The sequence below is a fragment of the Anoxynatronum sibiricum genome (assembly GCF_039414295.1).
In the GTDB taxonomy this organism is placed as follows: Bacteria; Bacillota; Clostridia; order Peptostreptococcales; family Tindalliaceae; genus Anoxynatronum; species Anoxynatronum sibiricum.
The window spans coordinates 1-57,671 of record NZ_JBCITM010000006.1; the positions used below are offsets into that span (position 1 = coordinate 1).

Here is a 57,671-nt window from a genome sequence, read left to right on the forward strand (position 1 = left end):
ATCATTCTCATATGTTAATGTTCACAGGGAAAAGTTATCGTATGGCCAATTCATTAATGAAGTAATTTTGGTAACGCTGGTAATTGCATTTTTGACTGCCAAAAGTTGTATTTCTCTATTGCCAAAACCAGGTGATTCCATGCAGGGCTTCGTCGTATAAGTATTCATATATGCCGAGATTTTTTTGGCGGCGTATTCCATTCTTAAAATCACTCAATCTCTTATGCGTCTTAAAATAGACCTCCCTGCCGTTATGGGTTGCTTTTTTATCATATTCTTTCAATAGTTGTTTGTGTTGATTATGTCTCCCATACTCCGCACAATACACTAAAAACCTAACATAATTTAAAGTTATCCGCACTCAAAAATCTCTACAAGTCTTGAAAATAGCTATCCTGATCCCCTGGTGAAGGTATCTTCCGGGATGCCCAGGTGCCCAAGTACCGTTTTGATATTGTCAAAAAGAGGGTGTGCCAGCCGTCTTTCAATGAGACCGTTGTTTTCATACAGGTTCACCCGAACAGAATAGAAAATGGTGTAGATGGCAAACAGGGTGGGGTTGGACACCTCCCGTTTGCCAAGGCCCACGATTTTTTCCCCGGTTTTCTTCATCTCCCGGCGCACCACATACTCAGCCACTGACAGCAGTAAGATGACCATTAGCATCAGATAAGCAAAGGCTTCAATCCGCTTAGGGCTGTCCAGGAACATGGCGTTGACAAAATGGGGACTTTTCAACTGTTGAAACTTTTTCTCCGTCTGGCTCTGGGTTTTGTATTCCTGTAATAGCTGGGTGGCTGAGAACGCCGTGTCATTGCTGGCCAGGACAAAGGTGCATTCCCGGACCAGATGAGACTGTATGGCCAGTTCATCTTCTGTGATGAGAGGCACCAGCTGGTACACCCACTGGGTTTCCTTGTTTTTCGAAGGTCGGCCGGGTTTTCGTTTGGGGACTTCGTTGATGTCAAAGCGTACCTGATGAAATTTCAGTTTCTGGGTGTCTTTGGAAAGCTTTTCAATTTCCAGCCGAGCATCTTCTTCACAGGCAAAGGTGCGTTTCTGGAAGGGTTTGCATTTTTTCTCCATGTCTTCGAGTTCTTTGGCTATTTTCTTCCCATGGCTCCTTGCTTTCTGTTCTTTCATGGAAGGGGAATAGCAGATCCCGCAGGATAGGGGGTACCCTTTGTACTGGATGATTTCACTGCGGACCCGGTAAGGAACAGCTTCTCCTTTGGCATTGGTCATAGAGATGGGTTCCAGGGTATCAAATTCTTCAACGGCCAACTGCAACAGCTTTTTGGCTTCGGTGACGTTGTCAGGCATCCGGGTGATGAGGGTAATGCCTTTTTTAGCGGCTTTCTTCAGGTTTTCTTCTGAAAACAGGGCGCTGTCGGCGATGTAGCAAAAGGTTTCTTTCTTGATGTTTAGGGACGACAGGACGTCTTCCACCAGTTCCAGGTTCTCGTTGTTCCATGTCTTGTCATCTTTGTTGCCAGAGAGGACCTGGGCATCCACCACAATGCCTTCGGCGGTGCCAATGCCCAGCTTGATTTGTTTTTTGTCTGATCGTTTTTGTTCGCTGTGGCCAAAGTCGATTTCAATTACACCTACTTTTCCATCCTCGGTTTCGTAGGTGCCCCACATGACTTTGGAGGTGGTGTCATAGTTGATGTTCTTCACCTGTATGTCGTAGCGTAAGAAGGCATTGGCTGCCAGACGGCTGAAAATTTCCCGGGGTCCTGCATCGTGTAACCGGTCGAAAAAGTGGCCAAACCGGTCATCGTTGATCTGTTCGTGCCGGATGGGATAGTGGAAGAGTCCCTCCAGGTCTTTCATGTTGTAGTAGTCCTCCAGCCGCCACAGGGGATGGTGGTCATCACACATGTTCACCATCATCATCTGGGCCATGACGCCATAGGGGATGTCTTCCGGCCGGCCTCTGTCGGAAGACAGCTTCTCGTTCAACAGTTCCACCAGGCCCATTTCTTCTGAGAGTCCCACAATAAGGCCGGCTTTACCAGGGCTGTGTGCATCGATCATGGTTCCCTGACTCATGGCATACCACACTCCTTCAATAGAATTTGTGTAGGTATTCGACATCAGCATAACAATATCCTTTTTGCAGAATATTGCGACTATATTCAGATTCTTCTCACTTTAATTGTTGATTAACGGTTGTTTGATTAGTCGAGTAGGCCTGGGGAACTTCCCCCCAAGCCTCTCACAGAATCCGGACGTGAGAGTCTCCCCTCATCCGGCTCTTCTTAATCACCCTTTGGGCAGATGCCCATCTTCCAGTGGACAAAGAGTGCTGGATCTGATTTGGCAATGGTGCCCAACCAGCCTAAAGCGGCCATCATTTTGTTTTTAAACCGCTTGTACTTTCTCATCACCCATCTGGCTAGATGAAGATTCACTTGCGATAGTTCCGAATGTACTGCACTTGGCGTGTAGTGTTTAAAGTAGTTGGCCCAGCCACGAATGATTGGGTTTAATAGTTGTGCCAGTTCTGTCATGGAGAGGAAGGCAAGCTTTCTGAGTCTCCTGACTTTTACCCGCAGGCTTTTGATGGCGTCTTTGCTGACAGCGGGGGTGAAGCCGGTGAAATACTTTCCTTTCCTGGTTTTGACGGTTCTGGCTCTGAAGGTGTATCCCAAAAAATCGAAGCTGGTGTGTTCGTGATCCCCGGGTCGGTTTTCATCTTTGCAGTAGACGATTTTGGTTTTCTCTGGATGGATTTCCAGTTGACATTGGCTCATCCGTTGCTTTAACTGTTCAAGGATTAATTCTGCTTCCCTTTGGGTGTGGCAGTGGATGAGTCCGTCGTCTGCGTACCGGGCCCATGGGTTCTCTGGCCATGTTCTTGTGATCCAGTGGTCAAAGGCGTAATGCATAAACAGATTTGACAAAATCGCACTGATGACGCCGCCTTGAGGAGTGCCGAACGAACGTTCTTTTTCGGTTCCGTCTGGCATTTTCATGGGTGCTTTCAGGCTTCGCTGGATGTAGAGGAGGACCCATTTGGTGTCGATGTGTTTTTGGACGGCTTTCATCAGGAGTTCGTGATTGATGTTATCAAACAGTCCTTTGACATCGAATTCGATGACCCATTCGTACCGCCAGCACCGCTCCCGGGTGACGCCGATGGCGTCGGTAGCTTTCTTGCCGGGGCGGTAGCCGTAGGAGTCTGGATAGAAAAGTGGTTCGAGATGTGGTTCCAGTCTTCCGACGATCACTGTTTGGGCAATTCTGTCGTTGATGGTGGGTACGCCAAGCAGGCGGACGCCTTTGCCGTTTTTCTTGGGGATTTCCACGCTGCGCACGGCCTGTGGGAAGTATGTTCCTGAGGCCATTCGGTTCCATAGCTTGTAGAGGTTGTTTTTCAGGTTGTTTTCGTATTCCTGTAGACTAACCTCATCGATACCGGGAGCGCCTTTGTTGGCTTTCACCTTTTTATACGCTTCCAGCACTTCTTCTTGTGTGATCTTGAAGGGTTTCTCCTTCTTCATAAATTCCTCCCATGTTCTGGTTGATTTTTGAATTGGGGTTGATTAAGTGAACGCCTTTGCTCTGCGACGATTACAGCCGCTTCATAGCTCTTACGCGTTCATCCGTCCCTGTCCGCAGCATCGATACTTACTCACTTGCATTTTTGTGCTTGCGATTTTCTCTTGGCATCTGCGGACAGGTTCTCCTGTTCCTCTCAAAAGCCTGTCTCATGGTCCTGCAACCTTTGCACCGGCCGCCGTCCGGTCAGTAGACAGCTTTCTTCCGGACTGATCCCAGCACTTCCGCACTGTACTGGTTTTGACGAGCAAGGTTCGCATTAACGATGCTTTGATGGTTGTTCACTTTCGTTCAGCTCCATGAGACGTACCTGACTGTTTTATACAGCCTTTTTCCCCACACGCTCAATACCGGAGAGATTGGTCTCCAGCACCTGTGGGTGGTTTGAGACCTGCAGCTGCATGCCGATCTCGAAGGACCTTCCTTCATCTTTTGAGAAGCATCATTTCAGACGAGTCGTTCCTCCTTTCGGTGTCTTACTTTGTTCAGGACGCACTGCGGAGTATGCGATGTCTATCAATACTCTCTGCCACTCTCATGGTGGCACCACCAGTACCTCCATTCCAGAAATCTGAAACAGTCTGTTTATACTCTTCCTTTTTCTTTTCGTCTTTCGTGGTAGAAGACATAACAGACATTACGATCATAAAGAGAAAACCTACTATGATAATTTCCATCGATCATTACTCCTTCACTTTTGGGGATTTTTGATCCTAGAAACAAACTTTCGTAAACTGCTTTTACTATACATATCGCTCAAGTAAATTCTAAGAAAGCTAGATTTAGTTGCCAACATATTCATCATTAATCCATCTTCCTTCAATGTCTAAAGTACCATTCGCAAAATACTCACTGCCTTGGCCGTGTTTCCGTCCATCTTGCCAAGCGCCAACAAATTTTCTTCCATCAGTATAGGTATAGATGCCTTGACCATTAAACTCATTGTTTGCAAAATAACCAACATATTTCCATCCATCCGATGCTGTTAAAGTTCCTTGACCATGAAAATTCCCATTTTCAAAATCACCAACATATATTGATCCGTCGATCCATGTATATGCTCCACGTCCATGATTGGTACCATTTTTCCAACTGCCGACATACAATCTACCTTCATTGTCTGACCACGTACCTTCCCCATGGGGTCTTCCATCTAAGACTTCGCCCACATAAGTACCCATCCTAACATCATAATCTGTACCGCAATTGACATTCCACTCCATTTTAACCGTTTCATTTTTTGATGTTTGATCCTCATGATCAATTGATATTGCTAGCTCATCCTGCACAACAAGTTCACCTTCATGCCAGATGCCTGATTCAATAGTACCATCAGCCAACGTATACGTACCTTGACCATGTCTCTTTCCTTCAAAAAATTCACCTATATATTTTCTTCCGTCATCCCACGTATACGTGCCTTGTCCATGAAATACAAGTGACCAACCTCCGCTTTCCTTCGCTTCACCCCTGACATCACCCTCATATACCTCTCCATTCAAACGATACATTATTCCTATTCCATTTGGCACTCCTTCAGTCCATTCGCCTACATATTTTCTTCCATCAGCCCAGGTATACGTACCTTGGCCATGTCGTTTATCATCAGCCCATTCACCTACATATATACTTCCTTCATCCCACGCATACGTGCCGTATCCATGGTATACAAATGACCAGCCTCCACTATCATTTGCTTCACCCTTGACATCACCCTCATATACATCTCCATTCAAACGATACATTGTTCCCTTTCCATTTGGCACTCCTTCAGTCCATTCGCCTACATATTTTCTTCCATCAGCCCAGGTATACGTACTTTGGCCATGTCTCTTACCTTCAAAATATTCGCCTACATACTCGTCTCCGTCAGCCAACGTTAACGTACCTCGGCCATGTCTTTTACCTTCAGCCCATTCACCTACATATTTTCTTCCTTCATTGTTTGTCCATGTGCCTTCACCATGCGGTTTTCCATTTAGTATTTCCCCGACATAGTCACCCATTCTTACTTCATAGTCTGTCCGATAATTGACATTCCATTTAATAACTCCAGTAGTTTCAACTTCTATGGTTTCATTTTTTGCGGTTTCTATTTTTACGGGTTCTGCTTTAGGTGTTACAGATTTTACCGGTTCAGATATCGAATCTTTTTGTACAGGTTGATCTGCTACCCCTCTCAAAGGTTCTTTTGCAGAATTCAACCCAGCGGTAATAAAAGCCATTACAAATAGTAAGATGCCTGTGATGAACACCACTTTTTTGAAAGTAGTGGCTTTCTTTTTCAGTTTTTCTTCCCCAATGTATTGTCTTGCCCTACTGGCGTTGTAAACTGGTTTGTTATACTCTTTCCTCACAACTACCGTGGGTGCAAGGGATGTTTCTGGCGCTTGATCACCGCTGCTCTTACCTTTCAAGTCACTTATACGTGCTATCCCTGCTATTTTGGCATGCTCATCAAGATTTTTTTCCATGCTCTCAATCTTCTTCTCAACAAGAATTCGGCCATTTTCAATTTCTTCTTTGGAATGAATCGTTTTTCTTTTGGCATCAGCATGATGCTCCATGATTGCTTCCAGTAGAACATCATACTTCGATAAATTTGTCTCCAGTGTTTTCTCTATTTCGCTCATCATCGAATTGCGCGAACTTTTGATAGCACTTGAAATTTGTCCTCTGTAACCATAAGTGCTGCTCCTGAGCTCTCTGATGACAGAAGCTTTATACTCTCTTTTTAGATCATATAAATCTGAACCAAATAGTGATCCAAGGAAACCACCAATGGCAGCACCTGCAACAGCTCCAAGGGGGCCGGCAACAAATGCACCAAACAATGCTCCACCACCTGCTCCTGTTGCTCCTGTTGCTCCTGGATCGGTCGCATTTGATACGGATCCAGGTATAATCATCTTTGTTTGGAACGTTATATTTGTATTAGGCGTTATCACATTAAACAACTCTGGTTCTTTTCTTTTATAGGCTAAAGCAAATGCGCATAAGGCAGTACCTATTCCTATCAATGCGCTAAATTCTATCATGTAGTAGCTTTCGTGAAACGCAAAAAAACCTGCAATAGCACCAAGAACTACAGCGATTAAGAATGCTTTGCTATCTTTTTCCCAGCACAGTGTTTTTTCTTTGACCAAAAAGTCATAGGCCATTCGGAGCTTCTGTACGTGTTCTTTAAGGGATTGTGTAATGACTTGACTTGCATAGTCTGATACTTTGTTATGTTCTTTCTGGACCTCATCTGTGATTTTTCTGGTCATATTATTCATATAATTGTTGATCCTGCTAGGAACTGAATTTTTTAGCACATTAACGCTCGATGCGCTATCAATAATTTCTTCGATTTCTTTCTCTGCTTCATGATACAGTTTATCTTGCATTTTATTGGTATTTTGCTCCAGCTCATTGAACATTTGGCTAATTTCTTTTTTCAAAGGTATCAACACACGTTCTTTAAAGCCTTCTACAGTCTCTACTTCTCCTACAATTTCACTCAACCGGTCATTGTACCATTCTTCCTTTGAAGTGGCCAGCATACCCATTTTTGCCATTAAGCGATTTTGAAGGCTGATGGAACGGAAAAGCAATAACTGTTGTCGGTTTGTATTTAACACTTCCTCGAGGTCTGTTTGAAAATCATTAAACGTTTTTACCCAAGCTCTTTTATCCTCTGACACATGATGTGCATAAAGCGCAGAGATTGAGTATACTTCTTGTACTTCAATGCCTGTGTATTCTTTGATTGATTTTTTAACATGTGCTTTGGTTCGCTCTATGGTTTTATCAATGTCATCTATTAACTCATCTTCCAATTGATCACATTTGTTCAACACAAAAATAAATTTCCCCAGATTCTCTTTATGTTTTTGCAGAAACTGAATAAAGGATTTTGAAACAGGTTGCTGCGCATTGATCACATAGATGGCTGCCGCCGACTCCTCGATGGCTTTTTGCCGCATGGCATCATGGGCCTGGTTTTCAACATTGCTGCCGGGAGTATCAATGATCACCCACCCACTTTTAAGGATTTTGTTCGGGTGATGGTATTCAATCCTGGCATTAGCGTGGCTGTTCTGTGTCAGATGCGCTTTAAGGTTTTTGGGCTTTATGTCTACTGGTTTTCTGTTTGGTTCAACAAGAAAGAACTTCTTTTTTTGTCCATATGTAAGATAAGTGTTAATGGCTGTGGTAGGTTCATCAGCAGTTGTCAACACTTCTTCCTTCAACAACGCATTGATCACCGTTGTCTTACCCGCACTAAATTCTCCTAAAACTGCCAGTTTCAGCGTAGCCTCATTGTTTTCTTTGCGAATAGCCTCCAGCTCATTTTTCAAATCTGTGTAATAGCCTTCATTTTGAAACATTTTGCGAAGAAGACCATCAATTTCTGTCAAGTTTTGTGCCAGTTTATTTTGATCCATGGCTATCCCTCCATTAATTGAACCAAGTGAGTAAACTCTTCGCGGATGCTCACCATATCGGCTAGAGATGTCCTTAGTGATTCTCTGCGCTCCAGGATTTCATTTTCCGATTTCTTTTTTGTTGCAATCATCTCTTTTAATGTTTGGTTGTAAGCATTAATCATTTCAACAAATTTCTGTTCACTGTTTTCCATGGTCATCTGGTAACTGTCTTCCAGCGTTTGCTCAATGCTTTCCCTTAGCTTTTCTTCCAAATAGTACCATTCAGTCGATATATTGCGTGACAACCTTTCACGCGTCTGCATCTCTTTTTGCTGCTTAATTTTTTTATATATAAAATGACTCCCCAGCAAGCCGCCAAAAAAAGCGATGGGGCCTAACAGAAAGCTACCTACCAAAAATCCCACACCTGCTGGCAATGAGACCTGCAACAGATCGTTACCATCCAGTTGGCTGTCAAACTGACCCGGCATTGAAAAGGCTGATTCAACTTGCGGTATTGTCAACATGCTTTCAAATTGCTGCTCACGATATTGCTGAAAATCATGGTTCAGTTCGGCAAAACGCCTTGAAATCTGTTGATTTATCTTTTTGATCCCTTCCGAAATTTTTGGGTAGAGTTGCTGATTTACCCACGCCTTCAAATCATTTTCCTCTTTTTGAATGGTTGCTGCAACCGTGGTGTGGTCAAGTTGTGGCATTGATTCTATTTTGCGAATGATACTGTCTCTGCGTTGTTGCATGGCTGAGCTAAGGCCTTTCAACAGCTCATTTTGATACGATTCAAACTGTTGACGTGTTTGGGCCTTGATGTCTTCTTTTTGACTCAAAAGCTGATGTTCCTTCTGTTTGAAGTCGTTCAATCGTCTTTCGAGACTTTCCAGCGTATCGCCTAAATGATTAAACTGTATTTTCACCTCTGTCATTGTCGTTTCAATGACTTCATTGCTTCGCTTAATGGCCTGCTTAAGAAGTAACGCACCTTTTTCGGCCAGTAGAAACTGTTCAAAGGCTTCTTCAAATTGTTCAAAAGGAATCTTGTAACTGGGCTCAATTTCTCTATTTTTGACTTTTTGTACCAGCCGCTTGCGGGATGAAAGACCGAACACCTTTATACTTTGTTCTTTAGCATTGGTGAGTTTTCGGACATTTTCTTTCACATAACCAGAAATGCGCTCTCTGTTTTGTGATTCCACCAAGTCGATCTTGTTTAACACATAAAAAACTTTCCCTAGATCAGCCTGATAAATATGTTCTCTTAAAAAACTTGTTTCTGAAGCGGAAAGCGGCTGCGTTGGATCCAGTAATAATATGGCTGCATCTGCTTTTGGTAGGAATTCGTAGGTGATGTTTTCTCCTGTCTCATTGATATCATTAACGCCTGGTGTGTCAATGATCATACACCCACGTCGCCCAATTTCCGTTGGCCAGTATACTTCAGCTCTTTCAACCATCGATGCATTCTCCTGATACTGATCTTCCAGCGCGGTAATCCATTCTTTCAATTCCTCATTTTCAACATTTCGGGTAGAGCCATCTTTCATCTTCAGGATTACTCTAGGAGTTTCGCTGTAATGTACCATTGTTAAAGTAGCCGTTGTCGGCAACACATCCATGGGTAATACCATGTCGCCCAGCAAAGCATTCACAAACGTTGATTTTCCACGACTAAACTCACCAAGCACCACTACCTGGAAAACATTGCTCTCAATTCTTTGAATTGATTCATTAAAACCCGTTGCGTCATAACCCAGTTTCTTTGTGATGTTTTCAGCTTCTCTGAGTCTTTCGACAATGTGTTCTTTCATTTTTTGAAAATCATGTAGCGTCTCGTATTCTCCCCGATACCATAAAGTTCGGTCGATTTCTGCTGGTATAATTGCTTCTTCCATGGATTGCTGAGATTTGGGAACAGGCGCTTCCAGCAACTTGGCCTGTAAGTCTTTACTTTGGGAAGTGGTTTCTTCTACAATATTTCCCACTGTTTCAGATGTTTTTTGCTTGCCAAAAAACTTTTTAACTTTTCCAAACCAGCCTTCCTGAACCTTTTCATTTTCTTTGGAAGCTTGGTTTGTCTGATACGATTCTTCCAGCGCAACACTCACCCTATTTAACACTTCCGGCAGTTGCTTTAGATCATCAACCACTTTTTTGGCCGTATCATATGATATTTCATCGTCACCATGTGCCGCACGATTGCCTGTGTGAATCACTCTTTGCATCCAGGCAAACTCTTCGCTGCTGATAGATTGATCAGCTTTCAATAAATGTATTCTTTCCATGAGTGATGGTTGTTGTCCCTGAATGTCATCACTCTTTTGCATCACTGCTTTTAAGCTCACTTCCAAGGTTCTTCGGCTGGCGATCACTGATGTGACAGGACTGATTTCAACCGTCTTTTCCGCTTCCTGATACGCATTCAAATAGAGTTCCATTACTTTTTCCAGCTGATTATGTTGCGTTGTTTGCACCATAAATCTATTCGCCACCCCTCCATCATGGATTTGATGTTATTTGATTATGCCTGCATGATGAAACTGTGCTGGCATTTTGGACATGTCACCTTAACGGATTTATGTCTCTTTGGCAACTTCAGCGTTGTGTCACACTTATGACAGATGATCATGATGGTGTTGTCCATGTATCGATTCAGTGTGGCTGCATACCCGCCTTCCGTCTGCCAATTGAAAAGCTCTTTTGCTCTCATAACCGTCCATGGATGGGTATTGCCCATAACCGAAAAGAGTTTTGCTGCTTTATCCATGCGCTCGTAATCATAATCTTCGAAAGCCTGGGCTTGTCTTTTGAAGGATTCAACGTTGACCTTGTCATAAAAACGCTCTGGCAGACCTGCTATTTTCATGAGGGTGGTTGTGCTTGCATCAATGTTCTGAGCTGTTAGCAGCCCTGCCCGGTCTGCCGTAAACTCAGACATTCGATACCAGTGTAATAAAGCAAGTGTTATGGCTTGTGCCGCCAATTCACCCACACCAAAGGTGACATACCCAAGACGTTTTCCAATTTCTGGCAGCACCATACTGATTTGCCGGTAAAGCATGTGATTGCTCTTAATATGACCCAGCTCGTGACCGAACAAATACATGAGTTCATCATCTGTAAGTAAATCAAGGCATCCTGAATGAAACACCAACGCCGGTTCTTCAATGCCTGCTACAAAGGCATTCACGCTGTAATCATACTTGATATATAGAGCCGGAATTTTTTCCATCTCCATGATACGACACGAGTTTAGCAGCATCCGATGAATTCTGGGAAAGTTGTCTTTGTCTACTTGCAGGTAGCTTCCGGCAAACTGCATCTTATATAGTCTTTCCGCCCAGTGTTTATAGAATGCTTTAACCAGTGTGTCAAACCCTTTTGCCTTTTTTAGCTGTTCCAGTGCCATCCTGTCGAAGCGGTGTTCATATTCGAAAGGTTGGAGTCCCTGAAGTATAATTCTACCCATGCCTCATTCACTTCCATCCGTTGATCTTCACCTTATTAGTCGTTATACTATAGATGCTTTGAGCACTTGATAGGCCGTCATGATATTGCGGCTTCTTGTTGTGGCTGCTTCAATGACGATCTCTGGGCACCCACCCTTGACTAGTTTTTCTACATTATAGGATTCAAGGAGTGATGCTTTCTTTGACTCCAATTCTTCCACTGTGAATGGTTGACTTAAACCCATAATTTCAGCACTTTCTTGCATATCCATGGCTTCTGTTATGTCAATATCATCAAAACCTGGTGCTTCCATTTCCTGATATGCCATCTTCTCTGCTTCCAATTCCTCAATGTATTCCATAAAGGTTTGGACAATGTTGTTCGCAAAAGTCTCAAGTTTTTCTTCACGGTTTTTTTCCCCGCCATCAAAGTTGCTTCCGCTAATACCGATGTAATCTGCGCCAATGGCATCCCAAAAATCATTGGCAGCAAACAAAGTAGGGTCTTGTTGCAGTTTTTCCAGAGCTTTCAAGAACAATTCTTCCATTTCCACTTGATCTTTTTCGGTATCTCGGTATTGTTCAAACATGCTATCTAAAATATAGTTTGCATATATTTCCAGGTTTCGCTGTACATGTTCTTTGTTGATGGTCTTGTTGACAATTCGCTTGGTTCCTCTTATGGAGGCATAAACCAACGATCTTACAACCCAGATTCCTACAAAGAACAGGATTGCCAGCAGTAAAAGCATACCTTCCATTGTTTACATCTCCTTCCTATTTCAATTCCCCGTTCGCAATCATTTCGTATGCACGATTGATTTCAATCACCCTTTTATGTAACAAAGTCACGAGGTCTTCCGGCATTTCAAGGTGAGCGTACTTGTCTGGATGGTATTTTAGGATCTGTTTTCTGTACTGCTTTTTTACAGTATAAATATCGTCTCCCGGCTTGCAGTTTAGCATTTCGTATGGTGACAACGGCATTTCATTCTCTTCCAACTCATTTGATTCTTTAGTATGATTGTTCTCTTCACCTGGTGAAGCGCTTTCTTTGGAATAATCTCTTTGTGCAACGTATTCTTTCTTTTCAAGCTCAGGCAAAAACAAAATGATGAGCAGTGCAATAAAGTGTAATAAACCCCCTAAAACAAGCCATGCAAAAACATTGCGATTTTTCTTGCTTGCTAGTACTGCACATCCGATTGCCGTGAAGATGAGTAAAAAATACAATCGATACACTCCTCTCAGATTACACAATGGTACTTCCGCTTTATGCAAGCATTGACCATTCATTATTATAATCTCTTGTCTGATTGATTTTATGTTTTTCCAGCCTGATGATGGTCTTCTCCTTGGCCGCGCCATCTTTCCCACATTTCCTTTGGTTTCGAGAACACACTTTCCACCTTTTCTTTGCTGTAGGTAAAAGCGTCTTCTGCATTCTTTTTTGTCAGGTTCACGGTGGCCTGACGGATCCGCACTGCGTTATCTTTCACCACCAAGCCCAGCAAGCGACAGGCCTGAAGCGAGGCTAATTTTCGAACCAACCGCCGTTCCGGAGCCGCCAGGCTTCCCATATATTGCTGGGCAATGAGCCCCACCCGGAGGGTGAGATAGGCGTTGGCAATGCCCTGGGCGGTGGAATTGATGATCAGGTTCACCGCTGCTGTGGCGCCGGGCACCAGGGAGGAAAAAAGGGAGCCGAAGATGGTGGTCATAAGAGGTTCCAACTGCTCGTCCATTAACTCTAAATCGTCGATTTCCCTGGCCAGGAGTACCGTTGCCCCCACATTAAAGTACAGGGCCGCCAACTGGCGGAGCCCTGGCCTTTGACGGTACAGGTGGGCGATGTGCCAGATGAGGCGAGTAAGGCTTATGAAGACAAAGAGGCCGTCAAGGCTGCCATTTTGAATGATGGCGGTGGTGACAAACACCTGGGAAGCGGTGTCACGACTCTTAGTTTCTGCACCTTTGTTGAGAAAAGCCAGCTGTTCCAAGAGAACTTCTTCTGGTGCGTCCTGGGGCAGAAGGCTAAAACCTGCCTTTCGCAGTGCCGGATTGTCATTCAACTGGAGAATCAGGTCTTTTCGGTACAGGCGCCGGCCTTCCGCGTCTTTCTCCTCCGGCAGGGGTAGGGGACGGGGGAGTGTCATAAAGGCGTAGAGGGGATAAAGAATGCCGTACCCGATGATGCCTGCCAGAAGCAGTAAAAACCCTTTGCCAAGCAGGTGGTGCTGCGCATTAACCTGCCGGTACATCCCCATCACCTGGCCAATAAACATAATGAGTCCCAGGAGCAGCAGGGCTGTTAAGAGCAGCTTAATTATTTTCCATGTTTTGTATTCCACCAACACCTCTCCCTTCCGTACCGATTTGTTTCCTTGGACTAATCCATTGACCTTTTATGATGGTCATTTCAGTTTTTTGCTGTAGAAAAGGCCGGTTCCAGGTACTCCCAGGGACAGACGTTTGCCCCTTTTCCCAATGGTAAATTTGGCTCCTCTTGGTCCGAAAGACAGGGAAGGCCCTGATTTACTCATGTTCAGGGTAATGCCTTTGGCGATTTTTTTTCGTTTGAAAAACCGGAGGCTCATTAAAATTTTCCTTTCCAGTTTATTGTTGATTGATGGGCACAGTAAGCAGTTGGCCATCAGTCCATGCCCAGGACCCGGTAAAATCCCCAGGTGCCAGGGATCACCCGGTGGGTATGGGCCTGGCGGCGCTGGTCTTCCAATTGCTGTTTCATGGCTTCTTTCAGGCTGTCTATTGCGCTGCCACCTGCCAGGTAGCCATGGTAAAAGGCGGCGGCTATCTGTTGGGCATGCCTGTCGGTTACCGGCTGCAGGGTGGCCACCACCTGACGGGCACCGGCATGGGAAAAGAGGTTGGCCAGTGAATAAGGGGGCTCTTTCAGGGGTGTTTCTCCCATGGCGGTCTGGCAGCCAGAAAGGAACACCAGCCGGGCTTTCAGGGGGACTGACAGGAAGTGCCGGCTCATGATTTCCCAGATGTGGGTGGCACCTTCTTCTTCTTTGGCCATGAGCATGCCCACGGTGTCCAGGTCTGACAGGGTCCAGACTTCTCCCGGCGGGCGGTGTGCGTAGCGGTTCAGAAAATCTGTCTGGAAGGAAAATCCGTGGCCTGCCCGGTGGACCAGGTCTGCCTGGGAAAGTGCCTGGGTTAAGGCGGCGTCTTCCACCGAGGGGGAAAGTTCTGTCAGCTGGCAGTCTTTCTTGGACAGCTGACTCCTTACCTGGAAGGCTTCCCGGCGAATGGCCTGTGCCGGCGGGTACTTCACATCATGGTGAAGAAGGGGCGCCTGGCTTTGGTCCCACAGGAGAAGGGCCTTCGTCGGCTGTTTCTGGGAGGGGGGTTCTTTCACCAGGTCATGGGGGCTTTCTAAATAGATGGTGGTCTGTGTTTCCAGCACCAGCTGGTGCTGGTGGTTTTCCAGAAGGTCAAAGGGCAGATCCCAGAGAAAATCATCTGGCAGGATAACGAGCTTGTCTGGTTCAGCGCCGGTTTCCTCCCGGTATAACTGGAGGGCGGGGGCCACCAGGTGCTGGTACAGCTCCTTGGCCGTTTCATGGTAAAGGGCTTCTTCTTTGTCCCGCCATGCCTGGATCAGTGTGTCCAGTTGGTCCCGCAGGGTTTCTGCCCTGGGGATTTTCAGCAGCTGGTGATGGCCCTGGGAGGTGAAAAGGCTTAACACCAGGTAAGGGGCCTCTGGTGGCTCCTGCAGGGCGGTTTCATCCAGGGTACGGGGGCGGACCAGGTGGTAATCCATCATCAGGGTGTTGGCGGGCAGGTGGCTTCTCAGGGTCTCTGGCTCCGGTAAAAGCAGGGTGCCACCAGCGGTATGGGTGTGGACCAACCCTTTAAAAACCGCCAGGTGGGACTGGAGCTGGGAAGATGGCCGGCAGCTGTCGGGTGTCTCAGGTTCTTCCCGGCTTCCCGCCCAGCGGGCCAGGATGGTTTCACTGGCTTTCAGGCCGTAAAAGTAGAGGTGGAGCTGGTCTTGTGCCTGAGGGAGGGCGGCCATCAGGTCATAGGCCCGCCGGGCCCCTTCCTGGTAGGTGGCTTCTGCAGAATCCTGATCCCCGACTTTTTCGTAGGCCATGGCCAGGTCCGGGTATTCCATCAGGGACAGGATGCCGTCGAAATAAAGGGTGTGTTTTTTCCCTTCAAGGCTGGTTTTAAGGTGGTGAATGGCTTCCTGCCACTGGTGCTGCAACAGGGCGATGATGCCAAGGTGGTGGTGTAGTGAGGGGTACAGGGGGCGCTGGTGTTCCTGGCTCCAGCGGAGTACCTCTTGGTAGTTTTCCCGGGCTTTTTGGAGGCTGCCTTCTTTCCAGTGACAGGCGGCCCTCAGGAGAAGCTGTTCTTCCATGTCCAACCGACTGGGGTAGGGTGGGTCATACCCATCTGAAAGCACTGCTTCCACCTTGTCCAACAGCTGGTGGGCCTTATCCACCTCTTTTCCCTGCAGGTACAGGCCCGCCAGGTGTCCCATGGCGATCATAGCTTCCGGTCCCTGGGTTTGGCCGGCAATGGCCAGCCCTTCCAGCGCTTTTGTCAGGCACTCTTGGGCCTGGCGGGGCTGGCCGGTGAGCATGTGGGTCTGGCCCAGGGGGAGGTAAAGTTCTGCCTGCTCAAAGGCAAGGCGGGCCGATCCCTGGGTTCTTTTTTCAAGGATGGTTAAGGCTTTTGTCAGGTGGTGGAGTGTCTGGGGGTAATTTTCCTGGCAAAAGGCGTCAAAGCCCCGTTGCCGGTGGTCATTCAGATCATTTTTCATGCCCCGGCTCCTCCAGGTACACCAGGTGGTCCCCCGGGGGCAGGTCTGTTACCTGGGCTTCCCAAGCATGGTCAGGGGGGCTTCCCAGAGGTGTAAAGGTCACAGTGAGTTTGCGGGGTGGTGTTTCGGTGGAAACGGCTTGCAGGTAGACTTCTGGCAGCTCTTCTTCCAGAAACCCTTCCAGTCGGATCCGCAGGATATTGTCATGGGTGGCTATGCTGACGCTGCGGTCCCCGGTTTGGGACACTCCCATGAGTTCGGTGGTGGTATCCCCGGTGTCTTCACCCCGGAGGACCACCGGTGCCAAGTGCAGCTGGGGTGCGCTGTGGTTGCCCCAGTCTTTCAGGGCCTGGCCCATGCTTTTTAACCGCAGGGTGTTTTCATGGACGCTGATGTGGAGGACGCTTAACAGGGAGCGCTGGTGTGTGTTTAGGGTACTGCCCCATTTTTGCAGCAGTGTTTCCAGGCGGTTCAGTGCGTATGCCTGATGCTGGCAGGCTGGACACTGGCCCAGGTGGGTGTAAAAAAGGGCTGCCATGGTTTCTTCCAGGCAGCCCTTTCGTTCCTGTTCCAGCAGGTCTTCCATCTGCTGGACGCTATAACAGTCTTGGGTGGCTGACATAGGTTATTCCCCTTCCCTTTGGATGAGGTCAGTTTGCTTCATCAGATTTTTTTTCAGCCGCCTGGCCACTTTGTAGCTCCAGTCGGTGACGGCTTTTTCCAGCTTGTCTGCCCGGGTGTAGTCGGCCAGACGGGTGTGTTTGCTTGGAGTATGGTGAAGGTTGTGTTCCCTGGCCCATGCGAGAGAAACGGTGTCACCAGCTTTTTGAAACAGGGTTTCAAGGAGGGTGTTCAGGGCAGGCTGCAGAGCCTGAAAACAGGTGCTGACTTCTTCATGGTTCAGATGGCTTTTTTGGCTGTAATGGCCGGCTGCCTGGCGGTGGAGACTGCCCAGGGGGAGGTGGCCCTGCTGTTGGGCGGTTTTGGCCGGGTAGCCGCTGGTCCGCTCACTGGTGTCTTCGCTGCAGTGGATCACCCGGCTGTAGAGAAAGGCCAGTACCTGGTGAGGGTAGCCCCCTTCTGTCATCAGGGTGCGCAGGAGCCGGGTGTACCATTCTTTTACTTCCTCTTCTTCCATTTCGTCCAGGGTGGCGGCTTCTGCGCTGAGTACCTGGAGATGGCAGTGGTCCAGGTTCTTTATTTCCAGGAGGATGGGCTCTTTACTCCGGGTGCGGCGCCAGTAGTTGATGACTTCGTACCGGGCAATGGCCAGGAGGTAGGATGCTTCTGTGCCTTTGGCCGGATCAAACTGTTCCCAGTGCTGCCAAGCTTTGAGCCATACTTCTTGGGAGATGTCTTCTGCCAGCTGGGTGGAAACGGTCCGGGAACGCAAAAAACCGGTGATCATGGATTGATACCGGTTCATTAGTATATCAAATGAAGGGGGTGTCCCCTGTTGTTGGAGGTTGATGGAATGGCTTCTGTCAGCGTCTGCACAAGTCATGATATCGGCTCCTCAAGATGCAAAAGCATACTTGTTGTCTACCATTAGTTATATCAAAATGACTTTTGTCCCGCAAGCCTTTTTCATGGCTTATTCAGTGGGTTCACAGACGCTTTTTCCTGCCCTCTTCTGACGATACATTTCCCGGTCTGCCTGGTGAATCAACTGCCACAAGCAGGGTGGTTCTTCCACCAGACCCGTGGCAAATCCCACACTGACGCTGAATTTTCCCCATTCTTCCGGCTGTTGGTTATACAGGTTTATACGCCTGATCACTCGCTGCCATATTTTAAAGGCTTCTTCTCTTCCCATTCCTGTGAAAAAAAGCAGAAACTCGTCACCTCCATACCGAAAAAACATGTCCTGACTACGAATTTCTTCCTTAACCAGTGTTGCCATGAGGCTGAGGGCTCTGTCTCCCGCCAGGTGTCCATGGGTGTCATTAATGCCTTTTAATCCGTCCAGGTCCATGAAGCATACGGTGACCTGCTGGCCCCCATAAATCCGCTTATTGGTGTGCAGCGGCAAAAAATCATGGAAGGCTTCCCGGTTCATGGCACCTGTCAAGGGGTCTTTGGTTGAGTATCTACCAAAGGTTATTTGCCGTTCGCCCTTTCGTTTACGCCTTTTACGGGGCAGGTTCATTCGCATCCGCTGTTGTCTTTTCATGAAGTTTCCTCTCCTGTCTGCTGGTATTACCTGTTGCTAGACTCCAAAGGTGTCTTTTCCGCCAAAAAGAAAATAAATAACGGCGATGATCAAGAGGCCCAAGAATCCTCCCGGGATGATCATTGCCAGCAGGATTCCCCCTGCGATGGCGATGAGATAGCCCATCACTTCACCTCCTTCCCCTTTCTTTTTTCAAGATATCTCTAATCCCCTGCCAATGCCCATAGAATAAAGAAGATCAACAGTAAAGGCAGACCGATAGGGCCTGCCAGGATCATGGCCAGAATCATGATGACGATGAGTGCGCCCATTTCTATTCCTCCCTCATATTGATGGATTTGGCTTTCTTGGATGGTGATTCTGTTTTCTGCCTGTCCTTTTACCGGATGTGCTTACCTGGTAATACGCAGGGTGTGCCCTGATATCGCGGGGGTTTTTATATTTTTTTCGATGATCTCTTCAAATGCATCCAGCACCTTGTCATGAGGGTATTCACTCTGCGATCTTTCCACTGTGCCATCACCTACTCGTTTCTTTTGCCTTTTTTCCAGACATCTTCTGTTTTACAGTCTCTCTGCTTCACGTTTTCGCCTTTCCGGTTCAATTACTCCTATGGCAACACGGGCTACCTGCACGCTTATAATGAACGCAAAAAAGTACCCAGCTTGGTTGCTGGATGCTCCCGGGTGCTTACCCTCTACCCTGCTCAATAAGTGGTGAACTCATATTACCGTTGACTTAGAACAAACGTTCTTGCATGCTGTAGGTCCGAGGTGAATGTGGTGGATCAATATGCCTAATAACAAAGCTTTGAAACAAAGTCCCAAAGAAGTTTTCTTTCATGTGGATGTGAACAGTACCTACCTATCCTGGGAAGTCGTTGACCGGCTGCAGCATGGAGCCAAAGAAGACCTGCGTGATGTCACTGCGGTGGTGGGTGGGGATGATGCCTGCCAGGAACAGCAGGGCTGTGAAGAACAGTTTGATAATTTTAATTCAGTTTCAGAAATTCATTTTGAAAGTTTAAGAGAAAAACCATACTGCCAACGTAGTACTCAGTGAAAGGAGCTGAGAGGATGACCTTTTCAGAGAATGAGCTCATATCTGAACTAAAAAAGCGGAATCTCAACGCTTATGAAACCCTTATGGCCACCTATACCAAGCCTGTTTATTATGTGATCTACCGTATTCTCAATATCGGCAACAGCAAGGAAGATATCGAAGAATGTGTCTCAGATGTCTTTCTGGATGTCTGGTTGAAAATCGATGAATTTGACAACACAAAAGGCACCTTCAAAACCTGGGTGTTGATCCTTGCCAAGTACAAAGCCCTTACCTACAAGCGCAAGTTGAAGAAGAATCAGGTGGAGCAGATTGATGATTACCAGCTCGAGGAATCTGTTGCCACTGAAAGCCAGGTGATCGACAGAGAAACCCAGCAAAAGCTGTTGGCTACCATTGAAAGCTTTAATGACATCGACCGGGAGCTGTTTATTCGGCGCTATTACTTCAACGAGAAAATCGAAGACATGATGCGCATTTTCGGATTAAGCCGCTCAGCGGTTGACAACAGGCTCTTAAGAGGCAGAAAAGTGATCAAGGAGGCTTTGTTCCATGACTGAAAAACAATTACAGGCGTTCATGCAACAGCTTGATAATGATCTATTGGATGAAGAGCTTCACCCTTCCATGAGTGACCTGGAGATCGATGTTGACGCGATCCGCCAAAAAACCTTTGCCAAATTGAATAAGGAGCGATTAAAAATGAAACGCAAAAGACTTTATCCTCTACTGGCAGCATCATTAGTGGCTGTTGTATGTGTCAGCAGCGTGTATGCTTCCGATATTTCAGATTTTGTTAAATCATTCTTTCCTCAAAAAGCCATCTATTCAACCATTGTGGCAGGCGAAGCCTTCTACCTTGAAACACCGCTGCCCCTGGATGGATCAAACAAGCTGGAAACCGTGATGTTCACGGAGACTAGTCTGGAGATGACGCTAACCTTCCCATTGGCCGAAGACAAGCTGCCAGAGATCACCATTGTCACTGAGGAAGGTCATCACTACAAGCCGGGCGGCTATGGTTACGAAGGTGACCACCTGCTCCTCAGCTTCTGGAATGAGACCGATGAAAACTATCTTTTCGCCCCCACCAATGCCTTTGAAATGATCATTGAAGAGAACAGCTATGCTGTCCGGTTAACCGAAAGCACCTCTGTGGTGAATAACGGGGAAATCAAAGCTGCCGAAAATACCCCCATCGACTGGATCAGAGTAGGCTATCAGAAAACAACTGATGGCGTCCATCTCTTAACCAACTTCGACGACCCTGAACTGAGATTGGTGAACATCGGGGAACCAGAGTATCAAGACGTGACGCAGATGTTTATCAATGAAAGTGAAACCAGCATTATCGGTTCCAGTACTTCTCCCATGGTTAAACCGCTGCTGGGTTATGACGATGAAAACAACGTCTATCCCTATTCAATGGTGGAAAATGCTGTCGGCAGGCCCATCACCCAGTTCCAGGCGCAAGTTCCAGAGGGCAAAAGAATTCAGCTGAAGATTCCCAGCCTTATTGTTGGCTACCAAAAGAGCTTTGACAGCTTTGATGTGACCATTCCTGAAATGAATGAAGGCATCATTCTCGACCATGAAATAGACCTGCAGCTGCAAAAGATGGTTCTGCAACACATCAAAAGAACCTCCTCAACAACAGCCGAATTAACATTCGCTGTCAATACAGGTGGCTCCAATGGCGTTACTGTTCGTGATGTGGATTTTTACAGCAAAGATGTTGACAGCGGCGAAAGTGTGTGGAAGGGCAACACCTGCACCATGACCATCACCTTTGAAGAAGACATGGCAAGTGCTTCATTCGATGTTAACTGGCCAAACTTTGAAGTAAAAGGCGACTGGACGCTGATGATTGAATAAACTGCTGTGATGATCAGGCTTGCTGCATGTTGTTACTGATGCTACACCTGCATAATAGATGATGATTGATAAGGATGACCCTGGGGATGCCTTCCCCAGGGTTTTTGATCATTCGAGAGATAGTATACTATTCCGTTAGATCCAGCACCGACATTAGTTTAATCCTTTTGATCAGCAGACATTTTCATGGTTCTCCTGTATAAGGGGCTCATTCCAAGCATTTCCCCGCATCCCTCATGGGCATAAAAGCAACAACCGCCCCCTATTTCTTCCTTCCCTTCTCCAGTTCCAGAAGTAGTCCGTTTCTTTGATCACGGATGATCAGGGGATGCCTCCTTTTTCCCTGATGAGTTCAAAGGCTTTTTCCCGGGGCTATGTTTACATTGTTTATCATATTGTATTGAGACAGAGGGCACCTGGCAAAGCTTTGGGGATAAAGCACCTAAAAAAGCACCCAGCTTGCCCGCTGGATGCTCTTGAGTGGTTATCTTATTCAATGAGTCGCCGGTATTCTTGTCTTCCATCCACCACTGCGTAGACGATGACTTTTTTCTCTTCATGGTTCACCTTGTAAAAGGCCAGGTGCTTATCCATGATCACCACCCTGTATCCCTGCTTTTTCAGGATGGAATACCGTGGTACATGTCCTGATTCCGCCAGGTCTTCTAATCTTTCAATGGCTTTTTCCATTTTATCCAGGTATGCCAGTACAACCATCACATCACCTGATTCATCTGCAATGTAATGGATCATGGAGCGGATCTGGTCTTCTGCCTTATCAGTCTTCAGGATCTGGTATTTCATTTGTTTTCCCTTTCCTGCAAAGACTTTCTCAGATCTTCAAAAGTTTTTTTAATAGGCCCAACTCTTCCGTTAGCCACATCATCTTCTGCGTCAGCCAGGGTTCTGAGAAGCTCCAGCTCTGCTTTCATCTGATAATAATCCTGCAGCCCCAGCACCGCAGTGTCTCCCCGGCCATTGACGGTAATGATCACCGGCTCTCTGTTCTCTTTACAATACTTGGAAATCTCGCTGTACCGGTTCCTCAGATCTGAAGATGGTCTTATGGAAGGTTCCATCACCATCACCCCTTTCAGTATATAGTCATATTATATCGTGATTCGACTATACACATCACGTATTATCGCAGGGCATTTCTCTTTACTTCAGGGCAATGTAAATATCAATGTCGGCCTCTTCCCAGTCACTGTTCAGATACTCTTCAAAATCTCCGGTGAAGCTTCTGTCCAAATCCATTTTCCAGATTTCTCCCCAGGCTTCTGCCACGGCAGTGACCATGTGACCATGCACCGAAAATTTGGCGTATTTGCCTGCGGGAATGGTCTTCACCGTCAGCTCATCATTCTCGGCCTTTGACACTTCATTGCCCGCGGTAACGCAGTATTGGTCTTCGGTGTAGTCTGAGTAAAGGCCGATGGCGTAATCGTTGACTTTGTTTTTGATGGTGGCATTCACACCGCCCTGGTACAGCTTTTCCCAGAGTCCGCCGATCATTTCAGCCATTTGGGGATCGTTGTTGCCGGCAACGCCGCTCACTCCCACCACGGTTTTTTCTGCCAATGTGACGATTTCATAGTTCATTTTCAATAACCTCCCTGTACTTGATAAGGTCATTATATCGTCCCTAATAAGACAGCTGTATGTCATATTAAAAAAGGTTATTCATACTTTTTCAACATTTTTTCAAGCTCTTGTTTCATTGAGGCCCGCACATCCGCCGGTTCCAGAATTTCGCAGTGGCTGCCGAAGGTGGTGATGTAGTGGTACAGCCACGGCCCTCTGGGGTACTTGATTTCGGCAATGAAGCTGCCGTCTGCCAGCTGCTGATAGCTGTCAAACTCATCGTACACCCGAAAGGCCATGGCTGAGGAAATCTTCAACTTCAGCTGCACAAAGGTTTCCTGAAACCGGGTTTCCTGGGAGAAGATCTGTTTGGGCGACGGACGCTGAAAGGTTTCGTCTTTTACCTGCAGCTCCTGGATACGCCTTAATTTAAAGAAGCGGAAATCAGCCTGAGACAGGCAGTACCCGTACACATACCAGGCCCCGCTCTTGAAACAGAGTTTTAAGGGTTCGGCTTTTCGCCTGGTGGTTTGTCCCTTGGCACTGTTGTAGGAAAAGGCAATGACCCGCTTGCCCAAGATGGCGGCCTTGAGAATGTTGAAGGTTTCAATTTCTGTCTCCCCATTTGCCCAGGAAGAAAAGTCGATTTCGATCCAGTCGGTATCTGAATCGCCAAACAAACTGCTGAGTTTTCCCAGAGCTGTGTCGGTTTTCCCCTGGTTCACAGCGCTCATCGCCTTCAGAGAAGCCATGATTTCTTCTTTTTCTTCATCGGTGATCATGGCTTTGTTCAGCACAAATTCAGGCAGCAGGGAAATGCCCCCGCCCCGGCCTTTACTCATGTAAACGGGAATACCTGCCGCTGAGAGGGTTTCGATATCCCTGAAAATGGTTCTTGTAGATACTTCAAACCGTTCCGCCAACTCTTTGGAGGTGACGGTTTTTTTATCCAGCAACAGATAGATGATTTCAAACAGGCGATTGATCTGCATGTACCCACCCCCTGTCAGTATACCCCGATGAACAGCCTGCCACAAGCCGATTCTTTTCAGAGGAAGTTCTCAAGTCTCTGAACTGTAGCACCATGAAACATCCATCACCACCCAACAGCAGCCTGTGAAACCGGCTGCAATCCTTTGAAGCTGTCAGTAACCCTGTGAAACATGGTGGATTCTTTTTCGTCTTTGTTGATAGAATGAAAGTGATTCACCACCATTCCTGTGAGGAGATGTTTTGGATGAAAAAAAGTGTTCTGTCACTGATTGCTGGCATCCTTTGTCTGGCGTTACTGTTCTCTACACTGACGGCCTGCGGAAGAAACCCGGACCCGGGAGAAGATAATCCCCCGCCGCCGGAAGAAAGCACTGCCCCCGGGGATGAAGCCTCGCCCCCTGCACCTGTTTCACCGCCCCTGGCGGTGGCCGCTTCCTTTGCTTCTTATCAGGAGGTTCCAACGGCCTACACCCCACAAGTACCCGCTTATACCGTGGCGCCGGACCTGTCCAACATCACCAATCTCAGCGATTTTGAGTTTTCCCCCGCCGCCATGCGGCTGCTGGCAGAAAACGGCTTTGTGGTGGTGCCCAACGACTATTATCAGGAGTTTTTTGTGGTGTACGAAACGAATCTGTATGAGCCGCTGCCCAGCTTTATCACCACCGATTCCATGCTTCACAACTATCATCTGTTTTTCAGTCATTTGCTGCGGGTAACGGAGCGGGAACACCTGGTGCCAGAGCTGAAAGCCCTGACAACAGCCATGATGACGGCCACAGAATCTCAGGCTGCCGCCCTGGAAGGCACCGACTGGCACAATGCCGCCCTGCGAAACCTGGCCTTCTTGGCGGTGGCAGGAAGACTGCTGGACCCGGCCATGCCGGTACCTGAAGCAGTGCAGCCGGTGGTGGCGGAGGAGCTGGCCCTCATTGCCGCCCATGAAGGCATCACCATTTCGCCGATGATGAACCTGGGACAGCAGCAGTCTGAGCTGGATGCCCTGCAGGAAGATTATTCCCAGTACATTCCCCGGGGCCACTACGCCACTGATGATGCATTGAAATCCTATTTTCAGACCATGATGTGGTATGGCCGCATGACCTTTCGCCTGAAAAACGAGGATGAAACCCGCTCGGCCCTGCTCCTTACCCTGGCCCTTTCAGAGGAAGACAAGCTGACCCGCTGGGACCGGATTTACCAGCCCACCAGCTTCTTTGTGGGAGACAGTGACGATCCCAATGTGATTCAGTTTCAGGAACTGATGTACCGGATTTACGGCAACCAGGTGACGGCGGCCCAGCTTCCCGGTGATGCCGCCAAGTGGGAAGCCTTTCGAAAGGAAGCTGCCCAGCTGCAGCCGCCCCAAATCAATTCCATTCCCATTTTTGATGAAAGCCTTCACCCGGACCGGGAGGCTGAAATCACTGGCTTCCGTTTTATGGGCCAGCGTTTCACCCTGGATGCCGCCGTTTTTCAGCGGCTGATTTACCGGGAAGTGGGGGAAAACAGCCAGGGACAGCGGCGGATGCTTCCCAAAGCCCTGGATATTCCCGCCGCCCTGGGTTCCCAGGAGGCTTACCAGTTGCTGGAGGCCGCCGGGGAGACAGATTATGACGGGTATGTAGAAAACATGACCAAGCTGCAGACTCATTTTGATAATGTGCCACCCCAGTTCTGGAGCGGCACCCTGTACCAGGGATGGCTCTATACCCTGGATGCCCTGCTCACCACCCCAGGGGAAGGATACCCCTCCTTTATGCAAAACCAGGCCTGGACCCGGAAAAACCTGAACACCTTTCTGGCCAGCTGGACGGAGCTGAAGCATGACACGGTGCTTTATGCCAAGCAGGTGTATGCCCAGATGGGGGGCGGCATGGAGAACGAAGACGACCGGGGCTATGTGGAGCCTAACCCGGAGCTGTACGCCCGCCTGGCTTCTCTGGTGAGCATGACCCGGGAGGGTTTGGACCAGCGGGGCCTGTTGAGTCAGCAGGATGAAGAGAGCCTGGAACGTCTGGAGACATTGGCCCTTTCACTGAAAACCATGTCGGAAAAGCTGCTGGAAAACCAGCTGCTCACTGATGAGGAGTATGATCTCATTCGTTCCTATGGCGGCCAGTTGGAGCATTTCTGGCTGGAAGCCCTGCGGGATGAAGGGGTGGATCACCGTTCGGCCCTTTCTGAAAACCCTGCCGCTTTGGTGACTGATGTGGCCACCGATCCCGGCGGCCAGGTGCTGACAGAGGCCACGGGAACCATTTTTGAAATCTATGTGGTGGTACCGGTGGATGGCAACCTGCGGGTGGCCCGGGGGGGCGTATTCTCCCATTATGAGTTCCCCTGGCCCCTCAACGACCGCCTCACCAATGAAAAATGGCGGCACATGGTGGAAACCGGCGACACCCCTCCCCTGGCTCCCTGGACAGAAAGCTATGTAGCCCCATGAAACCCCTCAACACAGGGAAAGGCCCCCTCACCCCGGCGGGCTTAAAAACCCTGACACTGTTACTGCCGCTGTTGCTGGTGCTGTTATTAGTGCTGCCAGGTGAACGGGACCCAGATGCCGGAAAAACCACGGACAAAGATACTGACCAGGTATTGAGTGGCGTTGCGGTTGAAAGCTTTGAAGCCTTTAAGGCCCAGCGGATGGCTTTGCCTGAAACAGGGCCGCCCATCACCCTGGTGGCAGTGGGGGATGTGATGTTATCCCGCTATGTGGCCCGAATGGCCCGGGAACAAAATGACCCAGGCTACCCTCTGGCTCAGGTGAAGTGGCTGTTGCAAAGCAGTGACATCACCCTGGGAAATCTGGAAAATCCCCTGACACCGGGACGGGAAATCAAGGTGCCTGAAATGGTGCTGCGGGCTGACCCTGAGATGGCCCCTGCCCTGAAGGAGGCCGGTTTTACGGTGATGTCTCTGGCCAACAACCATGTGCCGGATTTCGGTCATCAGGGAGTGTTGGACACCATGCACCATCTGACAGCCGCTGGCATCACCTCCATGGGAGCGGGGGACAACGAGGCAACTGCCTATGCCCCCGGTTTTGTGACCGTTGAAGGAACCACTTTTGCCTTTCTGGGGTTTTGCAGTGAGGTCTTTCTGCCCCCGGGTTATGGGGCGGCAGACCATCCCGGGGTGGCTCTGATTCAGCAGGAAAAAATGGCGGCTGCCATTGCTGACGCCGCCGAAAAAGCTGATTTTGTGGTGGTTGCCCTTCATGCGGGCACCGAGTATGCCCCTGCCCCCGACGCCACCCAGGTGCAGGCTGCCCGCCAGGCGGTTGATGCGGGGGCCGACCTGGTCATCGGCTCCCACCCCCACGTGATTCAGCCCCACGAAGTGTACCGGGGGAAACTGATTTATTACAGCCTGGGTAATTTCGTTTTTGACCAGCTGTGGTCGGAAGAAACCCGGCGGGGGCTGGCGGTGCGGTTCACCATTCAAAATAACCAGGTGCTCCAGACAGAGCACTGGGAGGTCACCATGGACGATGAAGCCAGGCCCCAGGTGCAGGCGGCCTGGCTGGCGGGGGACCCCCTGCCGCCCCAGCGGCTTTTTCGGGAAGAGCAGCTTGATTTGAATGCCGATGGCCACCAGGAAACCTACACCCTGCGGGATGGCCGTCTCACCGTCACCGATGCCCACCAAGCTCTTCTGTGGCAGTCACCGGAAGACTGGTGGATTGATGATTTCTACACTGGTGACATTACCAACGACGGCCGGCAGAACCTGTGCCTGTCTGTGTGGCGGGAAGGCAGCTATGGCCCTTACCAGCCCTTTTGGGTGGAAGCCAATGATTCTCTGGTGCGCAACCATCTGTTCATTTACCAGATGGAACTCGCCGGAGAGCACCCTTCGGCAAAACCTTCCCTGAAGGCTGTCTGGCAGTCCTCTCATCTGGCCCGCCCCAATCACCGGGCTTTCATCGCCCAAGTTGACAGTGACGGCCTGAACCATCTGGTGGTGGTGCAGGGAGATTATGAAGACCCGCAGGCAGGTGAAATTGCCTTTTGGAAATGGAACGGCTGGGGGTTTTCCCCCAGCCGTTAATAAATCACCCAGCCATGAACTTCCTGACCATTTTCATCCACCAGCTGCAACTGCAGCCACAGGTTGTAATCGGCATCTGCCTCATAATCGGTGACATAAATCTCACCGTCGCTGGTGATTTCCCCCATGTAAATACCTTCAAAGGGATCAGACCAGACAGGGGTTCCAAAGGGAATATAGACATCGGTTAACCACAGCTGGTAGCCCAAGTCATACAGCGCCTGCAGGGTTTCGTCATACTCATGGTCACCTTCAAAATCGCCGTCAACACCTTCGGAAAATTCGGTAACGGTGATGAGATCCACCAGGGGGCCGGTAAACCCTTCGAACATGACATAATGGTCTTTGATCTGGTAGCTCATGAGATGAGACTGATTGGAGGCTCCAATTTCATCCCATTCCGGTTCACCGTAAACCTGACGCACCTCATCAAATGCCGCCTGGGAAGAAATCCCCGGCAGCTGGCGAAAGCCCAGGAAAATCACTTCCCGTTCAGCACTGTACTCATTGATCATGGCATAAAAATCATTGTATTCGTAGAAGGTGCCCCCTTCCCAGTAGAAGGTGCTGGCGGGCTGCCCGTGGCGCTGGAAGAGTTCCGCCTCGCTGATGCCCAGCAGGTCCAGGCGCCCTGTCTGGTTCAGGGCCCTGTAAAGATCCACGGGCACCATCGCTTCCTGCACCACTTCTTCCTGGGCAGGTTCCAGACCGGCAGCTTCTGTTTCTTCAGTCACTTCCGCCGGTGCTTCCGTTTGGGACACTGGGATTGACTGTGCTGGATCTGTACCACCATTGCCTTTGCCGCCTCCCAGGTTCATGCCCACCACCAGGGCAATGACCACTGCGGCAACCACTACCCCAATGCCCAGCAGCAGCTTTCCAGTACCAGGTTTGGAAGCCTGCCCGACAGACTGCCCCAGGGAAGGGGGTCCCTGATCAGAAGAGGATTCCTTTGGCAATTTCACCGGTGGAGGAAAAGAAGGTGCAGTGGCTGGCAGGGATGCTGGTGATGCCGAGGCCGAATAGGGTGCATCCTGCGGTGAAAGCGGTGAAACAGGTGAGCTTAAGGATGATGACTGGAGCGATTCCGGTGGTAAAGGCGGCGACTGAAAGGGGGGCGCAGGGACTGCTTCCTCTGAAGCCATGATCCCTGTGGCCAGCGCTTCCTGAAAAGCTTCCGCCGTCTGAAACCGGTCTTTTCCCATAACTGCCATGGCCTTCAGCAGTGCTGCCTCGGTACCCTGGGAAATGGCCACTCCCATGACTGAAGGTGGAATCAGTTCATCTTCTGCCAGTCTGTCCAGTGATTCCGGGGGCATCTGGCCGGTGATGGCCCGGTACATGGTGGCTCCCAGGGCATAGAGATCTGTCCAGGGGCCCTGGTGGCCTTTTGACCGGTATTGTTCTTCGGGGGTGAAGCCGGGCTTCATGATGATGGACATGCTGCGCCCTTTATCCTTCACTGCCTGACGGGCGGCTCCAAAGTCAATGAGCACGATTTGCCCCTTGGCTGTCATGAAAATATTGTCGGGGCTGATGTCCCGGTGAAGAATGCCGGCCCCATGAACTTCTTTCAGGGCTTCCAGCACGGGCATCATGATCATCACTGCCTGATCTGGCGGGATACGGTCTCCCTGCTCCTTCACATAGTCTTTCAAGGTGATACCTTCAATGTAGCTCATGACAAAGTATGCAGTTTCATTGGCTTTGAAAAAGTCCCGCACCGATACAATGTTGGGATGCCCTTCAAAACGGGCCAGGGTTTTGGCTTCCTGAAGAAACCGTTCCAGCCCGTCGTGGTAATGAAGCCCCAGGCTTTCAGTGTGGACGCTGACCTCCTGGCGGCCATGACTTCGGGAAGCCAGGTCTTGGGGAAGGTATTCCTTGATGGCCAGCTTCACATCCAGCATTAAATCCCGGGCCAGATAGGTGATGCCAAACCCGCCCTGACCCAGGGCCCTGCCCACCAGGTATTTTCCCTGCAACATGGTGCCCGGCGGCAAATGCATCTGTGAAAGAGGCCCCGCACCGTGCTCCCATCCGCATACGGGACAGATGATCTCTTCGTCCCGATCCCTCATGCATCCTCTACATACATACTCCTCATTTGTCATGCCTCATCGCCTTCTTTCATTCCCAAATTCAACTGTTCACTGTGATGATACCATACTTTCAGGCATGGCAATCAACCTTTATGCAAAGCTGTCATCACAGAAACGGCTGAGGGTTTTCCCCCAGCCGTTAAAGATCATCATGTGTCCAGAGACTGATGATTTTTCTTATGAAGGCTTACCGGAAGCCGCCGCCTCCGCCACCGCCTCCGCCGCCACCACCGCCGGAGAACCCGCCTCCACCGCCGCTGCCGCTGGAGCTGCTGGAGGACTTCACTGCATCTCTGATGGAAGTGCTGAAGCTGCTTTCAGCTGCCTGAACAAACTGGTTCATCTGCTGATACTGGAGCATGCCGGTGCCCATGTACCAGGTGGCCCCAAAGTGATAGCCGTTCTGCTCCATGTTGGGAAAGACCATTTGAAGCTGTTTCATCACTTCCTTGGCCACCCCCAGGGGAATGGCATACACCAGGTAGTGTTCCCAGATCACCAGGGCAGGAATCTCCCGCTGGTCCATGAGGGAAAAGTCTGTCAGAAACTTGCGAAAAGCCTTCCACCGGTGGTAATCTTCCAGGCCCCGTTTTGAAAAGCGCTGCATGGAGGCCAGCAAAATAAAGGCAATGACCCCACTGAGAATGGCGGTGAATCCCAGGAAGAAAAGCTCAAACCGGGCCATCACTGCAATACCGGCGGCCACCAGAACCACCCCTGCGACCACCTGCAGGGCATACCAGCCCAAAGTGGGATCTTCAAAAAACTGGTGCTTTGCCGCTTCATTGCCCACTTTTTGGCAATATTCATGATATCCGGCATAAAAAATCTGTCCGGTTTTTTTCTTTTTGGTGAAGGCTTCAATCTGCCCCAGGCTTACCCGGGCGCCTTCGGTGGTTTCAGAAACTCCGCCCACCTCTTTAAACAGCAGGTTCATCAACACCTTCTCCGAACCCTTCAGTTCTTTAAGCTTGTCTCCCCGGCTCACCAGGTAGTAGTCTTTATCCCGGCCCCGTTTGAAGATGAGTCCCTTCTTTTCGGGGGTGAACTCTTCGATGATCAAGTACCCCCTGCGGGCCAGGTCCATAATGGTGGCCATCACGATGAGGGGTTTATCCTGATTTTTGTGCCAGAGCCTGCTGAGCACTGCGGGGTTGTAGTCTGCCGGCAGTTCCCGGTAATAATCGCCCACAAACTCCAGGGAATGGGCCTTGATGAACCGGCGTCTTCTGAAAAGCAGGCCTGCCACTGAAAGGATCAGCAGTGCTGGTGCCAGATACTTCTCGGAACGGTACAGCTGTCGCTGCCAGTTGGCCTGCCGGGCCCACTGGCCCTCTTCTTTCAGAATGGATTCCAGTGCCTGCCGCCCGGTGAAGTCGGTTCCCTGAGGAACCACATGAAGTGGGAAAGTGACGCGGCCCTCCAGCATGGTGTTGGCCGGCAGAGGTGCCACCCGCCAGCTGATCTGGCTGCCGCTGAGAATATCCACCTGGCCGTGAAGAGGGCCATGCCCCCAGGCTCTGATGTCTTCGACAGTGGCTCCCGGGGGCAGTGTCAGGTTCACCTGCACCTGGCCAAAAGGATGGTCCCACTCATCTCCCACGAACTGATAGTAGAGCTCTGCCACATCCTGATGCACCTGAACAGCATGGTTGATCTGGTAGCGGAAGGTATACTGGCGGCTGGTATTGTAGGCATCAATGGACCAGTCCACCAGAATCCTGTCACTGCCCTCCCATTTGAAGAAGTAGGTGCCTGTGGGCCCGTAGCTGGTGCCGGGGTTCCATTCAAAGGCATGCCCGTCTTCTTCCACCCGGATATTTTCAATCTCCATCCTGTTTTTCAGGTACAAATAGCGAAACATGCCATTGAACTGGCCTGAAAATGACACGTCATAGGTCTCGGCCACGGTCATGGAGCCATCGGGATTCACTTGGGCGTCCACCGTCAGACTGTTTATTTCAGCTGTTCGGGCATACGCCGGCATGATCGTCAGCATCAATGCTGCCACGACGATCATCAACACCCGAAATCCTTGTATGTGCTTTCTGTCTTTCCTGCTGCACTTCTTTTGGTGAAGGCTTTCACCGTGACGCTCCATCATTCATCCGCCCCGCTTTCCGTCAGTTCGCATTGCTTCATGACTCATCTACTCCATCATTCTTCTGCTTCCATTATGATTCTCTTTTATCGTTTATCTTCTTTAATGACTATACTTTCATGAATCATATCCTTTTTTCCTTATCCTAAATGGATTCCCGACAGCTCCCAGTGTCAGGCATTTTTTGCCTGCATGTTTCTGTAAACCGCCCCATAAAGCAGGGCCGCCACCATGTGCACATAAAAGAGAAGGATGATTCCCAGGGGATACCCCACATAGGGAATGGCCACCAGCAGCATGTTCAGGGGTAACAGACAGAACACCAGCAGAAACACCAGCAGGTAGGATGTTCCGGCCCGGCCAATGTTTCTCAGAATTTCCGGGAGCCTGAAGGCGGCCTTCATGGTTCCGGTATGCACACAGCCGGCCACGGCCATGGGCATGAGAAAAGATGCCAGCAGATAGGCCAGCCCTGTGGTGATGAGCATGGTGTAGAGAAGCCCTGCGGAAATATCTTTTCTGTAGGTGGCGGCAAAAAAGAAAATGGCCACGGCTGACGGCATCAGGTAATAGACGATTCGAATCAACAGCAGTTGTAAGCCTTTCAAAAACAGGCTGCCCCAGTCTTCCCATCTGGGCAGTGCCCATTGATGGGCCATGCCCTGGTGATACAGCCGGTAGCGATAGCCCAGGGTAAACACTTCGATAACGGGAATGCTGGTGAGCAGGCTTCCCAGCAGCCATCTGGGCCATCCCTTCATTTTCAGGGGGGCCAGCAGTGCCGCTGTCAGGGAAGGGGTCTGGGCCGACGATGGTGGCAGTGATGACACCGCACCTGTGGCACCTGCCAACACCCCAACCGTCTCCATTTGCTGGTTCATCAGACGGGTGCCGTCAAAGAAAAAGTTGCCCCCTTTGAACTGAATCCACTGGGGTGGGTTGAGGCGCACCGTTCCCTTTACGGGAACACCATCCACATAGGTGCCGTGGGTGCTGTTGAGATCAGTCAGATAAAGGTCCGCGCCGCGCCGTTGGATAACGGCATGTTTGCGGGACATATCCGGGTGCTGAATCACCACCTGATTATGGGCTGGGTCACGTCCAATGGATAAGCTGGCACTCACCGCTTCGCTCATTGAAAAGTGATGGTCTGTTTCTGGCGACATGATGGCTTCCCCCCTTTATGAATACCTCAGGGATTTCGATTTCTCAGGAAATGGTGATTCTTCAGGGATTTTTACGCAGATCAACGGTGGGGTCATAGGGTGGCGGCTCACTGTAAAACATGCCGATGAAGCGGTCCAGCCAGTCGTCTCCGAAGGCGAAGCCCATGGCATGATCTGCCGCCTGGGCAGCCCGGGTTTTTTTCTTGTAGCCGATGGCTGCCACCACCAGTTCTTTAATCAGCGAGGCCCAACTGTCGCCGCCAGCCTGGATGAGGGCAATGTTCAGCAGTGTTCCCACGCCCGAGGGGTCGTAGTCTTTAATCTTCCAGAGCAGTGAATCTTTCAGAATGGGGGGCAGGCGTGTCAGTCGCCGGTTGAGCATGAACTCCCGCAGTTCTTTTTCGCTGCTGATCTTTTCCAGATTCTCCCACAGGGTGAGGTAGTCATCGGTGGCCACGTTGATGGTGATCTCCGCAGGCATCCCATTGGCTGTTACGGCCCGAATGACTGATTGATCTGTATCTGCCACCGCCTGTGCCGTCACCAGGATACGGGGATAAAACCGCCCGGTATTGGTACGCCTTCCCGCTGTCTGTTGCAGGCAGGCTACTGCTGCTCTTCTGGAGGTGTCAATATACAGGTCTGCCTCCTGGGGAGTGCCCAGAGAAACCGCTCCCGGATTGCTGCTGGTCCAGGTCACGTTTTTGTCCAGGGTCTCGTTGGGAAAAATGATGGCATCCAGCCACACAGATTCTCCCGGTTTCAGAAAGAAACCGGCTTTTTGGTAGTTTTGGTTGGGGGCTGTCAGATACGTGGTGCCGGCACCCACCTGAAGCTCAATGCGCTCTGCCCTTGGCATCACAGCCACCTGGAGTACCGCCAGGTCAACGTCCCGGTTATCCCTGTCCACAAAAGCGGTGATCTGTACGTCTGCAGGGTTCATTCCTGCTGTGATTCTCGCGGTTCCAGAAGCCGAGGTGCTTTCACTGCTCACATAGGCAACGCCTCTGTCACGGGTGCGCCACAGCAGTTTTTCAGTGGCATTGTCAGGCACGACTGTATAGGAGACATTGAGAGACTGGCCTGCTGAAATGCACACGGCACTGCGGTGAAAAACAACGGATTCAATGGGAATATTGCCTACGGTGACTTGAATGGCATCTTTGACGCCAAAGGCCTGCTCCAGGGAAGCACTCACGCTGGCAGTACCCACTCCTGTGGCGGTGACCCGGCCATTTTGATCCACCTGGACCACCTGCTGATTGGATGATTCCCAAAAAACAGTGGGAAAGGCCACTCCCGGGGCTTCCACCAGGGCATTAAGTTGTCCACTGTCACCTACAGACTCCAGCTGAAGCTCTCTTGGCTGAATGGTAATGCTGAAATCATCGGGCTCGGGTTGCTGTGGCGGCTCGGGCTCGGGTTGCTGTGGTGGCTCGGGTTCGGGTTGCTGTGGCGGCTCGGGCTCGGGTTGCTGTGGCGGCTCGGGTTCGGGTTGCTGTGGCGGCGGGGTTGCCGCTTCTCCCTCCACCACAATGGTGTAGGTGTCCACTGAACCCGGGTAATAGGCCTTGATCTGAGCCTGCCCTGGCGCGTGGGCACGGATTTCCACTGCATTGAACCCATCACCGATGTACACGCTGCCCGTTGCCACATCTGAGTTGGAAGATTCAATGGATCGAATGGGATCGGCACTGACGCCTCTTCGGGTCACTTCTCCGGGTTTCATGGTGATTTGAATATTGGCATGCACAAAAAGATCCATCATGGATACACACATGGTGAGGATCATGACGGTGAAGGTGAATAGAATCATCCCACTAATGGGTTTTCGAAAGAGTCTCATGGCACTTCCCTTCCTTTCGCTGCCATCACCCTCCATGGGTTGGGCTAAAACATCTCCCGAAGGGTTCAGGCCAAAGCAACGATGATGAAGCCAGGGGCATCTGGTAAAGAGTTGTCCTGATGTCAGCTGCATTGGCCGGGTCCCTGGCTTTCATCTGCCTGATTGGCAGTCTTCAGCCTCCTCCCGGGAGGAGGCTGAAGACAAGGAATTCTTAATGGTGTTACTTTCTTTTGCGGGAGAGTGTCAGGTAACCACCGGCGGCCATGAGGGAAACCGCTGCCATCATTCCCAATGGAAGGGCGCTGCCGCCATCAGTTCGCGGCAATGCCACGGGAGCTGTTGGAGCCGGAGCAGGTGCTGGAGCTGGCTCAGGAGCCGGCGCAGGGGCTGGTACGGGTACCGGTGCCGGTGCTGGCGCCACGGCTGCCACTGGCTGGGCAAAGAGGCCAAAGAGGCTGAAATCAACAACAGTGGCCCATACTTGTCCGTTCCTCATTTCTGAAGGAAGCAGATCCCAGACGCCGGTGATTTCATTGAATCGGTACAACGCCAGGGTGTCGGCATCCACACCTTCGGGTACTGCCGGCAGGTCCACTTTGATGGTGGCCTGAACGCCTTCAAGGCCTTCGGAACGTTCGATTTTCATGAAAACTCCCAAGGCTTCCAGTTCTTCAGGCAGGGCTTTGTCTGTGGCAGTCATTTTATCAAGACTGACGGTTCCTTCGCCGCCGCCGGGGAGAAGCAGTTCAATGGCTACACCTGCTTCAGGGAAACTGACGGTGCCGGGTACGTTGGGAGCCAGTTCAATGGCTCGCTGGTTGGCTGCCAGGGCAGGGACTGCCATGGGTGCTGTTGAACGTGCGTAGGTGAAGGTGAATTCACTGGTACCTCGTTTTGACCATACGTCGATGCGCTGCCCATCGGCACTCATGGTAATGGTCCCTTCATCACTTGCGGAGGTGCGCACGGGAACTCCATCCTCCCGAGTCACCCACAGGTCACGGACCGACCATTCGTTATCACCCACCAGTTGAATCTGGCTGAACTTCACGTTGCCAAGACTGGCCACGCCGGCTGCACTGGCATCCATCCATTCATTGGATTCAGTGCCAAAGCTGGCCAGTACCCCTGTTGACCCTGAAATTTCAATGCCAACGCCATCGCCTTCCCGAGCCCAGTAGCCGTCAAGGGAATGTGTGGCTGCCGGCACCATTACCGGAGCTGCTGCAACGAAATCAAAATAGCCCACTGCCAGAGGATCGTCATAACCCAAATCCTTGTCCACATGGATGGCCAGCTTGTATTCGCCGGAGACCCACCCGGTGGTGTCGATGGAGAGGGAGCCCTGCACCTGGAACTGACCACCCACATAGGTGACGGTCTGGCGGTACTCTTCCACCAGTTCGTAGGGTTCCATGGTGTAGTAGCGGTAGGTGACGGTTCCTGTTGTACCGTCGGGGGTGTTGTCCTGCACCCGGAAGGTGCCGCTGAAGTTGGTGCCCTGATTAATGCTGAAGTTGATCATTTCCAGATCATAGTCATGGAAGTTGGCAGCAAAAGCCATCATCCCCGTTGTCATGGCAAGCACCAAACAGAAAATCAGCGAAAGCATGGAAATGCGCAATCCGGTTCTTTTTTTCAAATGGTATTCCTCCTTTAAATGATCATCTACATGTTATCTGTACCTGGTAACGTTACCTCTCTGAGCCCCAAGATGCCTGATAATGCCCTTAAAGATTCATATGATTGCCTGAAGGGTTCACCTCCTTCACAAAATCAATAATCCCATCAATCAGCCAGATTTTCCCGGCTGATACTGTTGCTGAAGGCTGATATCATTCCTGAAATTCGTTGTTCACCCAGTTTCCCTCCAGGGTATTGCCGTCGGCGTAGGTCAGCCGGCCTTCACCATGTTGAAAACCATCCCGCCAGGCACCCACATACTGGTCACCGTTGGCCCAGGTGTAGGTGCCCTGGCCGTCCCGGAGGTCGTTTTTCCAGCTGCCGCTGTATTCGGCGCCGTTGGGCCAGGTTTCGGTTCCCATACCATTACGCCGGTTATTGGCCCATTCGCCCACATACCGAACGCCGTTGGCAGAGAGGTAATCACCATAGCCTTCCCGGTTGCCTTTGACCCAGCTGCCTGAGTAGACATCACCGTCGGGTCCTGTGAGTGCGCCCTCCCCGTGGGGAAGGCCGTCTTCCCAGAAACCAGTATATACTTCGCCATCGGGACCCTCCCAGGTGCCTTGGCCATGGGGCTGTTGATTCACGTGCTCGCCGGTATAACTGCCGTCCCGGTATTCAAAGGTGCCGGTTTCCACCACCCCTGGCGGTGTTTCGGTATTGGCTGCGGCTTCACTGTTACCACCGGATGTTCCCTCTGCTGCCTGCTGCCCTTCCTGTTCTCCCTGGCCTTCCTGCACGGCTGCGGAGGGTGGTGCTGCCGGGGCTTCACCCACAGCGGGTTTGTCGCCGCCACCTGTGAAGAGCGCCAGAGCTGCCACCAGGATCACCACCCCGGCACCGACGGCCATAAAGATCATTTTGGGGCTGGTTGCCGGTTTGGCAGGCGCTGTTGAAGCTGGTTTGAAAGCCGGGGCGGCTCCCGCCGTTTCACCGGCAACGGACTGGGAAGGCACTGCCGAAGGTCTGGACATGCCCGTCACCGGGTCTGCTTCCAGGTGGCCCAGCAGTTCCTGCTGAAAATCTTCCACTGTCTGGTATCGGTTGGGTGCCCGCACGGCCATGGCTTTGAGAATGGCGGCTTCCTGCTGGAGAGTGATGTCAACCCCCAGCTGAGAGGGCGGTACCAGGGTGTCTTCTTCCAGACGGTCCAGTGATTCCGGCGGCATCTGGCCGCAGATGATGCGATAGATCATGGCCCCCACTGCGTAGAGATCTGTCCAGGGACCCTGTTTTCCCTGGCTGCGGTACTGTTCTTCAGGGGTGTAGCCTGGTTTCAGCACCACGGAAAGACTGCGGCCCTTCTCACCGATGGCTTGTCTGGCGGCCCCAAAGTCGATGAGGATCACCTGGCCCTTGGTGGTGATGAACACGTTGTCGGGGCTGATATCCCGGTGGAGAATTCCCACCTGATGGACTTCTTTCAGGGCATCCAGCACCGGCAGTATGATCTGAAGGGTGCGGTCCACCGGGAGTCTGTTATTCTGACTTTTTACATATTCTTTCAGGGTCATGCCTTCGATATAGCTCATGGCAATGTAGGCGGTTCCGTTGGCCTGAAAGAAGTCCCGCACTGAAACGATGTTGGGATGCCCTTCAAATTGGGCCAGTGTCTGGGCTTCCAGCAAAAATTTCTCCAGCCCATATTGGTACTGGTCTTCCAGGCTGCTGGTATACACCGTGACTTCGCTGGCTCCCACTGCTCTGCTGGCCAGGTCTTGGGGCATGTATTCTTTGATGGCCAGTTTCAGTTTCAGGTTCACGTCCCAGCCAAGGTAGGTGACGCCAAATCCTCCCTGTCCCAACGCCTTTCCGATCAGATATTTTCCCTGAAGCATGGCCCCGGGAGATAAGTGCATGTGAGACTCTGCCGGCGTGCCGTGTACCCATCCGCAGACAGGGCAGGCCTCGCCCTCCTGCCGGGGAGTCATGCACCCCAAACATACCTGTTGTGCTGTCATGCCTTCACCCCCTATGCCTCTCCAGGATCAGCGTGATCCTGGTCATCATCCTGATCATATCGAATTTCAAAAAGTTCGCCGGGCACTGCCAGGTAAAATTGCTGACCGTCTTTCACCAAAAACGGCTCATCATAGGGCAGCCGCCGGTGGTTCTCCAGCAGGTAGGTGCCTGTGGAGGACAGATCGCGCAGGGAACAGGTGCCTGTTTCGCCGTCATGCTCGATGACCACATGTTTACGGCTGATCATTTCAAAGCTGGCGGGATACACCAGATGGGCGAAAAGAGGATCCCGTCCAATCACCAGCACATCTTCCGCAAGTTCCAGGGTGTGGCCCTGAAACTCTCCCGACAGACCTGTCACCAGCACCCGTTTGCCACTGTTGGTGATGACTGGTGGCGGTTCCACCCTTCTGGTCAGGTTCGCCGGCGGTTCTTCCTTCATTTCAGGTGGTTGTTTCCCGCTGGCTGCCATAACAGGTGAAGCTCCCTGATTGCTGGGTCTTTTCTCTGAAAGACTCACGACGCCTGATTTTTCCTTTTTCTTTTTCAGAAAGATCAGCAGGACTGCCACACCCACCACGGCCACGGCAGCTGCCAGCCCTGTTACCAGCAACAGATTTCCCTTTGCCGGTGCCACCGCTTGCACTTCGCTGTCATCTTCGGGTATCTGGGCTTCGGGGGAAGCCCCGCCTTCTCCCGGATCATCAGTGTCTCCTGGCTCACCTGTTCCCCCTGGGGCAGATTCTCCTGTCTCTGTGGTTCCGGGTGCTGCTCCTGCGGAAGGGGCTTCAGCATTGTCTGAAACGGTGATCTGCAAATGATCAAAAATCTGCTGATCTTCTGCAGAGCGCACCACCACCCGGGCGGTACCTTCTCCCACTGCAGTGATCAGCCCTTCTTCATCCACCGTGACCACCTGCACATCTCCCGATTCGTACAACAGGCCACGGCTGGTGGTATCCAGCGGATTGAAAATGACGGGCACCCGGGTGGTTTCTCCCGGGGGAAGTGTCAGCTCTTTCATTTCAAGAGCAATGCTCTCCAAGGGAACTATGACGGTTATTTCAGTTACCGCCTGCTTATTGCCGTTTTCTGTTGTCACCGTGAGGGTGGTGCTGCCCGCTGCCACTGCCCGAAGCTGTACAGTGGGATGGCTGCCGTAGCTGCCGGGGGAACCGGCGGCAAATTCCAACACCTGCTCATCGCCGATGGTCCAGCGAACCCGTTTGTTGCTGGCATCTCCCGGCTGTACGGTTGCGGTGACTTCCACCTCTTGCCCCCGAAGAAGGGTGAGAGATGTCTCAGATACAACCACTCCGGAAACGGGCACCCTCACCGTCACCTGGCAGGTGGCTCCCATGGAGCCGTCGGGCAGGCTCGCCGTCACCACTGCTGTTCCCTGAGCCACGCCTTCCACCCGGGCACGGCTTCCTCCCGCCTCCGGCGATACCCTCACCACGTTGGTGTTGCTGCTGGTCCACTGGAGGGACTGTGTATCTGCCCCATCAGGTGTCACCTTTGCTTCCACCACTGTGGTGCCGCCCCGGTTGAGTGTCAGGCTGGTTTGATTCAGTTGGATTCCCGTGGGGGTGATGGCTGCCGCCTGGGTCACTGCCCCCATGAACAGCAGTCCCATGAGCAACACGGGGAGCAACAATGTGCGCACACTTCTCTGGAACAAGGATCTCCACTCCTTTTGGGTCAGTTATTCGCTGCCCATATATATGTTATGCTCCCATCTTCCCCGTTGAACAGAACCGTCGGGGTGGCGCATGACGCCACTGCCGTGCTTCATGCCGTTTTCCCACTGCCCTTCGTAGGTGCGCTGACCGCTGGTGGACAATTGTCCAAAAGCCCCGGAGGAATCGCTCCGGTTCTGGGTCCAGGTGCCTTCACCATGAGGTGTGCCTTCCAGAAGCTCACCTGTGTATTCGCCGCCGTCATAAGGAATGGTGCCCGTCTCCAGTTGGAGAAGTACCTGGGAACCGGGTTCCTGAGTGGTACCCTGATGCCGGCCGGTACCGCCGCCTCTCAGAACGAAGAAGATACCCGCAGCCAACAGCACCATTGCCACCACTGCTGTTATTCCCATCAACCATCCCCGGCTGGATGACTGCCCTGCGCTGAAATCGCTCCCAGGACTGCCAGCAACACCCGGGTTGCCGACAGCTCCTGAATTGCCAGCCCCAGCTGAACTGCCGGCGGAGAATGACTGCTGCCAAAAGGCCTCGGCACTTTGAAGAGCGGGTTCATGGCTGTTGTCACGGGAAAATGCCGCCGAGTTTTCTGCCCTAGGGTTCGGGTGCCAGAGGGTGCGAATGATTTCACCCCGTTCTGACAGCAGGTAGGTGCCGTCAAAGTACACACTGGCCTGACTGAACTGAAGGTAACTGCCGGGATTGATCACCACGGGCTGTGTTACCCTGACCCCATTCAGGTAGGTGCCATGGGTACTTTCCAGATCAATCAGTGTCCACTGCAAGTTTTCACATACCAGTCGGGCATGGTACCGGGAGACGGTGTCATCCCGAATGACGATGTCGTTGTCCATGGCTCTGCCCACCGTCAGCACCGTTGCCACTGATTCCTGCCCATGAGGCTGTGCCATCACAGGGCGGTTTGCCAATACATCCACCGACTCACTGCCGGTGGGCTGGCGATGGTGCCGCAGGGCCGACACGTCCCATGGGTTGGGATCTGCCTTGGTCCCCTGAGGTTGCGGAGGATGTTGGGACTGTTGGGACTGGTGGGACTGGTGGGACTGGTGGGACTGGTGGGAGTATGTTGCCGACTGAACCGGGGCTGCTGCCCGGGAGGCCCCCTGAAACAGGGCGTTTTGAAAATCGGTGACAGACTGATACCGGTCTTCAGGCCGGGGAGCCAAACCGGTTTCAATGGCCAGGCGTCTTGGTTCCGGCATTTGAGTCAAAACCCAGTCGGGCCATCGAAAGGTATCTGCTTCCATTCGTTCCAGGGCATCGGGGGGCATGGTGCCGGTGATGGCCTGGAAAAAGGTGGCCGCCACAGCATACACATCTGTCCAGGGACCCTGGTTTCCTTTTTGCCGATACTGCTCCGGCGGGGCATACCCGGGTTTTAGGATAATGGAGTATTGCCGGTTCTGCTGGTTCATGGCATGACGGGCTGCTCCAAAATCCAGAATCATTACCCGGCCCTGTCGGCTGATATAAATGTTGTCAGGGCTGATGTCCCGGTGAAGCATGCCGGTTTCATGCACGGTGCTGAGGGCATCCATCACCGGCATCATGATCTGAAGTGCTTCGTCGAAGGCAAGGACTGACTGGCGGCTTTTCAGGTAGTCACTGAGGGCCACCCCTTCGATGTAGGGCATCACCAGATAGGCGGTCTGGTGACCCTCGAAAAAATCCTGCACGGAGACAATGTTGGGATGCCCTTCAAACTTGGCCAGGGTTCTGCCTTCTTCAAGGAATTTTTCCATGCCATACTGGTACTGTTCCAGATGCTGCTGGTGGTAAAGGGCGACAGAACAGCCATCCTGGTCACGGGTGACCAGTTCCCGGGGAAAATACTCCTTGATGGCCAAGACTCTTTCCAGATAAAGGTCACGGGCAATATAGGTGATGCCGAAGCCTCCCTGTCCCAGGGCTCTGCCCAGCAGGTATTTGCCATGGAGCAGGGTTTCCGGCGGCAGATGCAGGGCAGAGGCAGCCGGGCTGCCTGCCAGCCAGCCACAGATGGCGCAATGAGGTTCATCTCCCCTTGGTGCCATGCATCCCATGCAATAGGCGGTGTTTTCCATCTTTCATCACCCTTGTCTCTCCCAGTCTGGATCTGTCAACAGCTGTTTGTTTAAGTCAGTCTGTGTCTGTCACAGCCTTGATCCGTCAGTACCTATCCCTTTCTGCTGACCATTCTGTCTTTGAAGCCTATGGCTCTTCTGTTTCTGATGAGGCTTTCTTCTTCCAGGTAAAGGCTTCTCCACAGAAGGGCAGGAACATCAGCCTGGTTTCCCCCAGTTCGATCACATCATAGGGATTCAGCACTGCCGGCATCACCAGTTCTTCATCGTTGAGGTACACCAGCCCTCTGCCGTCTCCGGGATACAGGCGAAACTTATGATCTTTGGGATTGTAGCTGACAATGGTGTGATTTTCCCTGGAGATGGTTTCATCGCCTTCGATACAAATATCCATGGTATTGCTGCGCCCCACAAAGTTTTTCTCTGCCACGATGCGGTAATCTCTGCCCCGGTCTGCTCCTTCGATACAGACAAACCAGCCCACCACCGGGTCGATGCCCATTTTTTTGTGGAAAACGCCCATGGTGCGGCCTTCCTGGGCCGGGGCTCCCTTCCCTCCTGCTGCCGGGGGAGGTGTTGGCCGCTTGGCCATGGTTTTCTGAATGTCGATATCCAGGCTCTGCACCCCGCAGTAGGGGCACCCGCTATGTTTTGAGGCATCATAGTAGTGGCCGTTGTTGCATCTTGTCAACTGATTCATGCTGTAACCCCCTCTTGTGATTATTCCTTTGCCGGTCACTGTTCATGCTGTCGCATCTTTATCGCATCCATACAGCCAAGACCGAATAATTATCATGGTCTGGCGGTGCCTGTTCCAACAAGCGGGTTTCCATGGTGTTCAGCCATGCCTCCGGCGACGGGGCTGCTGCCAAAAGCGCTGTCATTTCAGCCTCTGTCACCAGTTCCCAGAACCCGTCGGAACAGAGGAGAAAGGCATCTTCACCGCCGGGACTGATGGAACTCCGGTCGGTATGCCATCGCAACCCCTCACCCCCGTCAAGCACGGCTGTCAGGCGGTTTCGGTCTTCATGGTGACGAATGGCTTCTTCGGATATTTCCCCAATGTCTGCCAGTTTCTGGGGCAGGCTGTCGTCTTTTGTTCTTGACAGCAGCACCCCTTCCCGGAAATGGTAGAGACGCGAGTCTCCCACATGGCCCCACACTGCCTGATCACCGTCACAGGCCCACAGCACCAGGGTGGTTTTCATCCGGGCCAGTGAAGGGTCTTCCTGCTGCTGTTGCTGCAGCGCGTCATTGGCCCGACGGGCGCAGGTTTCCAACAGGTTTCCCTGAAGGTGGCCGATCCCTTCCCCATGCTGCCAAAAGGTGCTTCGGGCTGTTTCAACGGCGATGGCTGAAGCAATGCGGCCACCCCGATGGCCGCCCAGGCCGTCTGCCAGGGCGGCAAAGGCTCTTCCAGCTTGTTGATCAAAACACAGGGCATCTTCATTGTATTTTCGTCCTCCCGGTTTTGTAAGGGAGGCTGCCAGGATTTTCATGGGCGCTCACCTGTTCTTTCACTGGTTCTGAAAAGCCGTCTTATCAGCTTTAAAAAGCCTGTTTTTCAAGTTCCATAAGTTTTGCTGATGGGTTTGAAGCTCTCAACCTGTCACTGTCAGTTCAAAGACTTCTTTGGGGTCTGCCAGATAGAAACGGTCTCCCGGCTTCAGGTAATAGGGCTTTCCTGAATCCAGCTGTTCACTGGAGGAAAGGAAGGTGCCGTTGGAGGATGAATCTTCCAGCACAAACTGACGGGTTTTATCGTCAAACCGAATGGTCACGTGTTTTCGGCTGATTTCTTCGAAGGATTGAGGATACACCAGGTGGGCCATTCGAGGATCACGCCCGATGGTGAGCTGGCCGTTGACAAATTCCACCGACTGGCCGGCAAAATGACCGGAGATTCCTTTGATGCCGGGGCCTGGGGTGACAGCAGCGCCGGTTTTGGCTTTTGTCATGGGAGCTGTCTGAGGATCAAGAGCCGCCGGTTTTGCCCGGGTGACACCTGGATCCACATTTTGGGAGTTGGGAATCTGCGGCGGCGGCATATGGGGCTGAAACTGAGGTTGACCCGATTGCCCGTACTGGAAGGATGCCTGGGCAGGGGCTTCTTTTTTCTTGCCTTTCATCACCATCACCACCACGCCAATCACCACCAACAGTGCCACTGCACCCCCAATGATGAGCAGCATGGATCCGCCGGATTCTGGCTCTGGTTGTGGCGGCGGTGGTGCAGGGGTCGGTGTGGGTGCCGGCTCGGGGGTGGTGGCTGGTTCCGGTGTAGTGGTGGCGGGTGCAGGCGCAGCGCCTTCGCCGGTTGCCTTTGGCTGGCGAATGCCCCGGCGGTCCAGCACCTCTGTCAGGTAGTCAATCTGCATGGAGCCATTCACGTTTTGTGCTTCCATGAAGGTAAAGGTATTAATCCCCACCACTTCTCCCAGTTCATTCACCAGGGGGCCGCCGGAGTTTCCCGGGTTAATGGGGGCATCGATCTGATAGGCACCAATCCCGTTCCAGGTGGTGGACTTGCTGATGATTCCCTTGGTCATCACCACATCTGAATAATAGGAGGAGCGAAAATCTTCCACGTTTTGATCCGGGAAACCCAGCGCCCAGACATCATCACCTACGTCTACCTGGTCACGGCTTGCCAGCACCAGGGGTTCATACCCATAGAGAAGATGATTGGGGTCAATGCGCAACAGAGCCATGTCGGCATTGGGCAGTGAATGAAACACGGTGGCCGGCACCAGGTCATCAGCTGAGATCCAGACACGGACGGAGATGTTCCGCACTTCCCGGCCGAAAGCATCCATCCACACGTCACCCAGCTGCATGTTGATGTAGTCTTTGTCTACCACATGAAAATTGGTGGCAATGTATTCAAAAGGTTCGCCGTCTCCCACCACGAAACCGGAGCCATGGCCAAGATATCCGGCATAGGGATCGTTAAAATCCCGCTGCACATCTGCATCCCAGACAGTGACCCGTACCACACTTTTTCGGGCCTCTGAAGGGGAACTGGCATAGACCGGCGTGATGACACATGTCATCAGCAGTACCAGTATTGCCAACACCGCCACCATTCGCATCATTTGCTGTTTATTCTTCATCCCATCCACTCCTTTGGTTTTTTGTCTTATGTGGTGCATTCGACGATAATCACTGTCACATTGTCCTGGTGCCGTTTTTGCTTTGCCAGCACCTGCTGGATCATTTCCGTTGCCGGATCATGATGGTGACTGCTGAGAAGCGCCTCCATTTCTTCCCGGGTCAGAACTCCCGACAAGCCGTCGGAACATAAGATCACCTGGTCACCCGGCTCCAACTGCATTGGTTTCTGGCTGCGGTCAATTTCAGGTATTTCCGGCAGTCCCAGATAGCTGGTGAGATGATCCCGCTCAGGATGAACCCGTGCTTCTTCCGCTGTCATTTCTCCATTCTTTACCTGCATTTTTAACTGGTTGGCATAGACGTGCTCTGTATTAAGCTGCTGCAATCGCCCCTCTCTGAAATGAAAAATGTGACTGTCACCGACAGAAATCCAATGGAGCCTGTCTGTTTCAATGAGTATTGCCACCAGAGTGGTGCCCAGCTCCACCTCACGGCCGTCGATAAATGCTTTGTCAAACACGCTGACATTGGCTATGCGTAACGTTCGTTGCAGAAATGCTTCAGCCGGTTCTTCCAGAGACCGTTCACGGTGCTCCCGGAGAAATCTGTCGATGGCTGCGTGGCTGGCCCTGCTGCCGTGGGATAACCCTCCCATGCCGTCGGCAATCACCGCCAGATAACCCTTTTGTTTGATCAGTTCAGCGTCATCCAGACTGGTGACCCCCAGGGCGTCTTCCTGATACTCCCGGGTTCCCTGGTGCTGCGCCTGAAAAACAGCCAGTGATTTTTCTGCTGCATTCATAGATTCATCAGCGCTCCTTTATTGATTAGCTGCCCATCAGTACCTGGTTGCTGTGTTTCAATATCTGGTTGCCATAACCCGCGTCTCTTGCTGCGACTTTGTCACTTCCTGTGCCTCCGTTGATTCAACGGCCTGCCATTCTTTCAGATAAGCCCTTACAATCAGCCGGTGAGTCGCCGGACTGTTTTTCGGCTCACAGGTTTGAAGGGTGAGGGCCGGCACTTCTGTGAAACTAATAACACTCCAGTCGTAGGGATCCACTATGCTGACCCAGGCAACCTCGTAAACCAGCACATGACTGCCGGTTTTCAGATAGATGGGATCACCTGCTGCCAGTTTGTCCAAGTCTCTAAAGTAGGCATACTGCCCTCTGCGATGGGCGGCAAAGGCCGCATTGCCCTGGCGTGTTCCCGGCAGGGCGCTCATTTGAAAATGAACGGGGGCAATACGCAGATCTGCATCGCTGAAGACATCGCCGCTGATGACTTCCATTTCAAAGTCAAGGGCAGGAATGGTCATCGTGGTCGGCACAAAGGTTTCTGGTTCATAGTGATCATCAGTGGCTGTCTCACTGTCTCTCTGCTGATCAATAGTGCTGGGTGAAGGCTTCAATGCCAGTTCGTTCTGCTGAACTCGACGAGCAGCATCCAGCCACTCTTCTGAGTTCACGACAGCGGCAGGAGGGGTGGGGCGGGAGAAAATAAAAAAGAGAACGATTCCCATGAGCAAGAGAACGATTCCCGCCCATCTTCGTACCACCATGGACATGATGATCACTTCCTCTGAAAAAGGTTCCATTCGTCGCTGACATACTCCTGAGGTGCATGTCATATCGTGCCTGTTGATGCGTCTTAACCAAACACATATCCTTTCGGAATATTGTAACAATATTATAGCACATTTAGGTCATTGGCCTCAATTATGTGCAAACGTTTGCACTCATTTGTCATGTTTTTTCAGCCATATCGTCACCTTTTGTCATTGTCTTCCGAATCCCTATTATTTGTCATCTCTGATTCTCTATTTTGGATGATTTTCATATGATAAAATAGAAAATGACAGTTGACGAAATTGGAGGGAGGTTGTTGCCTTGGTTGACTCAAATCATACCCACCTTGCACCCGGCACAATTTTGCAGGGAAAATACCAGATCGAAAATACCCTGGGCCAGGGAGGGTTTGGTATTACTTATCTGGCAAGAGATCTGAACCTGGAAATCAATCTGGCCATCAAGGAGTATATGCCTCAGGATCTGGCCACACGGCTGCCGGGGAATACCGAAGTAAGCATCCACTCAGGAAATCTGCGGGCCCACTATGATGATGGTCTGACAAAGTTTTTGCAGGAAGCCCGTACCCTGGCACGTTTTGAATCCCACCCCAACATCGTTTCTGTACGGGACTATTTCGAGGCCAACGAAACAGCCTACTTTGTCATGAACTACATTGAGGGGATCACACTGAAAGAATATATTCGGAATAGCGGAGGCAGCATCAGTGTTCCCCAGGCACTGTCGGTTTTCATGCCTGTGCTGGATGCCCTTCGGGAGGTGCATGCCTATGACGTGCTCCACCGGGACATCAGCCCGGACAATATCTTCATGACAGCAAAGGGACAAATCATTCTCATTGACTTTGGCGCCGCCCGCCAGTCTGTTTCCAATAAAGGACACAGCATGTCCATCATCCTCAAGCCCGGTTACACACCTGAAGAGCAGTATCGCTCAAGAGGACTTCAGGGCCCCTGGACAGATCTTTACGCCCTTGGTGCCACTTTTTACCGGGCCATTACAGGTCAAATGCCGGTTGAGTCGCTGGACCGGCTGGCACAGGATGATTTGATCCCTCCTTCTGCCCTGGGTGTGAAGATAGATACGCCTCTTGAGGCCGCCCTTCTTCGTGCCATGGCCGTCAAGGCTGAAGACCGGTTTCAGACAGCCGCCGATTTTCAGGCTGCGCTGCTGGGCGTTGCGACCGCTGCTGCACCAAACAGTTCATCCCCATCTTCTGACGTGGGATCCGTTATGGCTCCCAGCGCTCTGTCTAATGGGGCAACTCTTTCTTCTGACAGTGAATCGGCAGATCCTGTACCAGCACCACAGCCAACACCGCCTGGGATTCCTCCAGTCACCGGGACATTCGCCGGCCAACAAACCGCCAGCCTGGGAGCTGCTGCACCATCCGCTGCTGCCCCGCCCACATCTGTTTCAGGCTCTGTCGGTCAGGCTCCTGTGCCAAAGGGAAAAGTGGCCCTCATTGGAATGGTGATTGTGGGCTTGCTGCTGGCAGCACTTTATTTGGCCCGATAGAGCCATAATCGCAGCATGGCAACGAATCATCTCTCCACCAAAAAGCCCCTTGCCTTGAACCATTTTTCGGTTCAGCGCAAGGGGCTTTTTCAAACTAAAACCGCACCTGAACAGCCTGTCTTTCGGATGTTTCCAGTACTTCGAAGTATGGTATCGCCTGGAATCCCATGATTCCCGCCAACAACACACCGGGGAATGCTTCGATTTTGGTGTTGAACTTCATGGTGGTATCGTTGTAAAACTGACGGCTGTAGGCAATTTTGTTCTCTGTTTCCGCCAGATCACGCTGCAATTGGGAGAAGTTTTCACTGGCTTTCAGTTCCGGGTAGGCCTCTGCCACTGCAAACAGTGATTTCAATGCACCCGAGAGAGCGTTTTCCGCTTGCTGGCGGTCTTCCACCGACTGGGCCTGCAGGGCCTCTGCCCGGGCCCGGGTGACCAGCTCAAAGGTTTCTTTCTCATGGGCAGCGTATCCTTTGACGGTTTCCACCAGATTGGGGATTAAATCTGACCGCCGCTTCAGCTGCACATCGATCTGCGCCCAGGCGTTTCGTGCCAGGTTGCGCAGCTTGATGGTACTGTTGTAGAAGACCACCAGCCCCATCCCCGATAAAATAATGACCACTATCAGTACTGCCAGTAACGTGCTCCACATCGCATTGATCACTCCTTTTTTTGTGTTGAGGCGGCTGCCTATGTTTCGCTTACATGTTGTGTCTGGTTACAGCAGAAAACTGCCGCTGATCACCACTCCCAAAACCGCCAGCATCACCAGAAGGGGAACCACCATGGGCCCCTTTCGCCATGCTTTGGACGCAGGCAGATAAGAGAGCGTTCTATCTCTTGCCGGCTGGGGTTCTTTTGGAATTCCCGCCGCTTTCAGGTAATTCACCAATCCACTGCCACCCACCAGCATCTCCTGATACCACTGATCTGTGATCCAGAAGTCCATCACTGCACCACTCCTGAGATTCAGGCGAACTCCCTGGGCCACTGTGCCTGCTCCCGTCACCAGCTGGCTGGCCATGATAAACTTCATGGAACCTTTTGAGATCAAAAATCCCAGCCAAGTCATTCGCCGCATCCATCGGGGTGATTCTTTGACCACGGGTTGAAAGGACTCAATGTCACTGAAAGATACCACCACACGCCCGCGATAAGACTCCATGACAAGGCTGTCGTGAGCCACCACCATTTCAAAGCTGGCGGTCCAGGCATTGATGTACATGATCCAGAGGGACAGGCCTGCCATGCCCCAAAAAATCACCGTGAGAGGCAGCGCAATGGTGACGGCCTGAAGGGATCCACAGCTGATGAGAAAAGGCATGGTATAAAAAACCAGAAACAGCATCACCATGGCCACATCTGCCAGCCGTGTTTTAAATCCGGGGTAAGCCATGGCCCCTTGATGGCGACGGGTACGGGGCAGCCCCCAATAGAACAACAAACCTGCCAGCATCACCCCATAACCGTAGGCGCGGGCGGTGCGAATCATTCCTGCCGGTGGAAGGTCAAATGCCGATCCGCCGCCAAGACTGAAAGATGATAACGGGGCAGGCAGTGGGGTTAGTTTTGCGTACAGGGGTTCTTGCCCCTGGTTTTCTAAGGCCAGGTACAGGGGCGCCGTGTGACTGGCTGCCTGATTGAACCAACCGGCCACTGGCGCTTCCTCCGGGCGAAAATAGGCCCGGGGTGTGTAGCCGCTTTTCATGGTTTCTTTTTGGACCCGATGTTTCCATTCCTTTGGCACCATCTGGCCTGCTAATAAACGCATGTTTTGTGTAAAATCAGGCCATGCGGTTGTTTGAAGGGTCAACAGGTTTTCTCCTGCAACAGCTTGCACATAGGCTTCCAGGGGAAGGGCTGCCAGCCGGCGCTGCTCTTCTGTCACGAAAGGCCGCTCTATTTCCCGGCGCTGCTGGCGCTCCATGTCCACCGGCTCCACCCGCACCAGGGGTGCCGGCGAGGCATAGGCAAAAAGCCAGAAGCCTATCGCCAGACCAAAAAGAAGCAAGAGACGACGCCAAAGCTCAAAGGCGCCTTTGAGCTCTTTAGCGCCTGAATCATTCATTCGATTTAGAATGGCTCTCACCTCCTGAATCAGATGGCTTTGCTATAGCATACTTGCTTCTTAAACAGTTGTCAATTAGTGTCACGGAAGAAATTGCCACCTCGACACATTCCCTTGAAGCAGAAAAACGGCCGGTAAAACCTGCGTGGTTTCGACCGACCGGTATGACTTTTTCCATCTTCAATAAGAGGTTTTGTTGCAAAACAACCATTCTTTTCCTGAAATATCACACTTCCTCAAAAACAGGTGCGTCATTGCGCATCAGAAAAATGAAGACAGGCCCCATGAAGGGAATGATGATGCTGAGAAGCAAGTACAGCACCGCCTGATCGGGCCGGTGAAGCTTGTACAGCTTGTGGAGGGCAAAGAGACTGACCACTGCCGCTGCAATGGAAATGACTGTCCCGATGAGGGGAATCATTCCCAGAACAGCACTGGCAATGGCAATTCCCGGGAGCACCAGCTCCACCTGGGGAACTTCATAACCGCCAATGTTCAGTGTGCGAATCACCTTGCCCAGAATGTAGAGTTGCGCCACGGGAATCCAGGCAACCCACGGATTTTCAATGTTTCTCTTTTGAGCCATGGTGTACAGCCCCAGTGCTGCCAACACATAGGAAGCTATGGCGATGAGAAAAAAGAACAAAAAGAACGTCCCAAAAAGTGCCGCAATGCCGTATTCCATACGCATATGAAAACCTCCTTCGTCTCGCTTAAAGACTTCTGTTTTACCCGACAACTCAAAGGGCGTTTTTCACCGCACCAGCTTAAGCCATCAGGCGTATCCGCTTATATAAGGCTATTACCCAGATAAGTTTTCAGCAAACGAATGCGGCACATGATTTGTGATGACATGGTGATCATGCTGTTGATACTGATCTTTTTATTTTTGAAGCCGATCCCGATAATAGTTCATGAGGCAGCCAGCCCTGATAATCTGCCGTTCCTCTTCATTCAGGGGAGGCAGTTTCAGTTGAAGGGATGAAACCGGTTGTTCTCCTGCCTGCCCCAGCACATACGCTTTCACCGTATCCCTTTTTTCTGTCAGCGCCTGATCGATCTCCGGGATCAGCAGGTACTGCCCCACCTGAAAGTCCAGTTCTTCAGGATAAAGGAAGGGCAGCATTCCCCAGTTGATGACATTGGAGCGGTATCGACGGGTGGCGTATTCATTGGCGATGTTGGCCCAGCCACCGAGAATTCGCTGACAGCTGGCCGCCTGTTCACGGGCAGAGCCGTCTCCCGGTTTTCGGGCTGCGACGAGGCTGCCAATACCCACCTCCTCCAGTTGAACTTCAGGGATCAGCACCTTAATCTCCCGCCCCAATGCTGCCAGCGCTTCATTTTTCAGCAACGGATTTTTTCCCTGTTGGCGCTCCGTTTCCAGCAACAGCGTCTGGCGGGCTCTTGCCACATAGCCCGGATCTCGTCTTGAAAGGGTGTATTCTGCCAGCAGCAGGGGGTTTGAGCGGTAGGATGAGGCTTCTCCCGAAGGAATCAGTTCATCGGTGGTGGTCACCGGGTCAAGGATGACTGAAGCCACCTGCAAGAGCAGGTGCCGGGTGAGGGGCGAAATCTCGGGCCATTCGGTGATGTTGGGGCCCATCACAAGCGACTCATTGGCTTGCGGTTTATCAAAACCGGCATAAACCCGCTTGGTGTAAATCTCTTGATGGAAGGTGTACGGCGGCAGCTCTCCAACTGTTTCCATCTCTGTCGCTGCCGTCAGGGCACCGCCGTTGGCAGCTGTTGCTGCGATGGAACGGGCGTCCATCAGTGCCACCGACGCCATTTGCCCGCTGCCGGGTTTGGAGCCTTCCCGATTGGGGAAGTTGCGGGTGGTGTGGCGAATGCTGAAACCGTTGTTGGCCGGCACATCTCCCGCCCCAAAGCAGGGGCCGCAAATGGCTGTGCGCAGGGTGGCCCCTGCTTCCATCAGGGCTGCCAAAGACCCATTTTCCATAAGAGCCAGATTCACCGGCTGACTGGCGGGATAAACGCTGAGTGAAAAGTTGCCGGCTCCAATGGATTTTCCCGAAAGAATTTCTGCCGCAGCACACAGGTTGCCGTAAGTGCCTCCGGCACAGCCTGCAATCACGCCCTGATCCACATAAAGCCGGCCATCTCTGACTTTGGATTTCAATGAAAAGGTGGTATCCGGCTGATCTTTCCCCTGACGGGCTTTCATTTCCACTTCATGCAGCACCTCATCCAGGTTTTTCTGCACTTCCCGAATGGTATAGGTGTTGGCAGGGTGAAATGGCATGGCGATCATTGGTTCGACGGCTGACAGGTCCAGGTGTATCAGGGCGTCATAGTAAGCCACTGGCCCAGGTTGGAGACATCGATAGTCTTCTGGGCGCCCATGAATCCCATAGTATTCCCGCACTTTTTCGTCTGTTCGCCAGATGGAACTGAGACAGGTGGTTTCGGTGGTCATCACATCGACGCCGTTGCGAAACTCAATATCAAGAGAGTCAATGCCGTCACCAATGAATTCCAGCACCCGGTTATTGGCCAGCCCCGTGTGAAACACCTTGCCAATGAGGGCCAGGGCCACATCCTGCGGTCCAACTCCGGGTCGGGGTGTTCCTGTCAGATAAACTGCCACCACTTCAGGATAATTCAGGTTGTAGGTTTCCCCCAGCAGCTGGCGCACCAGTTCCGGCCCGCCTTCTCCAACGCCCATGGCTCCCAGGGATCCGTAGCGGGTATGACTGTCTGATCCCAGAATCATGCGGCCGCAACCCACCATCATTTCACGCATGTACTGGTGAATGACCGCCAGATGAGCCGGCACATAGATGCCGCCATATTTTCGGGCAGCACTCAGCCCGTAGAGGTGATCGTCTTCGTTGATGGTGCCCCCAACGGCACACAGGCTGTTGTGACAGTTGGTCAGCACATAGGGCAGCTGAAACCGTTCCAGACCGCTGGCTTTCAGGGTTTGAATGATACCCACATAGGTAATGTCATGGGACGCCACGGCATCAAATCGCAGTTTCAAATTTTCCATGTCTTCCGAGACGTTGTGGGCCGCCAGCATTGCGTAAGTGATGGTTTCTTGTCTGGCCCGCTCTCTTTCAGGCTGTCCCCCCGTCAGTTTTTCCAGCAGCTGCTGTGATGCGGGTTCGTCGGCGATGATGGATGTTTCATCAACGACATACACTCCGTTTTCCCAGATTTTCAACATGCCACTTCCTCCTTTAAGCTGTTCTTTGTGCCACACGTCTTTGTGAATTTGACAGTCCAATTATTGTATCATTCATTTTTCGGATAATCGCATTTATCAAGCCGCCGCTTTCATTCTCATCACCAAGAGCTTATTAGCCTCTTTTGTTGATATGAATTATAACTTTTTTTTCATTTTTGATCAAGTTTTTTTGATGTCGATCTGCAATTATTGAATGATTAATTTGTAAAATTGCATTTTGCTTTTTTATTGTTTCCATAAAAAAGAACCCTTGTTACCCAGGGTTCTTCGGTTGCATGTGGTTAATTCATCAAGACATCCAGCTATCACAAAGGCGCCCGAATGATTGCCGAAGATGATGACAGTGCCTCAAAATAGGTGATTCTGTTGCGTCCGTCAGCCTTTGACTTTCGCATCGCTGCTTCTGCATTGGCCATCAGCTCACCGGCACTGCTGCCGTCGCCGGGAAATTCTGCCACTCCAAAGGAGGCCGTCACCGTGACCGTTTCTCCCCGCTCACCGGAAATCGCTCGATTGGCCAGCTGGTTTTTCAGGTTCTCCAAGGGGATGACAATGGTGTCAGCGTCCACCTCTGAAAAGAAAATCACAAACTGATCGCTTGCCAGTCGAAAAAGCATCTCTCCCTTGGCATCCATGTGCACATGTTCCCGGATGAAACTGGCCACTTCTTTCAGCACCAAATCGCCAAAAGCCTGACCATGGGCATCATTCAGCTGCCCCAGCCGATCAATGCCAACCATGGCGATAACGAAGGATTTACCTGCAAGGTGGTACTCTGCCGTTTTCTGGTTCAGAATGTGGTTCAGATAAGTTTCATCAAAGGCACCCGTCAATGCATCTGTCATGGTGAGCCGCACCACCTGTTCATGGTTCAGGGCGCTTTTAAGGATCAGCCGCAGATTCGCCACAATAAGCCTGAAATAACCTGTATTCACCGTTTTATTCAGATGTTTGTCAGATTTGTTTTCGATGAGCAGGGCACCCGCGAGGTCTTTTCGTTCCCAAATCAGGCAGAAATAACTGTCGCTTATGCCCCGTTTGACAGAATGAAGGCATTTGGCGATGGACTCTCCCTCTTTGTAAACCGAGGCCCTCCCGGTGTGTCTCGCCTCTTCAAACCGGGCCCGGGCAACGGCTTCCAACCCCTCATAATCATCACCGGAGGCAGTGGTGGCCTTGACTGTCAGCTGGTGATCCTGATTTGTCAAAAAGAGGGTGCAGGCATCAAAGGCGTAATGCCGGGAAAGGAGATGGACGATTTGATCTGCCGCTTCCCGGCTGGTTTCCAGATCGATGGTTCTTTTGATCATTTCTCTCAATAGTTTGCTGCTGGCCTGGGTCATGTCCATTTCCAGGTTTTTCTGGCGATACTTTTTGATGGACTGCTGCAGGGTTTGATCATTCAGCAGAAAAAGAGCCAGAGTTCCCAAAAGTGCACCCAAATGAATGAGATTCATGGGGACATCAATACGAGACAGTATGAAGATCTGAGCAGCCAGGCTGACCAAGCCAATGACCAGGGTGACGTGGAGCGCCTGCTTATCGGCCGTTGCCAGCATCAGGCTCAGAATAATGAACGACACGGGAATGTGACTGTAGGGCAGCATCAAATGGGCAAATGGCGTCACCACGAAGACGAACGCCAGTAAATAGGGGGCTTTTCGAACACTTTCCATCTATGGGGGACTCCTTTTCATCCGACGAGGCGGGCTCTCGATGCGTTAAGTACCGAATGAATCTTATCACAGAAACCGCTGTGATACAAAGGTTTTGTGAGAGAAAAAAACGCGAGAGCCAATGGCGAATGGATGAAAGAAAGAGTTTCTCTTCAGCCCCTTGCCCGCCGTCGCTGAGGATCATAAATGGATACCGGTGCTGTGACCACACTGACGCGGTCATCACCTATTTCAACTTCCAGCTCAGTGCCGTCTGCCGCCACCTGGCTGTTCACAATGGCAAGGGAGATGACGCCAAATCGGGGGGATTTGACGGGAGATGTGATGATTCCCACCTGCTTATCTCCCTGATAAACACGGCTCTGATGTTCTGGCACCTGGTCACCTTCGATGACCAGTGTCTTCAGTCGCCTGGGCGGATTTTTCCCATAAGCTGCCAGGGCTTCAGTTCCCACGCCGTCAGGATGAAGCTTGATAAACCTGTCAAGAGAAAGATCCCAGGGAGAAACGGTGCCCAGGTCAAAATCCAGGTAGATCAGCAGCAGGCCTGCTTCCACCCGGGCAATATCAACCGCCATCACACCGTAGGGAACGCCGCCAGCCGCCACCAGTGTCTCCCATAGATGCAGGGCATCTTTGGTTTCCACCCATACCTCATACCCTTTCTCACCGGAATAACCGGTTCTGGAAACCCAACCCCGGCAGCCGGCAATGATGGTGGGTTCCGGCCAGAAGTGAAAGAATTTCAGTTGAGACAGGTCACCCGCCACCAGCGGTGCCAGAGTTTTCTCGGATTCCGGACCTTGTACGCCGATCATGCAATAATCATCGGTACGGTCGATGACACGGGCATCAAGGCCCTCTGCATAGGATTTGATCTGGTGGATGGCCCGGGGAGCGTTCACCATGATCATAAACCGTTCTTCGGCAAACCGGTAGACATTACCTTCATCCATGAGCATCCCCTGGTGGTTCACAAAAGCGCCATACCGCACATCTCCCGGCTTCATTCCGGCCACTGTGTTGGTGAAGGTGCGCTGAATGAAATCGGCGGCCGCCGGTCCCACAACTTCATAGGTAAAAATGGCGAAAAGATCCAGAAGACCAGCACCTGTGCGAATGGCTTCGTACTCCACCAGTGGGTCACCACCCTGGTGCACCGTCCAGGGATAACCGTCATCCCACAGCATTTCTGCTCCATGTGCCATGTGCCAGTCGTGCAGGGGCGATACTTTACCTTCAACTTTGTCAGCCACCATTTTTTCCCACATATTCTCATCTCCTCTTCAGTTAAGTGCTCGACCCTTTGTACCTTCGACACATCCATCCAAATCCCTGCCTGAAAAATGATTTATTTCAGTCAATTTCATTTTTCATCATTCTTATGAAAATCTCCTGTTGACAAATTGAAAGGAACGACATATATTAGTAAATAGACCGACGGTCGGTCTATTGATGGTTATGCGTTTATTTTATCTGACACCCTCAGGAAAGTGATGTCGACTTCTTACAGAAGGTGCTCTTTCTTTTCATCGCGAGCTCACATGCCATTCCGATAAAAACGTCACATCATCTGGCTGCCAGCGCTTCAACCGCCTCAACACCGACTTGACCTTCTCTTTTATAACTGGCCTGATTTCGTCTTGATGGAGGTGAGTAACATGACCCGGATTATAAAAGACTATGATGTGCGCAAAAACGAAATTCTGGATGCTGCAGAAGCTTTGTTCTATTCCAAAGGATTCGAAAACTGCACCGTCAACGACATTCTCAAGGTGGTTGGCATCGCCAAGGGCACTTTTTATCATTATTTTACTTCGAAGGAGGCGGCGATGGATGGCGTGATTGACAGAAATGT

Annotated in this window: 45 protein-coding genes (1 of these 45 running past the window's edge); 7 read left to right on the forward strand and 38 right to left on the reverse strand. The window is 51.3% G+C overall.

Annotated features, from left to right (window positions below; translation table 11 throughout):
* Positions 1-390: 390 nt before the first annotated feature.
* From AAIG11_RS07165 to AAIG11_RS07235, 15 genes are all read right to left on the reverse strand, one after another.
* Complete coding sequence (locus tag AAIG11_RS07165) at positions 391-2,055, reverse strand: IS1634 family transposase (protein WP_343185558.1); 1,665 nt, start codon at positions 2,053-2,055, stop codon at positions 391-393.
* Positions 2,056-2,264: 209 nt separating this feature from the next.
* Positions 2,265-3,509, reverse strand: a complete 1,245-nt coding sequence (ltrA, locus tag AAIG11_RS07170) for a group II intron reverse transcriptase/maturase (protein WP_343185559.1) — start codon at positions 3,507-3,509, stop codon at positions 2,265-2,267.
* Between the two features lie 543 nt (positions 3,510-4,052).
* Positions 4,053-4,244 carry a hypothetical protein gene (locus AAIG11_RS07175; protein ID WP_343185560.1) on the reverse strand — a complete coding sequence of 64 codons (192 nt, stop codon included), beginning with the start codon at positions 4,242-4,244 and terminating at the stop codon, positions 4,053-4,055.
* Between the two features lie 105 nt (positions 4,245-4,349).
* Positions 4,350-7,997 (reverse strand): dynamin family protein, encoded by a 3,648-nt coding sequence (locus AAIG11_RS07180; protein WP_343185561.1) that lies wholly within the window; start codon positions 7,995-7,997, stop codon positions 4,350-4,352.
* Positions 7,998-7,999: 2 nt separating this feature from the next.
* Positions 8,000-10,471: a dynamin family protein gene (locus tag AAIG11_RS07185; RefSeq protein WP_343185562.1), complete on the reverse strand. Its 2,472-nt coding sequence runs from the start codon at positions 10,469-10,471 to the stop codon at positions 8,000-8,002.
* A 44-nt stretch (positions 10,472-10,515) separates the two neighbouring features.
* Complete coding sequence (locus AAIG11_RS07190) at positions 10,516-11,463, reverse strand: M48 family metalloprotease (protein WP_343185563.1); 948 nt, start codon at positions 11,461-11,463, stop codon at positions 10,516-10,518.
* A gap of 42 nt (positions 11,464-11,505) precedes the next feature.
* The gene (locus tag AAIG11_RS07195; RefSeq protein ID WP_343185564.1) at positions 11,506-12,204 is read right to left on the reverse strand and encodes a hypothetical protein; all 699 of its coding nucleotides are present in this window, start codon (positions 12,202-12,204) and stop codon (positions 11,506-11,508) included.
* Between the two features lie 16 nt (positions 12,205-12,220).
* A complete protein-coding gene (locus tag AAIG11_RS07200; RefSeq protein WP_343185565.1) occupies positions 12,221-12,676 on the reverse strand; it encodes a J domain-containing protein in 456 nt (151 codons plus the stop codon).
* Positions 12,677-12,765: 89 nt separating this feature from the next.
* Positions 12,766-13,794, reverse strand: a complete 1,029-nt coding sequence (locus AAIG11_RS07205; RefSeq protein WP_343185566.1) for a DUF697 domain-containing protein — start codon at positions 13,792-13,794, stop codon at positions 12,766-12,768.
* A gap of 63 nt (positions 13,795-13,857) precedes the next feature.
* On the reverse strand, positions 13,858-14,040 hold the full coding sequence (locus AAIG11_RS07210; protein ID WP_343185567.1) for a DUF4236 domain-containing protein: 183 nt from the start codon (positions 14,038-14,040) through the stop codon (positions 13,858-13,860).
* Between the two features lie 56 nt (positions 14,041-14,096).
* The gene (locus tag AAIG11_RS07215) at positions 14,097-16,241 is read right to left on the reverse strand and encodes a CHAT domain-containing protein (RefSeq protein WP_343185568.1); all 2,145 of its coding nucleotides are present in this window, start codon (positions 16,239-16,241) and stop codon (positions 14,097-14,099) included.
* Positions 16,231-16,863 carry a hypothetical protein gene (locus tag AAIG11_RS07220; RefSeq protein WP_343185569.1) on the reverse strand — a complete coding sequence of 211 codons (633 nt, stop codon included), beginning with the start codon at positions 16,861-16,863 and terminating at the stop codon, positions 16,231-16,233. The genes AAIG11_RS07215 and AAIG11_RS07220 overlap by 11 nt, the downstream gene beginning before the upstream one ends.
* A 3-nt stretch (positions 16,864-16,866) precedes the next feature.
* Positions 16,867-17,745 carry a sigma factor gene (locus AAIG11_RS07225; RefSeq protein ID WP_343185570.1) on the reverse strand — a complete coding sequence of 293 codons (879 nt, stop codon included), beginning with the start codon at positions 17,743-17,745 and terminating at the stop codon, positions 16,867-16,869.
* A gap of 90 nt (positions 17,746-17,835) precedes the next feature.
* Positions 17,836-18,414 (reverse strand): GGDEF domain-containing protein, encoded by a 579-nt coding sequence (locus AAIG11_RS07230; RefSeq protein WP_343185571.1) that lies wholly within the window; start codon positions 18,412-18,414, stop codon positions 17,836-17,838.
* Between the two features lie 36 nt (positions 18,415-18,450).
* On the reverse strand, positions 18,451-18,579 hold the full coding sequence (locus tag AAIG11_RS07235; protein WP_343185572.1) for a hypothetical protein: 129 nt from the start codon (positions 18,577-18,579) through the stop codon (positions 18,451-18,453).
* A 627-nt stretch (positions 18,580-19,206) separates the two neighbouring features.
* Between AAIG11_RS07235 and AAIG11_RS07240 the strand changes: the two genes are divergently transcribed.
* The 3 genes from AAIG11_RS07240 to AAIG11_RS07250 are packed head-to-tail and all read left to right on the forward strand — an operon-like array spanning position 19,207 to position 21,351.
* Entirely contained in the window at positions 19,207-19,476 is a 270-nt protein-coding gene (locus AAIG11_RS07240) for a hypothetical protein (protein WP_343185753.1), read from the forward strand.
* Positions 19,477-19,490: 14 nt separating this feature from the next.
* Positions 19,491-20,036, forward strand: a complete 546-nt coding sequence (locus tag AAIG11_RS07245; protein WP_343185573.1) for a sigma-70 family RNA polymerase sigma factor — start codon at positions 19,491-19,493, stop codon at positions 20,034-20,036.
* Complete coding sequence (locus AAIG11_RS07250) at positions 20,029-21,351, forward strand: hypothetical protein (protein ID WP_343185574.1); 1,323 nt, start codon at positions 20,029-20,031, stop codon at positions 21,349-21,351. Before AAIG11_RS07245 ends, AAIG11_RS07250 begins: the two co-directional genes overlap by 8 nt.
* A 489-nt stretch (positions 21,352-21,840) precedes the next feature.
* Here AAIG11_RS07250 and AAIG11_RS07255 read toward each other — a convergent pair whose 3' ends face one another.
* From AAIG11_RS07255 to AAIG11_RS07270, 4 genes are all read right to left on the reverse strand, one after another.
* The gene (locus tag AAIG11_RS07255) at positions 21,841-22,155 is read right to left on the reverse strand and encodes a type II toxin-antitoxin system RelE/ParE family toxin (protein ID WP_343185575.1); all 315 of its coding nucleotides are present in this window, start codon (positions 22,153-22,155) and stop codon (positions 21,841-21,843) included.
* Positions 22,152-22,430 carry a type II toxin-antitoxin system Phd/YefM family antitoxin gene (locus tag AAIG11_RS07260; protein WP_343185576.1) on the reverse strand — a complete coding sequence of 93 codons (279 nt, stop codon included), beginning with the start codon at positions 22,428-22,430 and terminating at the stop codon, positions 22,152-22,154. Before AAIG11_RS07260 ends, AAIG11_RS07255 begins: the two co-directional genes overlap by 4 nt.
* Before the next feature lie 82 nt (positions 22,431-22,512).
* Positions 22,513-22,953, reverse strand: coding sequence for a GyrI-like domain-containing protein (locus AAIG11_RS07265; RefSeq protein WP_343185577.1), 441 nt, complete (start codon positions 22,951-22,953; stop codon positions 22,513-22,515).
* Between the two features lie 77 nt (positions 22,954-23,030).
* Positions 23,031-23,927, reverse strand: a complete 897-nt coding sequence (locus AAIG11_RS07270; RefSeq protein WP_343185578.1) for a helix-turn-helix transcriptional regulator — start codon at positions 23,925-23,927, stop codon at positions 23,031-23,033.
* 245 nt (positions 23,928-24,172) lie between these two features.
* On the opposite strand from AAIG11_RS07270, the gene AAIG11_RS07275 reads away from it, so the two are divergent.
* Both AAIG11_RS07275 and AAIG11_RS07280 read left to right on the forward strand, forming a co-directional pair.
* A complete protein-coding gene (locus AAIG11_RS07275) occupies positions 24,173-26,377 on the forward strand; it encodes a DUF3160 domain-containing protein (RefSeq protein WP_343185579.1) in 2,205 nt (734 codons plus the stop codon).
* The gene (locus AAIG11_RS07280) at positions 26,374-27,984 is read left to right on the forward strand and encodes a CapA family protein (protein WP_343185580.1); all 1,611 of its coding nucleotides are present in this window, start codon (positions 26,374-26,376) and stop codon (positions 27,982-27,984) included. Before AAIG11_RS07275 ends, AAIG11_RS07280 begins: the two co-directional genes overlap by 4 nt.
* Here the strand turns inward: AAIG11_RS07280 and AAIG11_RS07285 are convergent.
* From AAIG11_RS07285 to AAIG11_RS07345, 13 genes are all read right to left on the reverse strand, one after another.
* Complete coding sequence (locus tag AAIG11_RS07285; protein WP_343185581.1) at positions 27,981-30,065, reverse strand: serine/threonine protein kinase; 2,085 nt, start codon at positions 30,063-30,065, stop codon at positions 27,981-27,983. The genes AAIG11_RS07280 and AAIG11_RS07285 overlap by 4 nt on opposite strands.
* A 208-nt stretch (positions 30,066-30,273) precedes the next feature.
* Complete coding sequence (locus AAIG11_RS07290) at positions 30,274-32,190, reverse strand: DUF2207 domain-containing protein (protein WP_343185582.1); 1,917 nt, start codon at positions 32,188-32,190, stop codon at positions 30,274-30,276.
* A gap of 170 nt (positions 32,191-32,360) precedes the next feature.
* On the reverse strand, positions 32,361-33,353 hold the full coding sequence (locus AAIG11_RS07295) for a DUF4013 domain-containing protein (protein WP_343185583.1): 993 nt from the start codon (positions 33,351-33,353) through the stop codon (positions 32,361-32,363).
* Positions 33,354-33,414: 61 nt separating this feature from the next.
* Positions 33,415-35,331 carry an Ig-like domain-containing protein gene (locus tag AAIG11_RS07300; protein ID WP_343185584.1) on the reverse strand — a complete coding sequence of 639 codons (1,917 nt, stop codon included), beginning with the start codon at positions 35,329-35,331 and terminating at the stop codon, positions 33,415-33,417.
* An 88-nt stretch (positions 35,332-35,419) separates the two neighbouring features.
* Complete coding sequence (locus AAIG11_RS07305) at positions 35,420-36,841, reverse strand: hypothetical protein (RefSeq protein WP_343185585.1); 1,422 nt, start codon at positions 36,839-36,841, stop codon at positions 35,420-35,422.
* A 193-nt stretch (positions 36,842-37,034) separates the two neighbouring features.
* Entirely contained in the window at positions 37,035-38,846 is a 1,812-nt protein-coding gene (locus tag AAIG11_RS07310) for a protein kinase domain-containing protein (protein ID WP_343185586.1), read from the reverse strand.
* Between the two features lie 11 nt (positions 38,847-38,857).
* A complete protein-coding gene (locus AAIG11_RS07315; RefSeq protein ID WP_343185587.1) occupies positions 38,858-40,528 on the reverse strand; it encodes an Ig-like domain-containing protein in 1,671 nt (556 codons plus the stop codon).
* Between the two features lie 24 nt (positions 40,529-40,552).
* Positions 40,553-42,607 carry a protein kinase domain-containing protein gene (locus AAIG11_RS07320; RefSeq protein ID WP_343185588.1) on the reverse strand — a complete coding sequence of 685 codons (2,055 nt, stop codon included), beginning with the start codon at positions 42,605-42,607 and terminating at the stop codon, positions 40,553-40,555.
* Between the two features lie 148 nt (positions 42,608-42,755).
* Positions 42,756-43,328: an FHA domain-containing protein gene (locus AAIG11_RS07325; RefSeq protein ID WP_343185589.1), complete on the reverse strand. Its 573-nt coding sequence runs from the start codon at positions 43,326-43,328 to the stop codon at positions 42,756-42,758.
* Between the two features lie 58 nt (positions 43,329-43,386).
* On the reverse strand, positions 43,387-44,127 hold the full coding sequence (locus tag AAIG11_RS07330; RefSeq protein WP_343185590.1) for a PP2C family protein-serine/threonine phosphatase: 741 nt from the start codon (positions 44,125-44,127) through the stop codon (positions 43,387-43,389).
* Positions 44,128-44,229: 102 nt separating this feature from the next.
* Positions 44,230-45,741, reverse strand: coding sequence for a trypsin-like peptidase domain-containing protein (locus AAIG11_RS07335; RefSeq protein WP_343185591.1), 1,512 nt, complete (start codon positions 45,739-45,741; stop codon positions 44,230-44,232).
* Between the two features lie 26 nt (positions 45,742-45,767).
* On the reverse strand, positions 45,768-46,544 hold the full coding sequence (locus tag AAIG11_RS07340) for a PP2C family protein-serine/threonine phosphatase (protein WP_343185592.1): 777 nt from the start codon (positions 46,542-46,544) through the stop codon (positions 45,768-45,770).
* Positions 46,545-46,601: 57 nt separating this feature from the next.
* Entirely contained in the window at positions 46,602-47,342 is a 741-nt protein-coding gene (locus AAIG11_RS07345; protein WP_343185593.1) for a sortase, read from the reverse strand.
* 292 nt (positions 47,343-47,634) lie between these two features.
* Here AAIG11_RS07345 and AAIG11_RS07350 point away from each other — a divergent pair, with 292 nt between their 5' ends.
* Entirely contained in the window at positions 47,635-48,852 is a 1,218-nt protein-coding gene (locus tag AAIG11_RS07350; protein WP_343185594.1) for a serine/threonine protein kinase, read from the forward strand.
* A 94-nt stretch (positions 48,853-48,946) separates the two neighbouring features.
* Here the strand turns inward: AAIG11_RS07350 and AAIG11_RS07355 are convergent, their stop codons facing one another.
* The 6 genes from AAIG11_RS07355 to AAIG11_RS07380 form a co-directional block, all read right to left on the reverse strand.
* Entirely contained in the window at positions 48,947-49,519 is a 573-nt protein-coding gene (locus tag AAIG11_RS07355; protein ID WP_343185595.1) for a LemA family protein, read from the reverse strand.
* 54 nt (positions 49,520-49,573) lie between these two features.
* A complete protein-coding gene (locus AAIG11_RS07360; RefSeq protein ID WP_343185596.1) occupies positions 49,574-50,944 on the reverse strand; it encodes a hypothetical protein in 1,371 nt (456 codons plus the stop codon).
* A gap of 205 nt (positions 50,945-51,149) precedes the next feature.
* Complete coding sequence (locus AAIG11_RS07365) at positions 51,150-51,614, reverse strand: hypothetical protein (protein WP_343185597.1); 465 nt, start codon at positions 51,612-51,614, stop codon at positions 51,150-51,152.
* A gap of 192 nt (positions 51,615-51,806) precedes the next feature.
* Positions 51,807-54,116, reverse strand: coding sequence for a hydratase (locus tag AAIG11_RS07370; protein WP_343185598.1), 2,310 nt, complete (start codon positions 54,114-54,116; stop codon positions 51,807-51,809).
* Positions 54,117-54,442: 326 nt separating this feature from the next.
* On the reverse strand, positions 54,443-55,813 hold the full coding sequence (locus AAIG11_RS07375) for a sensor domain-containing diguanylate cyclase (protein WP_343185599.1): 1,371 nt from the start codon (positions 55,811-55,813) through the stop codon (positions 54,443-54,445).
* Between the two features lie 152 nt (positions 55,814-55,965).
* Positions 55,966-57,084 carry an aminomethyl transferase family protein gene (locus AAIG11_RS07380; protein WP_343185600.1) on the reverse strand — a complete coding sequence of 373 codons (1,119 nt, stop codon included), beginning with the start codon at positions 57,082-57,084 and terminating at the stop codon, positions 55,966-55,968.
* A gap of 390 nt (positions 57,085-57,474) precedes the next feature.
* Here AAIG11_RS07380 and AAIG11_RS07385 point away from each other — a divergent pair, with 390 nt between their 5' ends.
* Positions 57,475-57,671, forward strand: partial view of a TetR/AcrR family transcriptional regulator gene (locus AAIG11_RS07385; protein WP_343185601.1) — the beginning only. It continues 439 nt past the right edge of the window; 197 of the gene's 636 nt are visible here — the first part of the coding sequence; it begins with the start codon at positions 57,475-57,477; its stop codon lies beyond the right edge, outside the window.

Bases quoted from the DNA above. Each gene is read 5' to 3' on its own strand.
- AAIG11_RS07165 (WP_343185558.1), bottom strand. From the start codon at position 2,055: ATGAGTCAGGGAACCATGATCGATGCACACAGCCCTGGTAAAGCCGGC.
- ltrA (WP_343185559.1), bottom strand. From the start codon at position 3,509: ATGAAGAAGGAGAAACCCTTCAAGATCACACAAGAAGAAGTGCTGGAA.
- AAIG11_RS07175 (WP_343185560.1), bottom strand. From the start codon at position 4,244: ATGGAAATTATCATAGTAGGTTTTCTCTTTATGATCGTAATGTCTGTT.
- AAIG11_RS07180 (WP_343185561.1), bottom strand. From the start codon at position 7,997: ATGGATCAAAATAAACTGGCACAAAACTTGACAGAAATTGATGGTCTT.
- AAIG11_RS07185 (WP_343185562.1), bottom strand. From the start codon at position 10,471: ATGGTGCAAACAACGCAACATAATCAGCTGGAAAAAGTAATGGAACTC.
- AAIG11_RS07190 (WP_343185563.1), bottom strand. From the start codon at position 11,463: ATGGGTAGAATTATACTTCAGGGACTCCAACCTTTCGAATATGAACAC.
- AAIG11_RS07195 (WP_343185564.1), bottom strand. From the start codon at position 12,204: ATGGAAGGTATGCTTTTACTGCTGGCAATCCTGTTCTTTGTAGGAATC.
- AAIG11_RS07210 (WP_343185567.1), bottom strand. From the start codon at position 14,040: ATGAGCCTCCGGTTTTTCAAACGAAAAAAAATCGCCAAAGGCATTACC.
- AAIG11_RS07215 (WP_343185568.1), bottom strand. From the start codon at position 16,241: ATGAAAAATGATCTGAATGACCACCGGCAACGGGGCTTTGACGCCTTT.
- AAIG11_RS07220 (WP_343185569.1), bottom strand. From the start codon at position 16,863: ATGTCAGCCACCCAAGACTGTTATAGCGTCCAGCAGATGGAAGACCTG.
- AAIG11_RS07225 (WP_343185570.1), bottom strand. From the start codon at position 17,745: ATGACTTGTGCAGACGCTGACAGAAGCCATTCCATCAACCTCCAACAA.
- AAIG11_RS07230 (WP_343185571.1), bottom strand. From the start codon at position 18,414: ATGAAAAGACAACAGCGGATGCGAATGAACCTGCCCCGTAAAAGGCGT.
- AAIG11_RS07235 (WP_343185572.1), bottom strand. From the start codon at position 18,579: ATGGGCTATCTCATCGCCATCGCAGGGGGAATCCTGCTGGCAATGATC.
- AAIG11_RS07240 (WP_343185753.1), top strand. From the start codon at position 19,207: ATGCCTAATAACAAAGCTTTGAAACAAAGTCCCAAAGAAGTTTTCTTT.
- AAIG11_RS07245 (WP_343185573.1), top strand. From the start codon at position 19,491: ATGACCTTTTCAGAGAATGAGCTCATATCTGAACTAAAAAAGCGGAAT.
- AAIG11_RS07250 (WP_343185574.1), top strand. From the start codon at position 20,029: ATGACTGAAAAACAATTACAGGCGTTCATGCAACAGCTTGATAATGAT.
- AAIG11_RS07255 (WP_343185575.1), bottom strand. From the start codon at position 22,155: ATGAAATACCAGATCCTGAAGACTGATAAGGCAGAAGACCAGATCCGC.
- AAIG11_RS07260 (WP_343185576.1), bottom strand. From the start codon at position 22,430: ATGGAACCTTCCATAAGACCATCTTCAGATCTGAGGAACCGGTACAGC.
- AAIG11_RS07265 (WP_343185577.1), bottom strand. From the start codon at position 22,953: ATGAACTATGAAATCGTCACATTGGCAGAAAAAACCGTGGTGGGAGTG.
- AAIG11_RS07270 (WP_343185578.1), bottom strand. From the start codon at position 23,927: ATGCAGATCAATCGCCTGTTTGAAATCATCTATCTGTTGCTGGATAAA.
- AAIG11_RS07275 (WP_343185579.1), top strand. From the start codon at position 24,173: ATGAAAAAAAGTGTTCTGTCACTGATTGCTGGCATCCTTTGTCTGGCG.
- AAIG11_RS07280 (WP_343185580.1), top strand. From the start codon at position 26,374: ATGAAACCCCTCAACACAGGGAAAGGCCCCCTCACCCCGGCGGGCTTA.
- AAIG11_RS07285 (WP_343185581.1), bottom strand. From the start codon at position 30,065: ATGAGGGATCGGGACGAAGAGATCATCTGTCCCGTATGCGGATGGGAG.
- AAIG11_RS07290 (WP_343185582.1), bottom strand. From the start codon at position 32,190: ATGATGGAGCGTCACGGTGAAAGCCTTCACCAAAAGAAGTGCAGCAGG.
- AAIG11_RS07295 (WP_343185583.1), bottom strand. From the start codon at position 33,353: ATGTCGCCAGAAACAGACCATCACTTTTCAATGAGCGAAGCGGTGAGT.
- AAIG11_RS07300 (WP_343185584.1), bottom strand. From the start codon at position 35,331: ATGCAGCTGACATCAGGACAACTCTTTACCAGATGCCCCTGGCTTCAT.
- AAIG11_RS07310 (WP_343185586.1), bottom strand. From the start codon at position 38,846: ATGACAGCACAACAGGTATGTTTGGGGTGCATGACTCCCCGGCAGGAG.
- AAIG11_RS07320 (WP_343185588.1), bottom strand. From the start codon at position 42,607: ATGGGATGCATGGCACCAAGGGGAGATGAACCTCATTGCGCCATCTGT.
- AAIG11_RS07325 (WP_343185589.1), bottom strand. From the start codon at position 43,328: ATGAATCAGTTGACAAGATGCAACAACGGCCACTACTATGATGCCTCA.
- AAIG11_RS07330 (WP_343185590.1), bottom strand. From the start codon at position 44,127: ATGAAAATCCTGGCAGCCTCCCTTACAAAACCGGGAGGACGAAAATAC.
- AAIG11_RS07335 (WP_343185591.1), bottom strand. From the start codon at position 45,741: ATGAAGAATAAACAGCAAATGATGCGAATGGTGGCGGTGTTGGCAATA.
- AAIG11_RS07340 (WP_343185592.1), bottom strand. From the start codon at position 46,544: ATGAATGCAGCAGAAAAATCACTGGCTGTTTTTCAGGCGCAGCACCAG.
- AAIG11_RS07345 (WP_343185593.1), bottom strand. From the start codon at position 47,342: ATGGAACCTTTTTCAGAGGAAGTGATCATCATGTCCATGGTGGTACGA.
- AAIG11_RS07365 (WP_343185597.1), bottom strand. From the start codon at position 51,614: ATGCGTATGGAATACGGCATTGCGGCACTTTTTGGGACGTTCTTTTTG.
- AAIG11_RS07370 (WP_343185598.1), bottom strand. From the start codon at position 54,116: ATGTTGAAAATCTGGGAAAACGGAGTGTATGTCGTTGATGAAACATCC.
- AAIG11_RS07375 (WP_343185599.1), bottom strand. From the start codon at position 55,813: ATGGAAAGTGTTCGAAAAGCCCCCTATTTACTGGCGTTCGTCTTCGTG.
- AAIG11_RS07380 (WP_343185600.1), bottom strand. From the start codon at position 57,084: ATGTGGGAAAAAATGGTGGCTGACAAAGTTGAAGGTAAAGTATCGCCC.